This is a genomic window from Methylobacterium sp. J-059, from assembly GCF_022829485.1.
GTDB lineage: Bacteria > Pseudomonadota > Alphaproteobacteria > Rhizobiales > Beijerinckiaceae > Methylobacterium.
Genome location: NZ_JAKSYA010000135.1, coordinates 1 through 53,680 on the forward strand (window position 1 = coordinate 1; position 53,680 = coordinate 53,680).

General features: G+C 72.8%; 57 protein-coding genes and 1 pseudogene (1 of these 58 cut by a window edge). 11 read left to right on the forward strand and 47 right to left on the reverse strand.

Annotation, left to right across the window (positions count from 1 at the left end):
- Positions 1-62 precede the first annotated feature (62 nt).
- The 14 genes from MKK55_RS19625 to MKK55_RS19690 all read right to left on the reverse strand — a co-directional run bounded on the left by MKK55_RS19625 (position 63) and on the right by MKK55_RS19690 (position 12,524).
- Positions 63-764, reverse strand: coding sequence for an SURF1 family protein (locus MKK55_RS19625; protein ID WP_409566095.1), 702 nt, complete (start codon positions 762-764; stop codon positions 63-65).
- Positions 761-1,171 (reverse strand): cytochrome o ubiquinol oxidase subunit IV, encoded by a 411-nt coding sequence (gene cyoD / locus MKK55_RS19630; protein ID WP_147841995.1) that lies wholly within the window; start codon positions 1,169-1,171, stop codon positions 761-763. Before cyoD ends, MKK55_RS19625 begins: the two co-directional genes overlap by 4 nt.
- The gene (gene cyoC, locus MKK55_RS19635; protein ID WP_147728169.1) at positions 1,168-1,794 is read right to left on the reverse strand and encodes a cytochrome o ubiquinol oxidase subunit III; all 627 of its coding nucleotides are present in this window, start codon (positions 1,792-1,794) and stop codon (positions 1,168-1,170) included. Before cyoC ends, cyoD begins: the two co-directional genes overlap by 4 nt.
- Before the next feature lie 4 nt (positions 1,795-1,798).
- Positions 1,799-3,802: a cytochrome o ubiquinol oxidase subunit I gene (cyoB, locus tag MKK55_RS19640; RefSeq protein WP_243937250.1), complete on the reverse strand. Its 2,004-nt coding sequence runs from the start codon at positions 3,800-3,802 to the stop codon at positions 1,799-1,801.
- A 43-nt stretch (positions 3,803-3,845) separates the two neighbouring features.
- A complete protein-coding gene (gene cyoA, locus MKK55_RS19645; RefSeq protein WP_147841996.1) occupies positions 3,846-5,042 on the reverse strand; it encodes a ubiquinol oxidase subunit II in 1,197 nt (398 codons plus the stop codon).
- Between the two features lie 93 nt (positions 5,043-5,135).
- Positions 5,136-6,473 (reverse strand): MFS transporter, encoded by a 1,338-nt coding sequence (locus MKK55_RS19650; protein WP_147728166.1) that lies wholly within the window; start codon positions 6,471-6,473, stop codon positions 5,136-5,138.
- A 268-nt stretch (positions 6,474-6,741) separates the two neighbouring features.
- Positions 6,742-6,897, reverse strand: a complete 156-nt coding sequence (locus MKK55_RS19655; protein ID WP_243937252.1) for a hypothetical protein — start codon at positions 6,895-6,897, stop codon at positions 6,742-6,744.
- Between the two features lie 129 nt (positions 6,898-7,026).
- Complete coding sequence (locus MKK55_RS19660) at positions 7,027-7,347, reverse strand: hypothetical protein (RefSeq protein WP_147859387.1); 321 nt, start codon at positions 7,345-7,347, stop codon at positions 7,027-7,029.
- Positions 7,344-7,490 (reverse strand): hypothetical protein, encoded by a 147-nt coding sequence (locus MKK55_RS19665; protein ID WP_243937254.1) that lies wholly within the window; start codon positions 7,488-7,490, stop codon positions 7,344-7,346. Before MKK55_RS19665 ends, MKK55_RS19660 begins: the two co-directional genes overlap by 4 nt.
- A gap of 203 nt (positions 7,491-7,693) precedes the next feature.
- Positions 7,694-8,131: an EamA family transporter gene (locus MKK55_RS19670; RefSeq protein WP_243937256.1), complete on the reverse strand. Its 438-nt coding sequence runs from the start codon at positions 8,129-8,131 to the stop codon at positions 7,694-7,696.
- Between the two features lie 13 nt (positions 8,132-8,144).
- Positions 8,145-8,513 (reverse strand): fluoride efflux transporter CrcB, encoded by a 369-nt coding sequence (gene crcB / locus MKK55_RS19675; protein ID WP_243937258.1) that lies wholly within the window; start codon positions 8,511-8,513, stop codon positions 8,145-8,147.
- A gap of 210 nt (positions 8,514-8,723) precedes the next feature.
- Positions 8,724-10,979, reverse strand: coding sequence for a xanthine dehydrogenase family protein molybdopterin-binding subunit (locus MKK55_RS19680; RefSeq protein WP_243937259.1), 2,256 nt, complete (start codon positions 10,977-10,979; stop codon positions 8,724-8,726).
- A gap of 7 nt (positions 10,980-10,986) precedes the next feature.
- Positions 10,987-12,000 (reverse strand): xanthine dehydrogenase family protein subunit M, encoded by a 1,014-nt coding sequence (locus MKK55_RS19685; protein WP_147842001.1) that lies wholly within the window; start codon positions 11,998-12,000, stop codon positions 10,987-10,989.
- Positions 11,997-12,524, reverse strand: a complete 528-nt coding sequence (locus tag MKK55_RS19690) for a (2Fe-2S)-binding protein (protein WP_147727412.1) — start codon at positions 12,522-12,524, stop codon at positions 11,997-11,999. Before MKK55_RS19690 ends, MKK55_RS19685 begins: the two co-directional genes overlap by 4 nt.
- Positions 12,525-12,794: 270 nt before the next feature.
- Between MKK55_RS19690 and MKK55_RS19695 the strand changes: the two genes are divergently transcribed.
- Positions 12,795-14,180, forward strand: a complete 1,386-nt coding sequence (locus MKK55_RS19695; protein WP_243937260.1) for a M20/M25/M40 family metallo-hydrolase — start codon at positions 12,795-12,797, stop codon at positions 14,178-14,180.
- Positions 14,181-14,648: 468 nt separating this feature from the next.
- Here MKK55_RS19695 and MKK55_RS29385 read toward each other — a convergent pair.
- Positions 14,649-14,936: pseudogene (locus MKK55_RS29385) on the reverse strand (AAA family ATPase); the annotation flags it as partial.
- A gap of 317 nt (positions 14,937-15,253) precedes the next feature.
- Between MKK55_RS29385 and MKK55_RS19705 the strand changes: the two are divergent.
- Together MKK55_RS19705 and MKK55_RS19710 are read left to right on the forward strand one after the other, a co-directional pair.
- Positions 15,254-16,237 carry an SMP-30/gluconolactonase/LRE family protein gene (locus tag MKK55_RS19705; RefSeq protein WP_243937261.1) on the forward strand — a complete coding sequence of 328 codons (984 nt, stop codon included), beginning with the start codon at positions 15,254-15,256 and terminating at the stop codon, positions 16,235-16,237.
- Positions 16,238-16,250: 13 nt separating this feature from the next.
- A complete protein-coding gene (locus MKK55_RS19710; RefSeq protein WP_243937262.1) occupies positions 16,251-17,441 on the forward strand; it encodes an SMP-30/gluconolactonase/LRE family protein in 1,191 nt (396 codons plus the stop codon).
- On the opposite strand, the gene MKK55_RS19715 is transcribed toward MKK55_RS19710, so the two are convergent.
- The gene (locus tag MKK55_RS19715) at positions 17,435-17,842 is read right to left on the reverse strand and encodes a DoxX family protein (RefSeq protein WP_147842910.1); all 408 of its coding nucleotides are present in this window, start codon (positions 17,840-17,842) and stop codon (positions 17,435-17,437) included. The two genes, MKK55_RS19710 and MKK55_RS19715, sit on opposite strands and share 7 nt — an antisense overlap.
- A 758-nt stretch (positions 17,843-18,600) precedes the next feature.
- On the opposite strand from MKK55_RS19715, the gene MKK55_RS19720 reads away from it, so the two are divergent.
- Positions 18,601-19,167, forward strand: a complete 567-nt coding sequence (locus tag MKK55_RS19720; protein WP_409566093.1) for an NAD(P)H-dependent oxidoreductase — start codon at positions 18,601-18,603, stop codon at positions 19,165-19,167.
- 17 nt (positions 19,168-19,184) lie between these two features.
- Here MKK55_RS19720 and MKK55_RS19725 read toward each other — a convergent pair whose 3' ends face one another.
- A complete protein-coding gene (locus tag MKK55_RS19725) occupies positions 19,185-19,751 on the reverse strand; it encodes a glutathione peroxidase (RefSeq protein WP_243937263.1) in 567 nt (188 codons plus the stop codon).
- A 216-nt stretch (positions 19,752-19,967) separates the two neighbouring features.
- Between MKK55_RS19725 and MKK55_RS29230 the strand changes: the two genes are divergently transcribed.
- The gene (locus MKK55_RS29230; RefSeq protein WP_313898976.1) at positions 19,968-20,597 is read left to right on the forward strand and encodes a PRC-barrel domain-containing protein; all 630 of its coding nucleotides are present in this window, start codon (positions 19,968-19,970) and stop codon (positions 20,595-20,597) included.
- Positions 20,598-20,639: 42 nt separating this feature from the next.
- Here MKK55_RS29230 and MKK55_RS19735 read toward each other — a convergent pair whose 3' ends face one another.
- From MKK55_RS19735 to MKK55_RS19745, 3 genes are all read right to left on the reverse strand, one after another.
- Positions 20,640-21,500, reverse strand: coding sequence for an AprI/Inh family metalloprotease inhibitor (locus MKK55_RS19735; RefSeq protein ID WP_243937264.1), 861 nt, complete (start codon positions 21,498-21,500; stop codon positions 20,640-20,642).
- Entirely contained in the window at positions 21,497-22,450 is a 954-nt protein-coding gene (locus MKK55_RS19740) for a 2-hydroxyacid dehydrogenase (protein ID WP_243937321.1), read from the reverse strand. Before MKK55_RS19740 ends, MKK55_RS19735 begins: the two co-directional genes overlap by 4 nt.
- 125 nt (positions 22,451-22,575) lie before the next feature.
- Entirely contained in the window at positions 22,576-23,916 is a 1,341-nt protein-coding gene (locus MKK55_RS19745) for a PLP-dependent aminotransferase family protein (RefSeq protein WP_243937266.1), read from the reverse strand.
- Between the two features lie 115 nt (positions 23,917-24,031).
- Between MKK55_RS19745 and MKK55_RS19750 the strand changes: the two genes are divergently transcribed.
- Both MKK55_RS19750 and leuC read left to right on the forward strand, forming a co-directional pair.
- A complete protein-coding gene (locus MKK55_RS19750) occupies positions 24,032-24,241 on the forward strand; it encodes a DUF1127 domain-containing protein (RefSeq protein ID WP_243937267.1) in 210 nt (69 codons plus the stop codon).
- Between the two features lie 156 nt (positions 24,242-24,397).
- The gene (leuC, locus tag MKK55_RS19755; RefSeq protein ID WP_243937268.1) at positions 24,398-25,810 is read left to right on the forward strand and encodes a 3-isopropylmalate dehydratase large subunit; all 1,413 of its coding nucleotides are present in this window, start codon (positions 24,398-24,400) and stop codon (positions 25,808-25,810) included.
- A 64-nt stretch (positions 25,811-25,874) separates the two neighbouring features.
- Here leuC and MKK55_RS19760 read toward each other — a convergent pair whose 3' ends face one another.
- The 8 genes from MKK55_RS19760 to MKK55_RS19795 all read right to left on the reverse strand — a co-directional run bounded on the left by MKK55_RS19760 (position 25,875) and on the right by MKK55_RS19795 (position 34,232).
- A complete protein-coding gene (locus MKK55_RS19760; protein ID WP_147728451.1) occupies positions 25,875-26,531 on the reverse strand; it encodes a glutathione S-transferase family protein in 657 nt (218 codons plus the stop codon).
- A 129-nt stretch (positions 26,532-26,660) separates the two neighbouring features.
- Complete coding sequence (locus tag MKK55_RS19765) at positions 26,661-27,131, reverse strand: cytochrome c-type biogenesis protein (RefSeq protein WP_147842915.1); 471 nt, start codon at positions 27,129-27,131, stop codon at positions 26,661-26,663.
- Positions 27,128-29,131, reverse strand: a complete 2,004-nt coding sequence (locus MKK55_RS19770) for a heme lyase CcmF/NrfE family subunit (protein ID WP_147842916.1) — start codon at positions 29,129-29,131, stop codon at positions 27,128-27,130. The genes MKK55_RS19765 and MKK55_RS19770 overlap by 4 nt, the downstream gene beginning before the upstream one ends.
- A 52-nt stretch (positions 29,132-29,183) precedes the next feature.
- Positions 29,184-29,705, reverse strand: coding sequence for a cytochrome c maturation protein CcmE (gene ccmE, locus MKK55_RS19775; RefSeq protein ID WP_243937269.1), 522 nt, complete (start codon positions 29,703-29,705; stop codon positions 29,184-29,186).
- A gap of 144 nt (positions 29,706-29,849) precedes the next feature.
- Positions 29,850-31,334, reverse strand: coding sequence for a c-type cytochrome biogenesis protein CcmI (gene ccmI / locus MKK55_RS19780; RefSeq protein WP_243937270.1), 1,485 nt, complete (start codon positions 31,332-31,334; stop codon positions 29,850-29,852).
- A 266-nt stretch (positions 31,335-31,600) separates the two neighbouring features.
- Positions 31,601-33,019 carry a sensor histidine kinase gene (locus MKK55_RS19785; RefSeq protein WP_147729508.1) on the reverse strand — a complete coding sequence of 473 codons (1,419 nt, stop codon included), beginning with the start codon at positions 33,017-33,019 and terminating at the stop codon, positions 31,601-31,603.
- Positions 33,020-33,143: 124 nt separating this feature from the next.
- Complete coding sequence (locus MKK55_RS19790; protein ID WP_147729507.1) at positions 33,144-33,821, reverse strand: response regulator transcription factor; 678 nt, start codon at positions 33,819-33,821, stop codon at positions 33,144-33,146.
- Between the two features lie 36 nt (positions 33,822-33,857).
- Positions 33,858-34,232 carry a PepSY domain-containing protein gene (locus tag MKK55_RS19795; RefSeq protein WP_147844218.1) on the reverse strand — a complete coding sequence of 125 codons (375 nt, stop codon included), beginning with the start codon at positions 34,230-34,232 and terminating at the stop codon, positions 33,858-33,860.
- A gap of 447 nt (positions 34,233-34,679) precedes the next feature.
- Between MKK55_RS19795 and MKK55_RS19800 the strand changes: the two genes are divergently transcribed.
- Entirely contained in the window at positions 34,680-35,966 is a 1,287-nt protein-coding gene (locus tag MKK55_RS19800; RefSeq protein WP_243937271.1) for a family 16 glycosylhydrolase, read from the forward strand.
- Here MKK55_RS19800 and MKK55_RS19805 read toward each other — a convergent pair.
- The 16 genes from MKK55_RS19805 to MKK55_RS19880 form a co-directional block, all read right to left on the reverse strand.
- Positions 35,926-36,435: a hypothetical protein gene (locus MKK55_RS19805; RefSeq protein WP_243937272.1), complete on the reverse strand. Its 510-nt coding sequence runs from the start codon at positions 36,433-36,435 to the stop codon at positions 35,926-35,928. The two genes, MKK55_RS19800 and MKK55_RS19805, sit on opposite strands and share 41 nt — an antisense overlap.
- On the reverse strand, positions 36,432-36,854 hold the full coding sequence (locus MKK55_RS19810) for a hypothetical protein (RefSeq protein WP_243937274.1): 423 nt from the start codon (positions 36,852-36,854) through the stop codon (positions 36,432-36,434). The genes MKK55_RS19805 and MKK55_RS19810 overlap by 4 nt, the downstream gene beginning before the upstream one ends.
- Positions 36,855-36,935: 81 nt before the next feature.
- Positions 36,936-37,442: a hypothetical protein gene (locus tag MKK55_RS19815; RefSeq protein WP_243937276.1), complete on the reverse strand. Its 507-nt coding sequence runs from the start codon at positions 37,440-37,442 to the stop codon at positions 36,936-36,938.
- 71 nt (positions 37,443-37,513) lie between these two features.
- A complete protein-coding gene (locus MKK55_RS19820) occupies positions 37,514-38,140 on the reverse strand; it encodes a lysozyme (RefSeq protein ID WP_243937278.1) in 627 nt (208 codons plus the stop codon).
- Between the two features lie 49 nt (positions 38,141-38,189).
- Positions 38,190-39,785, reverse strand: a complete 1,596-nt coding sequence (locus tag MKK55_RS19825; protein WP_243937279.1) for a DUF2793 domain-containing protein — start codon at positions 39,783-39,785, stop codon at positions 38,190-38,192.
- Positions 39,786-39,813: 28 nt separating this feature from the next.
- Positions 39,814-43,707, reverse strand: a complete 3,894-nt coding sequence (locus tag MKK55_RS19830) for a glycoside hydrolase/phage tail family protein (protein WP_243937281.1) — start codon at positions 43,705-43,707, stop codon at positions 39,814-39,816.
- A gap of 146 nt (positions 43,708-43,853) precedes the next feature.
- Complete coding sequence (locus MKK55_RS19835; RefSeq protein ID WP_147858897.1) at positions 43,854-44,309, reverse strand: peptidase P60; 456 nt, start codon at positions 44,307-44,309, stop codon at positions 43,854-43,856.
- Positions 44,310-44,320: 11 nt separating this feature from the next.
- Positions 44,321-45,196: a DUF2163 domain-containing protein gene (locus MKK55_RS19840; RefSeq protein ID WP_243937283.1), complete on the reverse strand. Its 876-nt coding sequence runs from the start codon at positions 45,194-45,196 to the stop codon at positions 44,321-44,323.
- A gap of 13 nt (positions 45,197-45,209) precedes the next feature.
- Positions 45,210-45,851 (reverse strand): DUF2460 domain-containing protein, encoded by a 642-nt coding sequence (locus tag MKK55_RS19845; RefSeq protein ID WP_147728937.1) that lies wholly within the window; start codon positions 45,849-45,851, stop codon positions 45,210-45,212.
- 14 nt (positions 45,852-45,865) lie between these two features.
- Positions 45,866-46,441 carry a phage tail tape measure protein gene (locus MKK55_RS19850; RefSeq protein WP_147858895.1) on the reverse strand — a complete coding sequence of 192 codons (576 nt, stop codon included), beginning with the start codon at positions 46,439-46,441 and terminating at the stop codon, positions 45,866-45,868.
- A gap of 27 nt (positions 46,442-46,468) precedes the next feature.
- A complete protein-coding gene (locus MKK55_RS19855; RefSeq protein WP_147858894.1) occupies positions 46,469-46,654 on the reverse strand; it encodes a phage tail assembly chaperone in 186 nt (61 codons plus the stop codon).
- Between the two features lie 29 nt (positions 46,655-46,683).
- Positions 46,684-47,007 (reverse strand): gene transfer agent family protein, encoded by a 324-nt coding sequence (locus tag MKK55_RS19860; RefSeq protein ID WP_147858893.1) that lies wholly within the window; start codon positions 47,005-47,007, stop codon positions 46,684-46,686.
- A gap of 202 nt (positions 47,008-47,209) precedes the next feature.
- Entirely contained in the window at positions 47,210-47,620 is a 411-nt protein-coding gene (locus tag MKK55_RS19865; protein WP_147844728.1) for a phage major tail protein, TP901-1 family, read from the reverse strand.
- Positions 47,617-48,072 (reverse strand): DUF3168 domain-containing protein, encoded by a 456-nt coding sequence (locus MKK55_RS19870; protein ID WP_147844727.1) that lies wholly within the window; start codon positions 48,070-48,072, stop codon positions 47,617-47,619. Before MKK55_RS19870 ends, MKK55_RS19865 begins: the two co-directional genes overlap by 4 nt.
- Positions 48,069-48,416, reverse strand: coding sequence for a head-tail adaptor protein (locus MKK55_RS19875; RefSeq protein ID WP_243937285.1), 348 nt, complete (start codon positions 48,414-48,416; stop codon positions 48,069-48,071). The genes MKK55_RS19870 and MKK55_RS19875 overlap by 4 nt, the downstream gene beginning before the upstream one ends.
- Positions 48,417-48,479: 63 nt before the next feature.
- Positions 48,480-49,037 carry a hypothetical protein gene (locus MKK55_RS19880; RefSeq protein ID WP_243937287.1) on the reverse strand — a complete coding sequence of 186 codons (558 nt, stop codon included), beginning with the start codon at positions 49,035-49,037 and terminating at the stop codon, positions 48,480-48,482.
- Between the two features lie 36 nt (positions 49,038-49,073).
- Here MKK55_RS19880 and MKK55_RS19885 point away from each other — a divergent pair, with 36 nt between their 5' ends.
- The 3 genes from MKK55_RS19885 (at position 49,074) to MKK55_RS19895 (ending at position 51,557) form a co-directional block, all read left to right on the forward strand.
- Complete coding sequence (locus tag MKK55_RS19885) at positions 49,074-49,817, forward strand: S1 family peptidase (RefSeq protein WP_243937288.1); 744 nt, start codon at positions 49,074-49,076, stop codon at positions 49,815-49,817.
- A 107-nt stretch (positions 49,818-49,924) separates the two neighbouring features.
- On the forward strand, positions 49,925-50,800 hold the full coding sequence (locus tag MKK55_RS19890; RefSeq protein WP_243937289.1) for a S1 family peptidase: 876 nt from the start codon (positions 49,925-49,927) through the stop codon (positions 50,798-50,800).
- A 181-nt stretch (positions 50,801-50,981) separates the two neighbouring features.
- A complete protein-coding gene (locus MKK55_RS19895) occupies positions 50,982-51,557 on the forward strand; it encodes a PAS domain-containing protein (protein WP_147843741.1) in 576 nt (191 codons plus the stop codon).
- A 55-nt stretch (positions 51,558-51,612) separates the two neighbouring features.
- Here MKK55_RS19895 and MKK55_RS19900 read toward each other — a convergent pair whose 3' ends face one another.
- From MKK55_RS19900 to MKK55_RS19910, 3 genes are all read right to left on the reverse strand, one after another.
- Positions 51,613-52,896 carry a phage major capsid protein gene (locus MKK55_RS19900; protein WP_243937290.1) on the reverse strand — a complete coding sequence of 428 codons (1,284 nt, stop codon included), beginning with the start codon at positions 52,894-52,896 and terminating at the stop codon, positions 51,613-51,615.
- A gap of 85 nt (positions 52,897-52,981) precedes the next feature.
- Positions 52,982-53,470: an HK97 family phage prohead protease gene (locus tag MKK55_RS19905; protein WP_243937291.1), complete on the reverse strand. Its 489-nt coding sequence runs from the start codon at positions 53,468-53,470 to the stop codon at positions 52,982-52,984.
- Positions 53,471-53,517: 47 nt separating this feature from the next.
- Positions 53,518-53,680 carry the final stretch of a phage portal protein gene (locus tag MKK55_RS19910; RefSeq protein ID WP_243937292.1) on the reverse strand. The gene runs 1,010 nt beyond the window's last position, so only the last 163 of its 1,173 coding nucleotides appear in the window; the start codon falls outside the window, past its right edge; its stop codon occupies positions 53,518-53,520.

Consider the following 53,680-nt stretch of genomic DNA (forward strand, 5'->3'; position numbering starts at 1 on the left):
CTCCCCCGCTTAAGGGGGGAGGGAGAATGCGGTAGCCCCCCCGAACCCAACGAGCAGGCCCCTTACCTCCGCCGCTCCACGTTCACGTAGATCGCGGCGCCCAGCGTCATCGCGGCGAGGGTGAACCAGGTCAGCGCGTAGACGAGGTGGTTGTTGTGGAAGGCGACCACCGTCAGCCCGCCGACGGGCAAGCGATCATCCGCCGACGCATCCGCATCGATGAAGTAGGGCGCGATGCCGGAGAGCCCCCGGGCCGAAGCGATCGCGGCGACATCGCGGGAATACCAACGATCCTCGGCGGTCGCGTTGCTGCGCAGGAACGCGCCGCCGGGTTCGGTGAGGCGCAACAGGCCGGTGACGGCGACCTCGCCCTCGGGCCGGCGCCAGCCCGCAGGATCGCGGCGATCGGAGGGGACGAAGCCCCGGTTCACCAGCACCGTGAAGCCGTCGGCGACCAGCGGCGTCAGCACCCAGAACCCGCCGCCGAGCACCGTCACCGCCTGGACCAGCGTGGTGGACTCGTGGCGGAAGCGGCCCGCCACCCGAACGTGGCGGTAGGCGTCGGCGGCCTCGGTCACGCTCGGCCACGCCGCCGGCCCGGGCGCCGGGACCGGGGCCGCGCCGATTCGGGCCTCGACCCGCGCGATCAGGTCGAGCTTCCATGCCCGGCGCTCGACCTGCCAGATCCCGAGGGCGACGAGCCCCGCGACCGCCAGCGCGCTCGCGAGGTTGAAGGCCGCCAGGCCGAGGCGGGACGTCCTCAGGGCTTGTGGTGCATCAGGTCGTGCGGCGACGTCGGCATCATGTTGGTGTTCAGGTGATACATCACCCAGATCGAGCCGGTCAGCGTGATCACGACGAGGGTCAGCGTGAAGATCAGGGCGAGGATCGTCCATCCGCCCTCGGACTTCGTGTTCATGTGCAGGAAGTAGATCATGTGGACCACGATCTGCACCACCGCGAAGGCCATGATGATCAGGCTGGTGTGCACGGCGTTGCCGAGCACGTCGCTCATCACCAGCCAGAACGGGATCGCGGTGAGGATCACCGAGAGCACGAAGCCGGTCATGTAGCTCTTGAACGAGCCGTGCGCCCCGGCCGGGTGGCCGTGCGCGTCGTGGCCGTGACCGTGCGGTTCGGCGTGGTGCCCCGCCCCCGTCGCCGAGCTCATTGCAGCACTCCCATCAGGTACACGAAGGTGAAGACGCCGATCCAGACGACGTCGAGGAAGTGCCAGAACATCGACAGGCACATCAGCCGGCGCTTGTTCTCGACGATCAGCCCCTTCTGGGCGGTCTGCACCATCAGCACGATCAGCCAGACGATGCCGAGCGAGACGTGAAGGCCGTGGGTGCCGACCAGGGCGAAGAACGAGGACAGGAAGGCCGAGCGCTGCGGCGTCGCGCCCTCGTGGATCAGGTGGGCGAACTCGTAGAGCTCGATGCCGATGAAGCACGCGCCGAACAGGCCGGTGATCGCGAGCCAGACCTGCATCGTCCGGACGTTGTCCTTCTCCATCTCCAGCATGGCGAAGCCGTAGGTGATGGAGGACAGGAGCAGCATCGAGGTGTTGAGCGCCACGAGCGGCAGCTCGAACAGGTCGCGCGGCGAGGGCCCGGCCGCGTAGTTGCGGCCGAGAACCCCGTAGGTGGCGAACAGCACCGCGAAGATGAGGCAATCGCTCATCAGGTACATCCAGAAGCCGAGCATGGTGCTCGACTCGTGGGCGTGGTCCTCGTCGAGGTAGAAGGCCGGAGCCTCGGTGCCCGGCGGGGCCGTGTCGGTGTGCATCATCGGCTCAGGCCCGTCCCGCCATCACGCTCGTCCGCTGCCCCTCGGCCCGCACCACGTCGGCGGCGGGGATGTAGAACTCGCGGTTGTAGTTGAAGGTGTGGATCACGGTGACGAGGAACATCGTCGCGAAGGTCGCGGCCGCGAGCCACCAGATGTACCAGATCATCGCGAACGAGAAGCCGATCGAGACCACGCCGAGGATCACGCCGGTGGCGGTGTTCTTCGGCATGTGGATCGGCTTGTAGCCCTTGAGCGGGCGCTCGTAGCCGCGCTTCTTCATGTCGGACCACGCGTCGAGATCGTGGATGACCGGGGTGAAGGCGAAGTTGTAGTCCGGCGGCGGCGAGGCGGTCGACCACTCGAGGGTGCGGCCGTTCCAGGGATCGCCCGTGAGGTCGCGCAGCGCCTCGCGGTTGCGGATCGAGACCACGAACTGGACGATCATCGACAGGATGCCGAGCAGGATCAGCACCGCGCCGAAGGCGGCGATCACGAACCAGATCTGCAGCGACGGATCGTCGAAGTGGTTGGCGCGGCGCGTCACGCCCATCAGGCCGAGGACGTAGAGCGGCATGAAGGCGAAGTAGAACCCCACCGTCCAGAACCAGAACGACATCTTCCCCCAGAACGGGTCGAGCTTGAACCCAAAGGCCTTCGGGAACCAGTAGGTCACGCCGGCGAAGCTCCCGAACAGCACGCCGCCGATGATGACGTTGTGGAAGTGCGCGATCAGGAACAGCGAGTTGTGCAGCACGAAGTCGGCCGGGGGCACGGCGAGCAGCACGCCGGTCATGCCGCCGATGGTGAAGGTGACCATGAAGCTCACGGTCCACATCATCGGCAGCTCGAACCGGATCCGGCCGCGATACATCGTGAACAGCCAGTTGAAGATCTTCGCGCCCGTCGGGATCGAGATGATCATCGTCGTGATGCCGAAGAACGAGTTCACGTCGGCGCCGGAGCCCATCGTGAAGAAGTGGTGCAGCCAGACGAGGTACGAGAGGATGGTGATGACCACGGTCGCGTAGACCATCGAGGCGTAGCCGAACAGGCGCTTGCCGGAGAAGGTCGAGGTCACCTCCGAGAAGATGCCGAACGCCGGCAGGATGAGGATGTAGACCTCCGGGTGGCCCCAGATCCAGATGAGGTTGAAGTACATCATCGGGTTGCCGCCGAGGTCGTTCGTGAAGAAGTGCGTGCCGACGTAGCGGTCCATCGACAGCAGGGCGAGGACGGCGGTGAGGATCGGGAAGGCCGCCGTGATCAGCACGTTGGTGCAGAGCGAGGTCCAGACGAAGATCGGCAGCTTCATCATGGTCATGCCCGGCGCGCGCATCTTCACGATGGTCGCGATCAGGTTGATGCCCGAGAGCAGCGTGCCGATGCCGGCGATCTGCAGCGCCCAGATGTAGTAGTCGACGCCGACGCCCGGGCTCATGTCCGCGCCCGAGAGCGGCGGATAGGCGAGCCAGCCGGTGCGGGCGAACTCGCCGACGAACAGCGAGGCCATGATCGTCATGGCGCCCGAGACCGTCATCCATAAGCTGAAGTTGTTGAGGAATGGGAAGGCCACGTCGCGGGCGCCGATCTGCAGCGGCACGACGTAGTTCATCAGGCCGGTGACGAACGGCATCGCCACGAAGAAGATCATGATCACGCCGTGCGCCGTGAAGATCTGGTCGTAGTGGTGCGGCGGCAGGTAGCCCTCGTTGGCGCCGAACGCGACCGCCTGCTGCGCGCGCATCATCAGCGCGTCGGCGAAGCCGCGCAGCAGCATGACGAAGGCCAGCACGATGTACATCACGCCGATCTTCTTGTGGTCGACCGAGGTCAGCCAGTCCCGCCAGAGCGGGCCCCAGAAGCGGTAGTAGGTGATCGCGCCGAGCACGACGAGGCCACCCAGCGCCACCATGGCGAAGGTCACCTGAAGGATCGGCTCGTGGTAGGGGATGTCTTCCAGCGAGAGCCGTCCGAAGACGAGCTTCTGGAGATCCGGATTGGAGAACATGGGTTCGATCCGTTGAGGGTGGTTCGGCGGCGGGGCGCCGGTCCTACTTGTTGTTGAGCTGCGACGGGGCGACCGAGTCCCGCTCCGGCGCCGGCATCTGGTTCTCGGGTTTCGTTCCGTTTTCGTGGACGTGCGGGTTGTTGCCGTCGGGCTTCATGCCCTGCGGCTGCTCCTGGCCGTGCGGGGTGCGGCCGGACGCGGGTGCTGTGGCACCCGGCGCCTCGTCGCCCTGCTCGATGTGGCGGTTGTCGTAGCGGAGGCGCTCACGGTTCTCGGTGGAGTCCTTGCCGGCGCCGCCCTTGGCGTCGATGGTCATCATCTCGCTCATGCACATCTTGCCCGGCACGGCGCACATGTTGACGATGGTGTCGAACAGCCCGTCGGCGACGGACTTGTAGTACTTCACCGGCTCGGCCTCGCTCGGCTTCTCGAGCTTGAGATAGTCCTCGCGGGTGAGGTCGGAGCCCTGCGCCTTCGCCTTGGCGACCCAGGCGTCGAACCCGGCATCGTCGAGGCCGTGGAACTTGAACGTCATCCGCGAGAAGCCGGTGCCGCTGTAGTGCGAGGACAGGCCGGCATACTCGCCCGGCTTGTTGATCACCGCGTGGAGCTGCGTCTGCATGCCGGGCATCGCGTAGATCATCCCAGCCAGCGCGGGGACGTAGAAGGCGTTCATCACCGAGGAGGCGGTGATCTTGAAGTCGATCGGCCGGTCGACGGGGGCGGCGAGCTCGTTGACGGTGGCGATCCCGTATTCCGGGTAGAAGAACAGCCACTTCCAATCGAGGGCGACGACCTCGACGGCGAGCGGCTTCACGCCGGCCGCCACGGGGCGGGCGGAGTCGATCCGCCGGAGCGCCCGGAACGGGTCGAGGGTGTGGGTGCTGATCCAGGTGAGCGCGCCGAGCGCGATGATGATCAGCAGCGGCGCCGTCCAGATCACCACCTCGAGCTGGGTCGAGTGGTGCCAGTCTGGATCGTAGGGGGCCGACTCGTTGGTCGCCCGGTAGCGCCAGGCGAAGATCAGCGTCAGCGCGATCACCGGGAGCACGATCAGCAGCATCAACCCGACCGAGGCGAGGACGAGGTTCCGCTGCTGCAGGGCGACGTCGCCCGAGGGCTGCATCACCACGAGGTTGCAGCCGGCGAGCAGCCCGGAGAGCGACACGGCGCAGAGGCCCCGCAGGAGCCGGGCGGCCGTGCGGGCCGGGGGACGGGAAGGTGAGGCGGAGCGTGCCACGGCGATCAACTCGGTTTGCCTGGCCGGCGGGCCCTGGGGCCGTTCGGCGCGAACATGTATCGGAACGGGTGAGGGACTACGCGGGCCTCCCGACTACATCTGACGCATCTCGGAACGGTCGAGGGTGAGGGCAAGGAGCGATGCCGCCGCACCCGAGAGCAGGTAGAGGCCGACCATCCACAGCCCGTAGCGGGACGAGAGCCAGAGGACGACCAGCGGGGCGAAGCCTGCGCCGAACAGCCACGCCAGATCCGAGGTCAGCGCCGCGCCGGTGTAGCGGTAGCGCGCGCCGAGCCGCGCCGTCACCGCGCCGGCGGTCTGGCCGTAGGCGAGGCCCATCAGCATGAAGCCGATGGTGACGTACATGGTCTGGCCGATCGCGCTGTCACCGAACACCAGGGGCGCGATGATGCTGCCGAGGGCGAAGACGGCGATCAGGCCGGAGCTGAGCAGCAGCGCGTTGCGGCGGCCGATCTGGTCGGCGATCAGCCCGGAGGCCGCGACCGCGCCGGCGCAGACGATGGCGCCCGAGCACTGCACGATCAGGAACTCGCCGGGCGAGCGATCGGTGAACAGGGTCAGCCAGCTGATCGGGAAGATCGTCACGAGGTGGAACAGCGCGAAGGCGGCCAGCGGCACGAAGGCACCGATCCACACGTCCACCGCATGGTGGCGCACCACCTCGATCACCGGCACCGGCTCGAGCCGGCCCTTCTCCATCAGGCGGACGAACTCGTCGGTCGCCACCAGCCGCAGGCGGGCGAACAGCGCCACGACGTTGATGGTGAAGGCGCAGTAGAACGGAAAGCGCCAGCCCCAATCGAGGAAGTCGGCCGAATCGAGGTTGACGAGGAAGAACGAGAACAGGGCGCTGGCGACGATGAAGCCGAGGGGTGCGCCGAGCTGGGGGATCATCGCGAACCAGCCGCGGCGCTCGCGCGGGGCGTTCAGCGCCAGGAGCGAGGCGAGCCCGTCCCAGGCGCCGCCGAGCGCGAGGCCCTGGAGGATGCGCAGGCCGGCCAGCAGCCAGATCGAGGCGTGGCCGATGCTGGCGTAGCTCGGCAGGAAGCTCACCGCCGCGGTGGCCCCGCCGAGCATGAACAGCGCGATCGTCAGCTTGACGCCGCGGCCGTGCCGCCGGTCGACGGCCATGAAGATCACCGAGCCGATCGGCCGGGCGATGAAGGCGAGGGAGAACACCGCGAAGGAGTACAGCGTGGCCGTGAGCGCATCCGGCTCGAACGAGAAGAACACCTTCGGGAACACCAGCACCGAGGCGATGCCGTAGACGAAGAAGTCGAAATATTCCGAGGCCCGGCCGATCACCACGCCGGCCGCGATCTCTCCCGGCGCGACCTTGTGGTCGGTCGAGACGAGGTGCGCGTCGCGCTCGAGGGGCGAGGAGTTTGCCAGGGCGGGCTCAGGGATCATGTCGGACAGCCGGCTTGCTCGATGACGACGGTGACGCGGTGCGGCGATCGACGCGAGTCGTGCGCCGGGACCGCGACCGGAAGGTATCCGCTCAGGGCCGTCGGTAACACCGCCGCGTAGTCGCAGGCCGATCAGGGCTGTCCCGGCTGATAGCGCAAGGCTGCGCGATGGTCTCCCTTGAATCCGGCATGTCCATGCCGTCCCGGACGCATGACCACGTCTGTCCCCCGTCTTCGTCGTGTCACGCAGGAGCCGCGACGCAGCCGGATCAGCGGGCGTTCTGCGGGACGTCGACCGTGAGCATCGGCAGCGTGATCGAGCCGGCTGGCGCGGGAGGGCTCGCGAGCAGCGCGAAGGCGGCGACGCTCAGGGCGAAGCCGAAGGCCAGCAGCGACGTTTCGAGGCCGTGGTAGAATGCGTCCATCGCCCGAGCTCCGACCTCGCATCAGGGGGCGATGATCGCGCGGGTGGGTTAAGCGAACCGTAACGTCCGCCCGCCCGGCTTGTCCGGGGGAAGGCCAGCGGGCGCCGTGCGCCGGGGCGGGTCGGGCCGTCAGGCGCTGCCGGCGGCCTCCATCCGGGCGAGGTCCGGCGCACGCGGCTGAAGCAGGGCGGCGGCGAGATGCGCTTCCAGCACGATCAGGTCGGTGTCCGGGTCGGGCACCCAGCCGCAGGTGCAGGTCGTGCCGGCGCCGTGCGCCGCGGCGATCTGGCCGTAGAGCACGCCGATGGTGCGCGACGCGGCTTCGAGGGCGGCCATCACCGACAGGCCCTGACCATCGAGGGCGTGCCAGAACGCCCGCGTCAGCGCCTGCTCGACCGCCGCCTGCCCGCGGGACTCGTCGCAGCGGCACCGATTCGATTCGGCGATCATCGGCGGCCTCCGAGGCGGCGCCCCCGCTTCGGCTGCGGGCCCGCCGCGACGTGGTCGATCAGGTCCGGCAGGCGGTGCAGGCGCAGGCCGAGGCACGAGCCGTCCCACCACGCCACCGTCACGCAGGCATCGATCAGGTCCATCACCCGTCCCATTCCGGCCTCCAGCGCTCGGCGAGCACGCCACCTTGAGAGCAAGGCAGAAGTACATCGCCGAAGAGTGGTCTAGCAGGGATGGAAATCGACAATCAAGCGACGTCGACAATATTGGAAACGTTGTAATTTCAATCTTCGTCGGGCGATATCGAAGTTTATAGTTGAAACGATTCCATGGTACGCCGCGGCCGTCATGCACCGATCGCGACCAGGACGGCGCCGGCGGCGATCAGCGCCACGCCGAGCCAGTTGGTCGGGCTCAGCGTCTCGCCGAGCAGGACCACGCCGAAGATCGCCACCAGCACGACGCTGAGCTTGTCGATCGGGGCGACGCGGGCGGCATCGCCCAGGGACAGGGCGCGGAAGTAGCAGAGCCACGAGGCGCCGGTGGCGAGTCCCGACAGGACGAGGAAGACCGCGCTCCGCCCCGGGATCCGCGCGAGGTCGGCCGCCTGGCCGGTGACGGCCACGATCGCCGCCGTGAGGCCGAGGATCACCACCGTGCGGACGAGGGTGGCGACGTCCGACGGCACGCCGGCGACGCCGACCTTGGCCAGGATCGCGGTGAGCGCGGCGAAGGCCGCCGAGAGCAGCGCCCAGAAGCGCCAGGACTGCATCAAGGCCATCATCCCGCCGGGCCCGTCACAGGATCGCGCGCATCAGCAGCAGCCCGGCGAACAGGCCGGCGAGGCCGAGCACGACCGAGCCGACGATGTAGATCGCCGCCGCGCCGGCCTGGCCGCGCTCCAGCAGCATCACGGCCTCCAGCGAATAGGACGAGAAGGTGGTGAAGCCGCCGAGCACGCCGGTGGCGATGAACAGCCGCAGCGGCTGCCCGCCGCCCCGCAGGGCGAACCAGCCGGTGAACAGGCCCATCAGCACCGAGCCGACGATGTTGATCGCCATGGTGCCGTAGGGAAAGCCCGATCCGAGCCGCAGGGACGCGGTGCTGACGCCGTAGCGCGCCACGCCGCCGACCCCGGCACCGACGAAGACGAGGAGGAGGTTCATGACGACCGCACGGCCCGAGGATTCGGAGCGGGCGCCGTAGCACATTCGGGACCGCGGCGACGGCCCGCATCCGGGCCGCCGGCTTCGGACGGGCGCCCGGGGCCCGTCGCGATCTCCTCGCAGGCGAACGGCCTCGGCCGCGGCGGGTGCCGCGGCCGAGGCCGTCTCGACCGTACCGTCGCCGAGCGGACGTCGCTCGGGCCGGGTCCGTTAGCCCAGGATCTTGTCGACCGTGATCGGCAGGTTGCGGATGCGCTTGCCGGTGGCGTGGAACACGGCGTTGGCCACCGCCGCCGCGGTGCCGACGATGCCGATCTCGCCGAGCCCCTTCACGCCGAGCGGGTTCGCCTTGTCCTCCTCGTCGACGAAGATCACGTCGATGTCGTGGATGTCGGCGTTCACCGGCACGTGATACTCGCCGAGATTGTGGTTCATGAAGCGGCCGATGCGGTCGTCCATCATCGACTCCTCCTCCAGCGCCGAGCCGATGCCCATCACCACGCCGCCGAGGATCTGGCTGCGCGCGGTCTTGGGATTCAGCACCTTTCCGGCCGCGATCGCCGAGACGACGCGGGTGACGCGGACCTGGCCCAGCTCCTCGTCCACCTTCACCTCCACGAAGATCGCCGAGTGGGTGTAGGCCTCGTACTTGGCGTTGAAGTCCTTGTCGGGGGCGGCGTTGGCCGTGGCCTCGACCTTGTCGACGCCGGCCGCCCGCAGCACGTCGACCAGGGCGACGCTGCGCGCGGGGTCGCCCGCCACCGCGATGCGCCCGTCGGCGAAGGCGACGCGCTCGAAGTCGACGTTGGCCAGCGGCGAATCCTCCATCTGCCGGGCGAGCCTGAACACCTGCTCGCCGACGTCGCGGCAGGCCTTCATCACGGCGGTGCCGGACGAGGCCGCGGTCCAGGAGCCGCCCGCCACCGGCGCCTCGGGCAGCGCGGTGTCGCCGAGCTTCGTCGTCACGTCCTCCATCGTCAGGCCGAGGGTGTCGGCGGCGATCTGGGTGAGGATCGTGTAGGTGCCGGTGCCGATGTCGCCGGTCGAGTTGCCGACCTCGAGCTTGCCGTCCGGGGTGAGGATGGCGCGGGCGCTCGTCTGCATCATCATCGATTCCCAGACGCCCGAGGCCATGCCCCAGCCGACGAGCTCGCGGCCCTCGCGCATCGAGCGCGGCTCCGGGTTGCGCCGGTCCCAGCCGAAGCGCGCGGCGCCCTCCGAGAAGCAGCTCTTCAGCGCCTTCGAGCCGAAGGGCTTGTTCTCGGCGGTGGCGTCGGCCTCGGTGAAGTTCTTCAGGCGGAGCTGGATCGGGTCGAGGCCGCTCGCGTAGGCAAGCTCGTCCATCGCGGTCTCGATTGCGAAGACGCCGGTGACGGCACCCGGCGCGCGCATGTCGCCGGGTGTGTAGGTGTCGAGCTTGGCGATCTTGTAGGTCAAGAGGACGTTGTCGCAGCGGTACATCACGCCCGACCAGTTCACGACCACCTCCTGGTAGTCCTCGAAGGTCGAGGTCGCGCCGACCGCGTCGTGGCGCAGCGCCAGGAGCGTGCCGTCCCGCTCGGCCCCGAGGCTGATGGTCTGCAGCGCCTCCGGCCGGTAGGTGATGCTCCACATCTGGTCGCGGGTCAGCACCACGCGCACCGAGCGCTCGAGGTCGCGCGCGGCCAGCATCGCCAGGAAGAGCTGGTATTGCGGGCGCAGGCCCGAGCCGAAGCCGCCGCCGAGATAGGGGTTGAGCACCCGCAGGTCGTCCTTGGCGATGCCGAACACCTTCGCGAGGTAGGCATGGCTGTTCGAGACGCCCTGGACCTTGTCGTAGACCGTGTACTTGCCGTCGCCCTCGAAGATCACCGTCGAGGCGTGGGGCTCCATCGGGTTGTGATGCTCGGTGGCGAGGCGATACTCCTGCTTGAGCTGGATCGCCGAGGCGTCGAACGCCGCATCCGCGTCGCCCCAGGGCTTGGGCGGCGGCTTGATGCCGTTGCGCCGCATCGGCGGCTCGTAGGCGAAGGCGTTGGCAGCTTCGAGATCCGTCAGCGGCTCCTCGACCTCGTAGTCGACCGCCACCAGCGCCGCGGCGTGGCGGGCCGTCTCGAAATCCTCGGCCAGCACCAGGGCGATCGGCTGGCCGCTGTAGTGGATCTTGTCGTCGTACAGGGCGCGGAAGGGCGAGCCGGGGGGCGCGACCTGATCCTGGTAATTGTAGTCGAGCCAGGCGGTGCGGGTGCGGTTCTCGTGGGTCAGCACCTTGACGACGCCGGGCACGGCTTCGGCCTTGCCGGTGTCGATGGCCCTGATCCGGCCCTTGGCGATGCCGCTCGACACCACGTAGCCGTGCAGCAGGTCGGGGGCGGCGAACTCGCCCGCGTACTTGGCGAGGCCCGTCACCTTGGCGGGGCCGTCGACGCGGCTGCGGGCGCTGCCGACGAACGTGTCCCGGCCGGTGGAGGAGAAGGTCTGGGTCATCGGGGGCTCACTGGATGCGCTTGTCGGTGATCGATTGCGGCGTGCCGGCGGCGGCCTGCTCCAGGCCGCGCACGATGGCGCGCCGCGCCAGCTCGACCTTGAAGGCGTTGCCCGCCTGCGGCTGGGCCTCGGCCACGATCAGGTCGGCCGCCGCCTGGAAGCTCTCGCGGGTGGCGGGCTTGCCCTGCAGCAGCGCCTCGGCCTCGCGGTTGCGCCAGGGCTTGTGGGCGACGCCGCCGAGCGCGAGGCGGGCGGTCCGAACCGTGTCGCCGTCGAGCTCGAGGGCGGCGGCGACCGAGACCAGCGCGAAGGCGTAGGAGAGCCGGTCGCGCAGCTTCAGGTAGGTGACGTGCTGGCCGAAATCGCGCTCGGGCAGGTCGACCGCCACGACGATCTCGCCGGGCTTCAGCGTGGTGTCCTGCTCCGGGGCGTCGCCCGGCAGGCGGTGGAACTCGGAGAAGGGAATCGCCCGGTCGCCGTCCGGCCCGCTCACCTGCACCACCGCCTCCAGCGCGGCCAGCGCCACGCACATGTCGGAAGGGTGCGTCGCGATGCAGCTCGGGCTGGTGCCGAAGATCGCGTGGATGCGGGTGACGCCGCCGATCGCCTGGCAGCCGGAACCGGGCTGGCGCTTGTTGCACGGCGTGGACGTGTCGTAGAAATAATAGCAGCGGGTGCGCTGGAGCAGGTTGCCGCCGGTCGAGGCGGCGTTGCGCAGCTGCGCCGAGGCGCCGGCCAGGATCGCGTTCGACAGCAGCGGGTAGCGGGCGCGGACGCGCGCGTCGTAGGCGACGGTGGCGTTCGTCGCCAGCGCGCCGAGGCGCAGGCCGCCGTCGTGCTCGACGATCTCGCCGAGCGGCAGGCGGGTGATGTCGACGAGGCGGCCGGGCCGCTCGACGTCGTACTTCATCAGGTCGATCAGGTTGGTGCCGCCCGCGATGAAGCGGGCCCCGGGTGCGGCGGCGAAGGCCTGGACCGCCTCGGCCACGGTGTCGGCGCGGACGTAGTCGAAGCGGTTCATCGGGCTTCCCCCTGCATCACGTCCTCGATCGCATCGACGATGTTGGTGTAGGCGCCGCAGCGGCAGATGTTGCCGCTCATCGCCTCGCGGATCTCGTCGCGCGAGTGGGCGTGGCCCTCGTTCATCAGGCCGACCGAGGAGCAGAGCTGGCCGGGCGTGCAGTAGCCGCACTGGAACGCGTCGTGCTCGATGAAGGCCTCCTGGATCGGGTGGAGCCCGTTCGAGCCGGCGCCCGCGTTGGCGATGCCGGCGAGGCCCTCGACGGTGGTGATCTCGGCCCCGTCCTTCATCACCGCCAGCGCCAGGCAGGAATTCACCCGCGTGCCGTCGACCAGCACCGTGCAGGCGCCGCACTGGCCGTGGTCGCAGCCCTTCTTGGTGCCAGTGAGGTCGAGGTGCTCGCGCAGCAGGTCGAGCAGGGTGGTCCAGGGCGCGACCTGAAGCTCGCGCGGCTGGCCGTTGATGGTGAGGCGGATGCCGATCCGGTTGTCCGCCGCGACGGGCGAGCCGCTTTCGATGAGCATGGGGCGTTCCAAGAAAAAGGGGTTTCCGCACGAACCGCGCGGGGGAGGGCGACCGACGTCGGGCACCGCCCGGTCTCGCGACGGGTCGCGGGACGTGTCGCAGGACTTGCGTCCGGCCAGGCTGCGCGACGGCCGCCGTTCCTCCCGATAACGGTTCCAATCTGCAGCTGTTCCCCGGGGCGGGCGATCGCGCTGCGGGCGAAACGGTTTCCGTTTGCGCACGCCTCGGCTAACCCTGGGCCGGACAGCCGAACCGTCCCAGGAGCCCCGATGGCCGCCCTCGATTCCGTCCTCAACGACATCGACAAGGATCTCGACAACGCCCTGGAGCGCCTGTTCGCCTTCCTGCGGATCCCGTCGATCTCCACCGATCCGGCCTATGCCGGCCCGTGCCGCGAGGCGGCGGCCTGGCTCGCCGCGGACCTGGCGGCGCTCGGGTTCGAGACCTCGGTGGAGGAGACCTCGCTCCATCCGGTCGTGCTGGCGCACAAGCCGAAGCCGGGGGCGCCGCACGTGCTGTTCTACGGGCACTACGACGTGCAGCCGGTCGATCCGCTGGCCTTGTGGGAGACGCCGCCGTTCGAGCCGCGGATCGCCACCGACGCCAAGGGCAACAAGACCATCGTCGCCCGCGGCGCCTCCGACGACAAGGGCCAGGTGATGACCTTCGTCGAGGCCTGCCGGGCGCATCTGGCGATGAACGCCGAGCTGCCCTGCGCGGTCACGATCCTGATCGAGGGCGCCGAGGAGAACGGCTCGCAGGGGCTGCCCGAATGGGTGGCGCAGAACAAGGACCGGCTCGGTGCCGACGTCGTGCTGGTGTGCGACACCTCCATGTGGAACCCGACGACGCCGGCGATCACCTCGTCCCTGCGCGGGCTCGCGTACTTCGAGGTCGAGGTGACCTGCGCCGACCGCGACCTGCATTCGGGCTTCTTCGGGGGCGCGGCGCGCAACCCGATCCACGTGCTGTCGCGCATCCTCGCCGACCTGCACGATTCCGACGGCCGGGTGACCCTGCCGGGCTTCTACGACGGGGTGCACGAGCGCCCGCCCGAGGTGCTGGAGCAGTGGCGCGGCCTCGACTTCACCCCCGAGAAGTTCCTCGGCCCGATCGGCCTGTCGGAGCCGGCCGGCGAGCGCGGCCGGCTGCTGATCGAGCTGGTGCAGTCCCGGCCGGCCTGCGACGTCAACGGCATCATCGGCGGCTACACCGGCGAGGGCACCAAGACGGTGATCGCCGGCAAGGCGAGCGCCAAGGTCTCGTTCCGCCTCGTGGACGACCAGGACCCGCAGAGGCTCGCCGAGACCTTCGAGGCCTTCGTGCGCCAGCGCATCCCGGCCGACTGCTCGGTGAACGTGATCTGCTACAAGGGCTCGCGCGCGATCAGCCTGCCCTTCGACATGCCGGAGCTCGAGACCGCCCGCGCCGCGCTCGCCGACGAGTGGGGCGTGCCCGCGGTGACGGTGGGCGCCGGCGGCTCGATCCCGATCGTCGGCGACTTCAAGCGCCTGCTCGACCGCAACGCCCTGCTCATCGGCTTCGGCCTCGACGACGACCGCATCCACTCGCCGAACGAGAAGTACGACCTGCGCAGCTTCCACAAGGGCACGCGCTCGTGGGCGCGCATCCTGTCGGCGCTCGGACGGGGCTGAACGCCGCGCACGGCGGGGCACGGGGTCAGGCTGCCGGCACCGGATGCCCCATCTTCGCGTCGATCCCGCCCAGAGCGCGCGGATCTCGGCGGCGGCCTGGCCCCCCGGGGCGCACTCGGTGACGCCGAGGCCCATGGCCAGGGCATCCTGGTGGTCGACCCGCTGGATGATGCTCGGCTCGGCGAGCACGCCGAGCGTCCGCATCTGCACGGCATAGGCCTCCGTCCGCGGCGATGGCGGGGGCGGGCATTGGTTCAGCACGAAGGCCAGCTTCCGCCGCATCCCCAGGCCGACCAGGGCCTGCAGCGTAGGCCCGGCCGCGATGAGATCGAGGCGGGAGGGACGCACCGGCATCAAGACCAAGTCGGCGATCCGCAAGGCGTGGGCGACCCCGGCCATGGCGCCCGCGGTATCGACGACGGCGAGCGTCGCGCCGTCGTCGGCGGCTTGAACGAGGACGTCGTCGAGCTGCCCGATCTCCCAGGGCTGGATGCGGTCGACCGCGACCGAGCCCGTCGCGCGCATCGCCCCCCAGGACGCGAGAGAGCCCTGCGGATCGAGGTCGAGGGCGATCACGCGCTCGCCCGCCTCCGCCGCGGCGACGGCCAACGAGGCTGCGAGCGTCGTCTTGCCGGTGCCGCCCTTCTGCACCGCGACGGCCACGACCCGGGGCCGAAGAAGGCCGCTCCCGATCGGCGGATGCGGGTGGGATCCTTCGAGGGCCATGTGCGTCCCGCCCGTTCGATCTCGATCCATGCGCGGCCCGGTCGTGCTCCGCGGCCGTCCGCGACCTTCGCGGAGGCGAGCGGGGTGGGACCGATTCGCTACAGGAATTCATTCCGCCACTTGTCCGCAGGGAGGTGCTTATGGGAGGATAGTCGGATAGGCCAGCGGTTCTCGCCCGTCGGCCATGCCGAATGCGCACGACCGCCAGCCCGAGGATCCCCACGCATTCAGAGGGTCCGCGCGGCACGCGTCGTTCCCGGATGCGGGCGTGGATCGGATCCGGGATCGCTTGCGGGCCTTGGGCGTTCACCCGGTCCCGGGTGATGGGCTCGGGTCCTTGGAATGCCATGCCGAACCTTCACAGACGCGTCGTCCTCGCGGCCGGCCTCGGCCTGCTCGCGGCCTCGACGGTGCGGGCAGTGGGCGCGGTGGTGCGGGTCGACGATCCGCGGCTCGACGCCCTGATCGATCCCGCCGCCCCGATCCGGACGCTGTTCGACGACGGGCGCTGGTGCGAGGGGCCGTGCTGGGCACCCGGGCTCGGCGGGCTGGTGTTCAGCGACACCAAGGCCAACCGCATCCGCGTGCTCGCCGACGACCGGTCGGTGAAAACCCTGTTCGACCCCTCCGAGAACGGCAACGGCAACACGCTCGACGGGCAGGGGCGCCTGATTACCTGCGAGCACCGCACCCGGCGGGTGGTGCGGCGCGAGCCGGACGGGACGAAGATCGTGCTGGCGGACGCGTTCGCCGGGAGGACGCTGAATTCCCCCAACGACGCGGTGGTCGCCGCCGACGGGGCGGTGTGGTTCACCGACCCGGTCTTCGGCATCACCCAGCCCGAGGAGGGCATCCTGGCCGAGCCCGAGCAGGGCGCGCGCCGCGTCTACCGGATCACCGCGCCGGGCACGCCGGCGGCCAAGGTCGAGGCGATGACCGACGCTCTCGACCAGCCGAACGGCCTCGCCTTCGCACCCGACGGGCGCACCCTCTACGTCAGCGAATCCGGCGCGTCGCTTAACCCCGAGGCCGGCCGGGCCGTGATGGCGTTCTCCGTCGGCGCGGACGGCCGGCTCGGGCCGCCGCGGACCTTCGCGCCGATCGAGGCCGGCGTGCCCGACGGCCTGAAGGTTGACGGCGCCGGGCGGGTCTACGCCGCCTGCGGCGACGGCATCCGCATCTTCGCTCCCGACGGCACGCCGCTCGGCCGCATCGCCACGCCGACGCCGGCCGCGAACCTCGCCTTCGGCGGATCGGACGGGCGGCGGCTGTTCGTCGCCGCCGGCCACGCCATCCTCGCCATCGACCTGCGCGTCGCGCCTCGCGGCTGAAACGGTAAGCTCCATGCCCCTCGTCCGACGCCACCTCCTCGCCGGCGGCCTCGCCGCCCTCGCCCTGCCCGCGGCCGCGGCCGAGACGGGCTCGCCCGCGCCGGGCGGCACCGCGGTCGCGAGCCGGACCGCGCCGCGGATGGAGCTGGCGCTGGCCGCGCACGCGCCCTCGACGCCGACGGGCCTGGCGATCTCGCACGGGGGCCGCGTCTTCGTGATGATGCCCCGCTTCACCGGCAAGGAGACGGTCACCGTCGGCGAGGTGCTGCCCGACGGCTCGGTGAAGCCCTATCCCGACCAGGCCACCAACACCCCCGACGCGGGCCGGCCGCAGGCGACGTTCTTCCACGTTCCGAACGGCGTCTTCGCCCCCGACGACAGCCTGTGGCTGCTCGATTCCGGCCTGCCCGAGGGCAAGGGCGCGCCGGTGCCGGGCGGGGCGAAGCTCGTCCAGATGGACCTGGCGACGAACCGCATCGTCCGCATGATCCCGCTCGAGGCCGGCATCGTGCCGACCTCGTCGCTGAACGACCTGCGCGTCGAGATCAGGCCTGGGCGCCAGCGCGCCTACATCACCGACCAGGGCCAGGGGGAGGACGGGGCGATCCTCGCCGTCGACCTCGCCACCGGCCAGGTGGCGCGGCGGCTGGCCGAGCATGCCAGCACCAAGTCGCAGAAGGGGGTGGTGAAGTTCGTCGAGGAGCGCCCGGTGATGCAGACCAAGGGCGACGGCCCGCCGCAGCACCCGAAGGGCGGCGCCAACGGCATCGCGCTCAGCCCCGACGGCAGCCGCCTGTACTACGCGCCGCTGATGGCGCGCCGGCTGTATTCGGTCGAGACGGCAGGCCTGCTCGACCCGAAGGTTTCGGATGCCGAGGTGGCCGCGACCGTGAAGGACCTCGGCGAGAAGGGGATGACCGGCGGCCTCACCACCGATTCCAAGGACCGGGTCTATCTCAGCCTGCAGGAGCAGAACGCCGTCGGGCGGCGCGACCCCGACGGGACGATCACCGTGATCGCCTCCGATCCGCGGCTGATCTGGGCGGACACGTTCTGGATCACCGCCGACCGCTGGCTCTACATCTCGGCCGCCCAGGTGAACCGCCGGCCCGAGTACAACCACGGCCGCGACCTGCAGGAGCCGCCCTACGCGATCCTGCGGGTGCGGATCGATGCCGACCCGGTCGACGGCCTCGCTCAGTAGCGGCGGCCGGCGCGGGCGGCGTCCACGCTCAAGGGGCCGGCGCCCGCGAAGACGAGGTAGAGGAACACGAAGCAGAACAGGATCGCGGCATCGCCCCCGTTCACCGCCGGAAACGGCGATTTCGGCGCGTGGACGAGGAAGTAGCCCACCGCCATCTGGCCCGACAGCAGGAACGCGACCGGCCGGGTGAACAGCCCGAGGACGATCAGCGTGCCGCCGACCAGCTCGAGCAGGCCCGCGGCACCGGCGAGCGAGAGCAGCTCGGGCGCCGGCATCGTCCGCGGCGGAAGCCCGAGCAACTTCTGCGTGCCGTGCTGCAGGAACACGAGGCCGGTCACCGCGCGCAGCAGCGACAGGGCGTAGGGCGCGTAGCCGTTCAGGCGCGGGACGAGCGAGTTCATGGGCGGACCGGTCTCCGACGCTTCGGGGAGGCACCATCGCGAGGACTTCGCCCCGCCTGTCAAGCTTTCGCATTTGCGGAACGGGACGCCGCCCGCGCGCCCGCGCCGGTTCAGGAGATGCCAACCGGCGCGTGCAACGCTTCCGGCCTGGGGCGACGCTCGGGGGAACGATGCCGCTGTTTCCGGTCTCGACGACGGCGGCGCTCGCGGTGACGATGATCGCGAAGCACGTCGCCTTCGGCGTCCCGCTACGAACCGCCCCGATGGCACGGGCCAAGGAGCGTGCGGCGGGCGGACCGGAGCCGTTCTCCGCCCGAGCGGGCACGCTCGGCATCGCGTGGGCGGTGGCGCCGCGGCTGTGGCGGCCGGCGCTGGTCGACGTCGCGATCCTTATCGGATGTCGACCGCATTCGAGGCGGTCGTCGCCCGCCGCACCGGCTCGCCCGCCTGCGCGGTCCGGTTCCGGCGGCTGCGCGGCTTCGGCCCGAAGCACGGGCCGACCGGTCCCGGTCTCGTGGGCGCCGTCCTCAGCCTCCGATCCGGCGCTCTGCCGGATCGTCCCCCGCGCTCGAAGGACCGACGCCATGACCTCGGGTCTTCCGTCGGGGCCCCCAGGGAGCGGACGGACAGGCCCTGACACGGTGCCGGAGTCGCGGCCCGCGGTGGTTCCCAAGCGTCGCCGGACCGGTCACAACGGACCGATCGCGCCGCCGGCCTCCACGGGCCGGGGCGCTCCGGCGAGTCCCGAGGTTCCATCCGTGCCCCTGCCCCGCGTCGTCGCGTTCTCGGCGAGCATCAACCGGCCCTCGCGCACCCGCACGCTCGTCGAGGCGATCGGCGCGCAGCTCGGCCGCCATCGCCGCATCGACCTGAGCGTGATCGACCTGATCGATGCCGGGCCGGGCCTCGGCGCGCTCACGCGCGACGGCCTCCCGCCGGCGGCCGAGGCGCTGGTCGCGGCGATCGAGGGGGCCGACGCGCTGATCGTCGGGACGCCGGTCTACAAGGGCGCCTATTCCGGCCTGTTCAAGCACGTGTTCGATTTCGTCGACGCCGAGGCCCTCGTCGGCATGCCGGTGGCGCTCGCCGCCACGGGGGGCGGCCTGCGCCATGCGCTGGTGGTCGAGCACTCGCTCCGGCCGCTGTTCGGGTTCTTCTCCGCGCACATCGCGCCGACCTCGGTCTATGCCGGCGGCGACGAGATCGCGGACGGCGTCGTCGCCGACGCGACCGTGGCCGCGCGCATCGAGGCGGCAGGACGCGAACTCGACGCGCTGCTGAAGGTGTCGCGCGGGGCCGACCGGGAGAAGGCGCCGGCGGCGTGAGCCTCAGGCCGTGACGCTCAAGCCTTGTCGAGCGCCGCGGCGATCGCGCTGATCACCCGCGGGTCGGTCGGCTCGACCTGGGTCGCGAAGGCGGCGGCCAGCGTTCCGTCGCGGGCCACGAGGTACTTGTGGAAGTTCCAGCGCGGGGTCTCGCCGGGCTTCTCCAGCGCCGCCCATTGGTAGAACGGGTGGGCGCCCGGCATCTTCACCCGCGTCTTGGCGGTGAGCGGGAAGGTGACGCCGTGGTTCTTGCGGGCGGCCTCGGCGATGGCGGCGCCGTCGAGGGGCTCCTGGTTGCCGAAATCGGGCGAGGGCACGCCGATCACCGTCAGCCCGCGTTCCTGGAAGCGGGTCCACAGCGTCTGCAGCCCGGTAAGCTGCCCGGCATAGCCGCAGGCGGTGGCGGTGTTGACCACCAGGATCGGCCGCCCGGCATAGGCCGAGAGCGGCATCGCCCCGCCCTCCGGCCCGTCGAAGGCGAAGGCGGTGGCGCGCGTCCCGGCATCGAGGGCGTGGGCGCTGCCGGCGGCGGCACCCATGGCCGCACCGAGGAGGGTGAGGGCTTCGCGGCGGAGCAGGGTCATGGGCGGGTACGGCCTCCGGAGCGATCGCGGGCTCGGCCCACGACCAGATGGCGCACGCGGCCGCGAGGTCCAGAGCGGGCCCCGCGCGTTTTCCGGAGCCGGCGCACCACGCGGGCACGGTGGAACCTTCTGATGCGGCGGGCCTTTTGCGGGGGAGCTTCACTGTAGACCCCGGGCCGGATCGGGCTCGGGGCGACGATGGAAAGACGAGACGCGATGCGCAGCCTGATTGCCGGAACGGTCCTCCTCACCCTGGGCACGACCGCCCTGGGACCGAGCCTCGCGCTCGCGCAGACGTCGTCCCCGACCACGGCCGCGCCGGGCACCCAGGCCGTGCCGCCCGAGAAGCCGGCGACGGCCTCGCCGGATGCGCCCAAGCCCGACTCCGTCAAGCCCGACGTCGTCAAGCCCGATCCGGCGAAGCCCGACGCGTCGGCGGCGCCGATGAAGCCGGTCGAGGCGGTGCCGGGGCAGCCCGCGACCTTCACCGACAACCTGCGGCCGACCTTCGTCGCGCAGTCGCCCGACGACATGGTCAGCTCGAAGCTCGTCGGCCAGACCATCATCAACGGCGCCAACGAGACCATCGGCGAGATCGCCGACGTGGTGATCGGCTTCGACGGCAAGGTGAAGGCCTGGGTCGTCGGCGTCGGCGGCTTCCTCGGGATCGGCACCAAGTACGTCGCGGTCGACCCGAGCGCGATGCATCTGCAGCGCGTCGACGGCAAGGCGCTGCGGGCGATGATCAACACCGACAAGGACCAGCTCCGCGCGGCGCCGGAATACATCTACCTCGGCAAGGAGAAGCCGAAGGACGATGCCGGCAAGGCGGACGCTGCCAAGTAAAGGCCCGTCGCGAGCAGCGGACGAGCCCGGCGGCGGCCAGCCTCAGGGCGCGACCCGGCGGAGCACGAAGGCGACGCCGGTCTCCGGGTCGCGCCGCCAGGTTCCGTCGCCGGCGGGCACGAGGTTCACCACGTGCCCGCGCTTGGCCACCAGGGTCATGCGGCCTTCGCTCGTGCGCCACGTCGCCGGATCGAACACCTCGATCCCGCTGTCGCGGCAGCCCGGGAGGAGGCGCACCGGCGCACCCGGCCCGTCGCCGAGATCGAGGCGGCAGACGTCGCGGTTGAGCAGGCGGTCGAGCGCGTAGATCCCCGCCGGCGCCCCGGGCCCCGGGGCCGACCGCGGAGCTTGCGCCGGCACCGGATCGGGCGCGGCGTCGGGCGGCGCCGCGGCGATTGCCGTCGGGTCGAGGGGGCTCGACGCACGCATCGCCGCGATCTCGAGGGGCACCAGGCTGTAGCTCTCGCCCGCCTCGGCGGTGGCGACGTAGCTGCGCTGGTCGGGCCGCTTGGCGAAGGCCAGCACCGGGCGGACGTTGCGGTCGACGAGGCGGACGACGCCGTCGGCGAAGAGCCAGCCGGCGACCGCGCCCACCACCGGCACCGACCGCCGGCACCCGGCCGGGAAGTACACCTTCTGCCCGGCCTCGCCGGATTCGGAGGCCAGCGTCATCACGCAGCGCCGGTTGGTGCCGTCGCGCGAGAGGTCCCAGGTGCCGGGCACGCCGCCGCGCCCCTCGGGCAGGGTGATCGCGAAGGGTGCGGGCGCGGCCGGAGGCTCGGATGCAGGCACGGCCGGAGGAGCGGACGGGGCGGGAGCGTCCTGCCCGGCGGCCGCGCCGACCAGCGCGACCCAGGCCCCGGCGGCCAGCCGCAGGGCGGCTTTGTTCCGGGCCGGATTCATGCCCGGGCGCCCGCTGCCGGCCAGGGCGTCTCCGCCACCGGCGTGAGCGGCCCGCGGCCCTCGAACCACGAGATCAGGTTGTCGACGACGAGTTGCCCCATGGCGGCGCGGGTCTCGTGCGTGCCCGATCCGACATGCGGCAGCAGCACCACCCGGTCGAGGGCGACGAGCCGCTCCGGCACGTGCGGCTCGGCGGCGAAGACGTCGAGGCCGGCCGCGTGGATCGTGCCGGCCTCCAGCGCCGCGACCAGCGCCGCCTCGTCCACCACGCTGCCGCGGGCGACGTTGATCAGGATGCCCTCCGGCCCGAGGGCGGCGAGCACCGCGGCATCGACCAGGCCGTCCGTGCCGGCGCCGCCCGGCGCCACCACCATCAGCACGTGGACGGCCTGCGCCAGCCCGACCAGGGTCGGATGATAGGCGTAGGGCACGTCGCCTTGCGGGCGCCGCCCGTGATAGGCGACCGCGACGCCGAAGCCTTCGAGCCGCCTCGCGATCGCCCGCCCGATCCGCCCGAGCCCGAGGATGCCGACCCGGCGCCCGCGCAGCGACGCGGTGAGCGGGAACGGCTTCTCCGGCCAGCGCCCGGCGCGCAGATACCGGTCCGCCTGCGGGATCTGCCGCACCGTGGCGAGCAGCAGGCCGATCGCCAGGTCCGCGACCTCGTCGGTGAGCACGTCCGGCGTGTTGGTGACGACGACGCCGCGCCGCCCGGCCTCGGCCGCATCGATGGTGTCGTAGCCGACCCCGAAATTGGCGACGATCTCCAGGTTGGGCAGACGGTCCAGCAGCGGCCCGTCGACCACGGCCTGGGCGTTGACCGCGAGGCCGCGGATGCGCGGGCCGACCTCGGCGAGGAACGCGTCGCGGTCGGTCGCGGCGTCGAGCCGATGCAGGTCGAAGGCGGGCGTCAACGCCTCGGCGACGCTCGCGAGCATCGGCTTCAGCATCAGGAGTTCGGGTCGAAAACTCAAAGGTCGGCTCCTGGCGCCGTCGGGGCGTGGTTCCGGCGCGATGATGGGCGCCCCATGCGGTGGCGACAAGGCCGTACGGGCCGCGCGGCTCCGGGTCCAGGCTATCCCATCTCGTCGATCATCTGGTCGTCGCGCGCGTCGACCAGGCGGCGCAGCGCCGTGAGGGCGCGGCGCAGGTCGTCGCGCGGCGGCGCGGCGAGCGCGAGCCTCACGGCGTTCGGGGCATGCCCCGGGACGATGGCGAAGGCCGAGGCCGGCGTGATGGCGATGCCCTGCCGCAGGGCCGCCGCCGCGTAGGCCTCGGCGCGCCAGGTCTCGGGCAGGTCGAGCCAGAGATGATAGGCGCAGGGGTCGCCGCCGATCGACAGGTCGCCCAGGCAGTCGCGGGCCAGGTTCTGCCGCGCGACCGCATCCGCGCGCTTGACCACGGCGAGCCGCGCGGCGGAGCCGTCGCCCATCCAGTAGGTTCCGGCGGCGAGCGGAAACCCGGTCGCGGCCCATCCGCCCTGGCGGACGGAGGCCGAGAGGCGGTCGGTCCAATCGGGCGGCGACGCAATCAGGCCGACCGTCAGCCCCGGCATGACGCGCTTCGACAGGCTGTCGATCACGATCGTCCGGCCCGGCGCCCGGGCCGCCAGCGGCACCGCATCCGACAGGAAGCTGTAGACCGCGTCCTCGATCGCGACGAGGCCTGTCTGGGCCAGCACCGCCGCGATCTCGGACCGGCGATGCGGCCCCATGGTGAGGCCCAGGGGGTTCTGCAGGGTCGGCTGGAGGTAGAGGCCGCTCAAGGGGGCGGCACGATGCGCCTGCAGGATCGCGTCGGGCCGGATGCCCTCCGCGTCGAGGGCGAGCGGGACGAGGGCGATCCCGAGGCGGGCGGCGATGCCCTTCACCACCGGATAGGTCAGCGGCTCGCAGCCGATGCGGTCCCCGGGCCGCGCCAGCGCCGCCAGGACCGCGGCCAAGCCCTGCCGCCCGTTCCCGGTGAACAGGACGCCGTCGGGATCGGGGGCGAAATCGCCGCGTGCGAGGAAGCGGGCGGCGACGGCCCGCGCCCGGGGCGTGCCCGCCGGTCCGTACTGGTTCAGGGCCGCGCCCGTGGCGCCGGCCCGCGAGAGGGCGGCCAGCCCCTCGGTCAGCACGACGTCCTGTTCCGGCAGGTTGGAATGGGTACGCTGGAGGTCGACCGCGCCCGGGGCCGGCTCCGGCTGCATCCGGACCGGAGCGCTCAGGTCCGAGCGGACGTAGGTGCCGCGCCCGACCTCGCCGAGGGTGAGGCCACGCCGGGCCAGCTCGGCGTAGACGCGGCTCGCCGTCGAGACCGCGATGCCGCGCTCGTAGGCGAAGGCGCGCTGCGGCGGCAGGCGATGGCCCGGCTTGATCTGCCCGCTGGCGATCTCCGCCGCGACCGCGTCGGCGACGCTCCGATAATCGGTCATACGCCAAATTGATCCGAGGCCAATAAACACATTGAACCGAGGTTCGTATCGGTTCAATCCTGCCCGGGCAATCCCGGCCGGATCGCTTTCCCCTCCCCGCTTCGGACCGCTGATCATGCCCGCCGTCACGTCCCTACCCCAGTCGCCACCTGCCTCCGACCGCTGGCGGATCTTCGGTCTCGATCCGTCCGTGGTGCGGACCTGGATTCGGCGCCACCGGGCGCGCCGCGAACTCGCCGGCCTGCGGGACGACCAGCTTCGCGACGCCGGCCTCGACCGCCGTGCCGTCCGCGCGGAGGCCGACAAGCCGTTCTGGCGGCCGTGACCGGAGGCGGCCGGGCGCCACCCCTGCAGCCGATGCCGGTCAGCCATTTGCGGCGGCCGGCCGGCGAGCACTTCCGAAATCGCGTTTCGAACCTTACTAAAGACCTCCGCGCCGGCTAGAGGCCGGCCACAGACACGCCGCGAAGCGACCAGAGCCATGACGAGCCCGCGCACCCTCTACGACAAGATCTGGGACGACCACGTCGTCGACGTCGAGGCCGACGGCTCGACGCTGCTCTACATCGACCGGCACCTCGTCCACGAGGTCACGAGCCCGCAGGCCTTCGAGGGCCTGCGCGTGGCCGGCCGCACGGTGCGCGCCCCGGAGAAGACGCTGGCGGTGGTCGACCACAACGTCCAGACCTCGGACCGCTCCAAGGGCATCGAGGACCCGGAGAGCCGGATCCAGCTCGAGGCGCTGGCGCAGAACGTCCAGGATTTCGGCATCGAGTTCTACGACGCGCTCGATCGCCGCCAGGGCATCGTCCACATCATCGGCCCCGAGCAGGGCTTCACCCTGCCCGGCCAGACCATCGTCTGCGGCGACAGCCACACCTCGACGCATGGCGCGTTCGGGGCGCTGGCCCACGGCATCGGCACCTCGGAGGTCGAGCACGTGCTCGCCACGCAGACGCTGCTGCAGAAGAAGGCCAAGAACATGCGCGTCACCGTCGACGGCGCGCTGCCGGCCGGCGTCAGCGCCAAGGACATCGTGCTCGCGATCATCGGCGAGATCGGCACCGCCGGCGGCACCGGCCACGTCATCGAATATGCGGGCGAGGCGATCCGCGCGCTGTCGATGGAAGGCCGGATGACGATCTGCAACATGTCGATCGAGGGCGGCGCGCGCGCCGGCCTCGTCGCGCCCGACGCCACGACCTACGCCTATTGCGAGGGCCGGCCGATGGCGCCGAAGGGCGAGGCCTTCGCACGGGCCCGCGCCTATTGGGAGAGCCTCGTCAGCGACGAGGGCGCGCATTTCGATCGCGAGGTCCGGCTCGACGCCGCGAGCCTGCCGCCGATCGTGAGCTGGGGCACGAGCCCCGAGGACGTGATCTCGGTGCTGGGCTCGGTGCCCGATCCGGCGACGATCCTCGACGAGAACAAGCGCGCCTCGAAGGAGAAGGCGCTGTCCTACATGGGGCTGACGCCGGGCACCAAGATCACCGACATCCCCCTCGACCGGGTGTTCATCGGCTCCTGCACCAACGGCCGGATCGAGGACCTGCGCATCGTCGCCAAGATGGTCGCGGGCCAGAAGGTCCACGCCGGCGTCTCGGCGATGGTGGTGCCGGGCTCCGGGCTGGTGAAGGCACAGGCCGAGGCCGAGGGGATCGACGCGGTGCTGAAGGCCGCCGGCTTCGACTGGCGCGAGCCGGGCTGCTCGATGTGCCTCGGCATGAACGCCGACCGCCTCAGCCCGAACGAGCGCTGCGCCTCGACCTCGAACCGCAACTTCGAGGGCCGCCAGGGCCATCGCGGCCGCACCCACCTCGTCTCCCCGGCCATGGCTGCGGCGGCGGCGGTGGCGGGCCGCTTCGTCGACATCCGGGCTTGGCCGAAGGGGTAGGCACGTCGGCAGGTTCGCGCGCGACCTCCCCTCCCCCCTCTGCGGGGGAGGAAGAAGCCCGTCCTCAGAACTCCATGTCGAGCTCTTCGATCTCCTCCGGCTCCTCGGCGGCGGCCTCCGCCCACTCGACCATCAGCGGCCAGTGCAGGATCGCGTCGCGGTAGGCGGTGGCGCGCGGCGGCAGGGTCACGTCGTAGGTGCGGAAGCGGGTGCAGACCGGGGCGTACATCGCGTCGGCCAGCGTCGGGCGCTCGCCGAACAGGAACGGGCCCTCGTAGCGGGCGAGGCAATCGTCGAAGATCGTGACGATGCGCTCGATGTCGCCCCTGGCGCCGTTGAACACCCGGAAGCGCGGGTGGAAGGCCTTCAGGTTCATCGGCAGGGCCGAGCGCAGGTTGATGAACCCGCCATGCATCTCGCCGCTGATCGAGCGGCAATGCGCCCGCGCGGCGGCGTCCTTCGGCAGGAAGCCGGCTTCGGGGAAGGTCTCGTTGAGGTATTGCGCGATCGCCAGCGTGTCCCACACCACGATGCCCTCGTGGTGCAGGCGGGGCACGAGGAACGAGGGCGACAGGTGGAGGAGCTCGGCGCGGGAGGTCTCGTCGCCGCCGGGCAGCACCTCGGTCTCGAAGTCGAGACCGGCCATCTTGCAGATCAGCCAGCCGCGAAGCGACCACGACGAGTAGTTCCGGCTCGAGATGGTGAGAGTCGCCGTGGCCATGCGCGTTCCCCTTCGCGGGTTCTTCTCGCGAAAGACGGATCCAAGACTCGTGCCGTTTCGGACGCGTCGTCTCGAATCCGCCAGCGTGCATCATGGGCCGGACGTTCGGGAGACGCCACGGCGCGCGGATCACTCCCGGCGGAGCAGCGCCGCGACGTCGGCCTCCTCGGCGGCGGACAGGCCGCGCTCCGGCGCCGGCGCCTTCCGGCGCGACAGGCGCCAGATGCCGAAGCCGCCGAGCAGCACCGCGAGCAGCGGCGTCAGCCACAGCAGGACGGTGTGCAGGGCCAGGACCGGGCGCAGCAGCACGAACTCGCCGTAGCGGTTCACCACGTAATCCTCGACGCCCTGGTTGGTGTCGCCGGCCTTGAGCCGCTCGCGCACGATCAGCCGCAGATCCTTGGCCAGCGGCGCATCCGAATCGTCGATCGACTGGTTCTGGCAAACCAGGCAGCGCAGGCCCGACGAGATGTCCCGCGCGCGATGCTCGAGGGCGGGGTCCTTCAGCACCTCGTCCGGCTGCACGGCTTGGGCCGCGGTCGCCCCCCCGAGCACGAGGCCGGCGAGCAGGACGGGGCGGAGGGCGCGCGCGGGGCTCATTCGGCCGGGACCGCGTGCGGGGGAACCGGCTTGAGCTTGGCGCGGGCGGGCGCCCCGACGCGCATGCGCCGGTCGGTCAGCGACAGGCCGCCACCGAGGGCCATCACCACAGCGCCGAGCCAGATCAGCAGCACCAGCGGCTTGTAGTACAGCCTCAGGCCGATGCTGCCGTCGGGCGCGATCTCGCCGAGGCTGGCATAGACCTGGCTCACGCCGCGGGTGAGCAGGCCCGATTCCGTCACCGTCATCTTGCGGCTCGGGTAGAAGCGCTTGCCGGTGTCGACCCGGCCGATCTCGTCGCCGGCCTTGTTGCGGATGGTGAGGAAGGCCGCGACCTCCTCGTAGTTCGGGCCGGGGCGCGGCGCGACGCGATCGAGCGTCGCGACGTAGGGGCCGGTGGCCAGCGTCTGGCCGGGCTTCAGGGTGGCGAGGCCCTCGGTGGCCCAGCCCTGCGCCGCGATGCCGAGCACCACCACGCCGACGCCGGCATGGGCGATGGCCGTGCCCCAGGCCGAGCGCGGCAGGCCGAGCGCCCGGCGCCAGACCACGCCGACCGCGCGGGTGCGGCTGCTGCCGTATCCGCGGGCCCGCGAGACGATCTCCAGGACGGAGCCGACGATGAGGTAGGCGCCCAGTCCCACGCCGACGGGCGCCATCGCCGGGCCGCCCCAGGTCCAGGCCAGGGTGCCGAGGCCGATCGCCAGGGCGAGGCCCAGCGCGGCGAACAGGCGCTGCGAGGCGGCGAGCGCGTCGCCGCGCTTCCAGGCCAGCGTCTGCCCGAACGGCACGATCAGCAGCAGCGGGATCGCCAGCGGCACGAAGGTGTAGTTGAAGAACGGCGGCCCGACCGAGATCTTCTCCGCCGTCAGCATCTCGAGCAGCAGCGGGTAGAGCGTGCCGACCAGCACGGTGGCGCAGGCGGCCACCAGGAACAGGTTGTTCATCACCAGCGCGCCCTCGCGCGAGATCGGCGCGAACAAGCCGCCCTGCCGCAGCATCGGGGCGCGCCACGCGAACAGCGTCAGCGAGCCGCCGATGAACAGGATCAGGATCGCGAGGATGAAGATGCCGCGGGTCGGGTCGGTGGCGAAGGAATGCACCGAGGTGAGCACGCCGGAGCGCACGATGAAGGTGCCGAGCAGCGAGAGCGAGAAGGTGAGGATTGCGAGCAGGACCGTCCAGACCTTCAGCGCGTCGCGCTTCTCCATCACAACGGTCGAGTGCAGGAGCGCCGTGCCGGCGATCCACGGCATCAGCGAAGCGTTCTCGACCGGGTCCCAGAACCACCAGCCGCCCCAGCCGAGCTCGTAATAGGCCCAGTAGCTGCCCATCGCGATGCCGAGCGTCAGGAAGCTCCAGGCGGTCAGCGTCCACGGGCGCACGGCGCGGGCCCAGACGGCGTCGATGCGCCCGTCGATCAGCGCGGCGATGGCGAAGGCGAAGGTGATCGAGAAGCCGACATAGCCGACGTAGAGCAGCGGCGGATGCACCGCGAGGCCGAAATCCTGCAGCAGCGGGTTGAGGTCGTTGCCCTCCACCGGCGCCGGCACCGCCCGCGTGAACGGGTTCGAGGTGGTGATCACGAACAGCACGAAGACGAAGGTGATGAAACCCTGCACCGCCAGGGTGTTGGCCCGCAGCACCGGCGGCACCGAGTCCCGCGCCACCGACACCATCGCGCCGAACAGGGTGAGGATCAGGATCCAGAGGAGCATCGAGCCCTCGTGGTTCCCCCAGACGCCGGAGAGCTTGTAGATGAACGGCTTCGTCGTGTGCGAGTTCTCGACCACGTTCTGGACCGAGAAGTCGGACGTGGCGTGGGCGTAGGTCAGCGCGGCGAACGCGAACAGCACGCAGGCGAAGGCGCCGAGCGCGGCCGGCGTCGCCACCTGCCGCAGGGCGGCGTCGCCCGAGCGGGCGGCCCAGATCGGCATCACCGACTGGACCAGGGAGAGCGCCAGCGCGAGCGCCAACGCGAAATGTCCGACCTCGACGATCAAGCGGCGGTTCCTCGAGTCAATGACATCGGTTTTCGGCGTTCGGACATCGGTTTCAGCGCTCGGTGCGCGGTCCGAGGTTCGGGGGCGCGGCGTCGGCGGCCTTCGGCGGGTCCATTCTCACGGAGCCCTTGCCGTCCTTGCCGCCCTCCTGCCAGCGCCCCTGCGCCTTGAGCGCGTCGGCGACCTCGCGCGGCATGTAGGATTCGTCGTGCTTGGCCAGCACGGTGTCGGCGCGGAAGATGCCGCCCGGCTCGAGCGTCCCCTCGGCGACCACGCCCTGCCCCTCGCGGAACAGGTCGGGCAGAAGGCCGGTATACTGGACCTGGACGGTGGCGTTGGTGTCGGTCACGGCGAAGTCCACCGTCTGGTTCGGCCCGCGCCGGAGCGAGCCGTCCTTGACCAGGCCGCCGAGGCGGAAGCGCGTGCCCGGCCCGACGCCCTGTGCCGCCACCTCGCTGGGGGAGCGGAAGAACACGATCGAGCCGCTCATCGCCGACAGGATGAGCCCGACGGCGAGCGCCAGGACGGCGCCGCAAGCGGCGATCAGGATCAGGCGGCGGCTCTTGCGCGTCACGAGTGGGTCCGTCCCCGGCGGGTTGGTCCGGCCCCGGTGCCGACCTCACGGAGGTCGGCCCGGTGCGGGACCGTCCTCATTCTTGTCCCTCGGATGTCGGACGCGACGCGTCCCGGGTCAAGTCGCCCGTGCCGGGACAGATCGTCAGGGGCGGACCGGAAGGCCGAGCTCCTTGGCCAGGGTGTCGAGCTTCTCGGCCGCGCCCGGGTCGGCGGCGAGCGCCATCCGCGCGCGGCTCAGGACTTTGCCGGCCTGCTCGGGATCGCCGAGGGCGCTGTAGGAGCGCACCAGGCGCTGCCACTCGTCGACGCTGCCGCCCTTGGCCGCGAGCCGGCGATCGAGGCCGGCGACCATGCCGCGGATCGCGGCGTCGCGCTCGGCCGGCGGCATCGCCGACACCGCGGCGGCCGCCGATTCGGTCTCGGCGCGGGATTCGGGTGTCGTGGCGTTCAGGGCGGCCGGAGGCGCGGCGCTGCGCCCATCGCGCGCCATGCCGTCGGCCGGCCTGCCGGACAGGCCGAGGTCGCGCGCGCCCGCTTCCAGGCTCGCGAGCGCCGCGGGATCGGACTTCAGCGCGACGCGGGCGCGTTCCAGCACCGCCTGCGCCCGCTCGGGCTCGCCGAGCACGCCGCGGGAGCGGGCGAGCCGCAGCCACTCGTCGGCGCTGCCGCCCTTGGCCGCGAGCCGCTCGTCGAGGCCGTCGACCATGCCCTGGATCGCGGCGCGCTGCTCGGGCGGCAGCCCGGCGGCGGATTTCGACGGCGTCCCGGACATTTGCGGTGCGGGCTCGCCCTTGAGCCGCGCCAGGTTCTCGCGCACCAGCCCGAGCCAGGGCGCGTCGGCCGGGCTCGTGTCGTTCAGGGCGGTGAGCTGGCGGATCGCTTCGGCCGTGTCGCCGTTCTGCTCGGCGGCACGGGCGAGGTAGAAGCGGGGCTTGGGCGCCTTCGGGTCGAGGGCGAGGGCGCGGGTGAGGGCAGCCTTGGCCTCCTCGGGCACGATGCCGTTGCCGGCCGCGACCATCGCCTCGCCCCAGTCGGACAGGGATTCGGCAGTCTCGCCCTTGATCCGGACGATCGCCGCGTAGGCCCGCGCGGCATCCTCGAACCGCCCGAGCCGCATGTAGACCGGCGCCAGCACGGCCCAGCCCCGCGCGTCGTTCGGGTCGGCGGCCAGCCGCGCCTCGATCTGGCCGACGGCCTTCATCAGGTCCTGCGCGCCCGACTGCACCGCCTGGCGGTCGGCCGGCGTCTGGGCCGGCAGGTCGGGCGAGCCGTAGAGGCCGTAGGCGAGCAGGGCGACCAGGGGGATCGTCGAGAGCGCGAAGGCCGAGGCCGCGCGGCGCTGGCGCAGGCGCGGCTCGGCCACGCTCGCCTCTCCGGGGCCCGGCGCGCGGCTCGCGCGCAGGAGCCGGCGGGCGGCCTCGGTGCGAGCGGATTCCGCCTCCGCCGGGGCGATCAGCCCACGATCGAGGTCGCGCTCGATCTCGGCGAGCTGGTCCTCGTAGAACGCCGTCTCGGTGACGGTGCCGGCCGCATCGGGGACGATGGCGACGCGGCGCGACATCGGCCAGAGCAGGGCCAGGACGGCCGCGGCGGTCATGCCCGCCAGAATGAACCAGATCGCCGTCATCGCACCTTCGAAGCGGTCCCGGTTCGCGCAAGGCGAGGCCGCGGCCGCTCCATCCCTTCGATTGATAAGACGGCCCCCGCTGGAGCCGAATGGCCGTGCCGCCGATAGTAGAGAGCGGGCACGGGCGGCACGATGCCCGCCCTCGGCGTCACGGTGTCACGCAAGTTTTTCGCGATGACAAGGGCGGACGGGACGAGAGCAAACAGGGCAAGGGCGACGGGACGGGAGCGACGGGGCGGGGGCGGCCGCCGCCACGGCCGCAGGGCTCAATGCCCGGCGGCGCCCTTGGGCACGTCGCCCGGCACCTCGAGCACGGCGCGCAGGCCGCCGAGCGCCGCCTGCTCGAGGCGGAAGCGGCCGCGATAGAGCGTGGCGAGGTCGGCGACGATCGAGAGGCCGAGGCCGGAGCCGGGCTTCGATTCGTCCATCCGCCGCCCGCGCCCGAGCACCGCCGAGCGCGCCTCCTCCGGCAGGCCGGGGCCGTCGTCCTCGATCGCCACGAGAAGGTGGGGATAATCGTGGGCATCTACCGCCTCGGCCCGGATCGCGACGCGGCCGGCCGCCCATTTCGAGGCGTTGTCGACGAGGTTGCCGACCATCTCCTCGAAATCCTGGCGCTCGCCGCGGAAGCGCAGGCCCGGCGGCACGTGGACCTCGTAGGCGATGTCCTTGTCGCGATAGATCTTCCCGAAGGTCCGCACCAGGCCGGCGAGCGCCGGCTCGACGTCGGTCGAGGTCCCGAGCGTGCCGGCGAGCGCGGCGGCGCGCGCCCGGTCGAGGTGGTAGTTCACCTGGTCGCGCATCACCGCCGCCTGCTCGCGGATCTTCTCAGCGAGGTCGGCCGGGGCGTCGGAGGCGCCGACCTCGTTGACGATGATCGAGAGCGGCGTCTTGAGCGCGTGGGCGAGGTTGCCGACCTGGGTGCGGGCGCGCTCCAGGATCTCGCGGTTGGTCTCGATCAGGAGGTTCACCTCGCCGGTGAGCGGGGCGATGTCGCGCGGATAGGTGCCGGTGATCCGGTCGGCCTCGCCGCGCCGGATCGCGCCCAAGGCCGCGCGCATCTTCTTCAGCGGCGCCAGGCCGAAGCGGATCTGCAGCAGGGTCGTCAGCGCGAGCGACAGGCCGAGCAGGCCGAAGGTCATGAACAGGGAATTTCGGAAGCGCTCGACGTCGTTGACGATCTCGTCGGCGGGGCCGGCGACGCGCACGGTGTAGCGCCCGTCCTCGCCGAGGTCGACGTCGCGCTCGATGATGCGGAGCAGCCGGTCGTCCTGCGCCCGCCCGTAGCCCTGGCGGATCTGCCCGACCCCCGCCTTGCCGTCGGGATCGGTGGCCGGCTTCAACGGCACGCCGACCAGGGAGCGCGAGGTGCGCAGGTCCCGCGGCCGGGCGTCGGGCTTGCCGACCTGCCAGTACCAGCCCGACAGCGGCAGGTCGAAGCGCGGGTCGCCGAGCGTGAAGGCCCGGCTCTCGGTGTCGCTCGGGGTGACGAGGTCGGTGGCGAGGTTGTTGGCGAAGACCAGCAGCCGGCTGTCGAAGGCCCGCTCGGTGGTCTCGCGATACAGCGTCGTCAGGATCCAGGCGGCGATCAGCAGGATCGCGGAGCTGGCGAGCAGCGCCGAGACGGCGAGCCGCACGGCGATCGAGCGACGGCGGAGCGAGAACAGGCTGAGGACGGCGTTCATGGGTGGCGCATGCTGCGGCACGGGCGGCGGGACCGACCACCGGGTGGGATACCGTGATCCGGCTCGGCGGGAAGGCTTCCCCTCGAGCCGACATGACGGTCGCGCTCGGTCGTAGCCCGCTCCGTCACACCCGTGCCGGCGGCTGGCTCGGGTCGACCAGGTAGCCCAGCCCGCGCACCGTCTGGATCAGGTCCACCGCGAGCTTCTTCCGCAGGCGGCCGACGAACACCTCGATGGTGTTCGAATCGCGGTCGAAATCCTGGTCGTAGAGATGCTCGGTCAGCTCGGCGCGGGAGACGACGCGGCCGGTGTGGTGCATCAGGTAGGAGAGCAGCCGGTATTCGTGGCTCGTCAGCTTGATCGGGTTGCCGTCGACGAACACCCGCCCCGAGCGGGTGTCGAGGGTGACGGGGCCGCAGGCGATCTGGCTGGTGGCGTGGCCGGCGGCGCGGCGGAGCAGCGCGCGGACGCGCGCCATCAGCTCCTCCATGTGGAACGGCTTGGTGACGTAGTCGTCGGCGCCGGCATCGAACCCGTCGACCTTGTCGGACCAGCGGTCGCGCGCGGTGAGGATGATGACGGGGGTCTTGATCCCGGCGCGGCGCCACTTCTGCAGGACGCTGACGCCGTCGGCCTTGGGCAGCCCCATGTCGAGGATGATCGCGTCGTAGGGCTCGCTCTCGCCGAGGTAGCCGCCCTCCTCGCCGTCGAAGGCCTTGTCGGCGACGTAGCCCGCCTCCTCCAGCGCGCTGACCACCTGCCGGTTGATGTCCCGGTCATCCTCGACCACGAGCAGACGCACGGATCACCCTCCCTCGAGCGACGGCCTTCCCGGCCGTCAGTACTGGCCCGCCACCTGGCCGGTCTTGGCGTCGACCATCACGTGCACGAAGTGGCCGTCCCGACGCAAGGCGGTCAGCATGTAGACGAGGCCGTCGGCGTGGCGGCACAGGCTCGCCCGCTGGATCTCGGCCCGCGGGATCACCGTGCGCGCGGCCTTGATCGCCGTCACCGGCGCGATCACCCGGCGCTCGGACACCTCCTCGCGCATGTCGGCGGGCGACAGGCACTCCTCGACCCGCAGCTGCGGCGGGCCGGGCGCGGCGACGGCCGGGGCCGCCTCTCGGGTCTCCTCCGCCGATATGCCGAGGCCGCCCGCCGCAAGGGCCGCGGCGGTCAGGCAGATCGCTGCGAGGGCGAGGGGGTAGCGCATGGGGAGGGACTGTCGGCCCGAGGCACTGAATGCGCCCTGAATGCCGCCGGCCGCGGACCCATGGCCGGGGCCGTGCGGGCGGAGGGTGGCTCGGGCGGCGGCGGGTCTCATCGAAGGTCCGTGGGAAGCTGCGAAGCGTTACGGCCGAGAACCGCAGCGGTTCCATCGCGCCCCGTGCGATCCACGGGGATGCGCGTCCGGCCGCCGCCGGACGGAGCGAGGATCGGCGACGAAGAGGCCACGCGCGACGACTGTCGAACGCCGAGGCCGTCGGTAGTTTATACGCGAACCCGCCCAACGAAGACGCAGGTGGCGCCCGAAGCGGCGGCCGAAGACCGCAAACGACCCAGCGCACCGCGGAACCAAGTTTGTAAACCGATTATTCTATTTTGAGTTGTATTCATCATGCGCGGCGGCTTCGGCCGCCCGCGTGAGGCGGGACCCGTCATGGCGATCGATCCGAACCACCTGTCGCAGACCGCGACGCTGACCTTCGCCGAGGAGTTCGACGCGTTCACGCCGTGGAACGGCACGACGGGCCTCGACACGGTCGGGGCGCCGCAATGGTCGACGAAGGTCCGCGCGACCGGGACGATGCCATACAACGATGAATTGCAATATTACGTCGCCGGCGCGGACGGCGCCGCGGGCGGCACGGCCGGCCTGCCCGACCCGTTCCAGGTCTCCGACGGCGCGCTGACGATCTCCGCCGCGCCGGCCGCCCCCGACATCCAGGGTTCGATCGAGGGGCAGACCTACACGTCGGGGATGATCAACACCTACCACAGCTTCAGCCAGACCTACGGCTACTTCGAGATCCGCGCGCAGCTCCCCGCGGCCCACGGCATGTGGCCGGCGTTCTGGATGCTGCCCGCGGATGGGAGCTGGCCGCCGGAGCTCGACGTGATGGAGATGGTCGGCGGCGACCCGAACACCCTGCGCAACACCGTCCACAGCCAGGTCTCGGGCAGCCAGCGGGTCGACGCGACGCATTACCTGGACGAGGCGAACGTCGCCGTGCCGGACATGACGTCGGGCTTCCACACCTACGGCGTCGACTGGGAGCCCGACACCATCACCTGGTACTACGACGGGCACCCGACCTTCCAGGCCGCCACGCCGGCCGATCTCGACAAGCCGATGTACCTGATCGCCAACCTCGCCGTTGGCGGGGCCTGGGCCGGCGACCCGGACGCGGCGTCGGCGCAGATGACGATCGATTACATCCGGGCCTATGCGAGCGCGCCGACCGCGGCGTCGCCGAGCGACACCTTCCACTTCCGCGACGCGAGCACCGGCGACGACCTCTACACGACGAGCGCGAGCGAACGGGCCTACGTCGCGCAGAACCTGCCGTCCTACACCGCGGAGGGCGTGGCCTGGATGGCGCCCGCCGCGAGCGCGGACACGGTGGACGTGTTCCGCTTCGTCGATACGCGGACGGGCGAGCACTTCTATACGGCGAGCCCCACGGAGCGCGACCACATCGACGCGATGATGCCGAGCTTCCACGACGAGGGCGTGGCGTTCCAGGCCTATGCCGACCCGGCGCTGGCCGGCGCCGACGCGCTGACGGTGCAGCGCTTCCTCGACACCGCGACCGGCGAGCACCACTACACGGCCGGCACCGCCGAGACGGCGGCCTTCGAGAAGGCCCAGGCCGGCGGCAGCTGGGTTCACGAGGGGGCGGCCTTCACGGTGCACGCGCCGTCGCCCGGAATGCTGGACCTGTGACCCCGCCGCAGGTCACCCGGAACGGGGTGATCGCGTCCGGCTGGCGCTGGCGGAAGACGGTGCGCTGAAGCCAGTTGCAGGCGGCCGACGGGCTCTCGACCAGGATCGCGGGGCCGCAGGGGAAGTCGGCCGGGATCTCGGTCTCGATGGTCTGGGGCCGGCCGTCGCGGTCCCAGGGCGGCGCATCGAAGGCGATCTCGGGGAGCATCACCCGGCGCCCGTCGGCGCCGAGGCTCTGCAGGCGGCGCGTGACGTGAAGCGCGCATTCGGCGCCGTAGGCGATCACCCGCGTCTGGCGCAGGGCGCCGCCGGGCGCGACCTCGGGCGTCAGCAGGTCCGTCGAGCGGACGCGGTAGGGCCAGTGCCAGTCGCCGGCGGTGTAGGAGACGAAGGCGCACAGCGCCAGGAACAGGCTCCCGCCGACCGCGTGGTAGAGCCGGGTGAGCCAGCGGTCGAGGGCGGCGCTCATCGCAGATCTCCCCGGAACAGCCGCCAGATCTGGCGGACGAGCGGCAGCCGGTCGATCCCGAACTGCGCCAGCGCGAAGGCCGTGACGGCGACGGCGACCGCCGCATGCTTCATCCGCCGGTAGTACCGGGCCAGCGCCCGCCGCTCGATCCGGTCGTCGATCACCGCGTCGAGGGCGGCGAGGCGGTCCGGCGTCTGGTGCCGGATGAAGCTGCGCCACTCGGTGCCGAACCGGACGACCAGCCGGTCCTCGTCCGGCTCGGTCGCGGCACGCTCGGCGTAGGCGCGGCGGATCAGGGTCTCGCCGAGGCCGTCGTCGGGGGGCGGCAGCACCCGGCCGACGCCCTCGCCGATCGCCGCGAGGGCCGCCCGGCGGCAGGCGGGGTCGCGCTCCGCCGGGCTTCGTGGTGTCGCGTCCATGCCGTCCCTCCGCGGATGCCAGCGTGTCGTTCGAGCACCCGCGCGGGCGTCCCGGCCGCGGACGGGGCCGTCGCTCCGGCGCTATCGCGCCGCGAGGCCGGCGGCGGCGAGGGCCGGCGCGAGCGTGTTGGCGGCGGTCGCGCGGTCTTCCAGCGCGAGGCGGCGGAACACCTTCTCGGCGATGCCGGGCAGGCCGCCGGCGGCCTTCACGACGAAGCCCGGCACCTGGTCGGACGCCCGCTGCACGGCCGCGGCGATGACGGCCGAGCCGACCGGCACGGTGAGCACCTGCCCCTTGGCGGCGCCGGCCACCGCGTTGAGCGCGTAGTCGGTGACCCGGCGGACCATGCCCTCCACGACGGACTTCGACAGGACGTAGCCGAGCAGCGGCGCGAACCGGGCGATCAGCCCGGTCGCCAGGGCGACGAGGAGCGGCGTCAGCACCGCCTGCGCCGTCGTGGCGAAGCCGACGATCCAGTCGCCCCAGGGCAGCACGACGGCGCCCCCCGCCGCGGCGAGGGCGGGCGGGGCCGCGAGGCCGATCGAGAGGGCACCGGCGAGCACCGGCGCCGCGGAGAAGCGGGACATGGTCGAATCCTTCGGCTGGGGTTGCGCGGCTGGACCCGGCCGGCACGGGATCTGGGATCGGGCGCGGCGGATCAGGCCGGGGCCTTCGCCGGCGCGGCCGCCGCGGCGAGCCAGGCCTCGATCCGGTGCCGCAGCCGCGCGAGCCGACCCGGCCGCGGCACGGTCGGCACCAGGACCGGGGTCGCGACGCCCGGGTCCGTGACCGCGGCGACGGGGGCCGCGATCCGGAGCCGCGCGGCGTTCACGGTCGGGCGCGGCAGGGCGACGGCGTAGGCGGTGACGAGCTGCTCGGCCTCGGCGCGGCGGCGGGGCAGGATCGCCGCGGGCTTGCGCCACAGCAGCAGCGCGTCGGCGGCACCGGCCGCGTCGCCGGCGTTGATCCGTCTCAGGCCGGTCGAGCCGGCGAAGGCCGCCGGGCCGATGTTGTAGCAGAGCGAGACGAGGGCATCGAAGGCGTGCGGCCCGACCGCCGCCGTCAGGCCGTCGCGGACCGCGGCGACGTAGGCCGCGACGTCGCGCGCGAAGATCGCGTCGCACTCGGCCGCGGTGATCGCGAGGCCGGGGACGACGCGGGGGCGCCCCGCCGCGGAGGTGTGGCCGACGCCGATGGTCCAGACGCCGACGGAATCGCGGTAGGCCGTCAGCCGCCGTCCCTCGCGCGCGATGAGGCACGCCTCGCCGATGGGGGTGAGATTCATGGGGATCTCCGGGGCGGGGAACGGCGGACGGTGCGGCGGGCGCCCGGCCTCAGCCCAGCTGCTGCGCGCCGAAGGACGCGTCGGCCGCGGCCACGTAGCCGTCGGCCCCCGTGAACCGCACCCAGACCTCGACGCCGTCGCCGGCCGCGAGCTTCAGGGTCGTGGCGAGCGACAGGGCGGTGACCCCGTCCACCAGCGCACCGGTCGCGGCGGCGCGGCCGCGCCCGGCGGGGGCGCCGTTCCGGTAGAGCTGGACCTCGAAGGCCGTCGGCGCGCTCGCGTTGTTGCGCTTGTAGGTGAGCATGGCCGAGACCCGATAGAGGCCGGCCTCGGGGGCGGTGAAGCGGTTCGTCGCGGCCGCGAACGCGCCCTGGTCGTTGCTGTCGGCGATGTTGAACTGCACCTTCGTCCAGGCGCCGGCCGGGACGTAGTTGTCGAAGCTCGTGGTCGCCGCCGCCTTGGCGAAGTTGCTGATCCGCGCCCAGCCCGTGCCGGTGTACCACTTGAGCGCGGTCGCGGTGCTGTCGGCGTAGAGCTGCCCTTGCGCGAGCCCCGTCGTCGGGTCGGCGGCCAGCGGCGCGAGGCGCACCGCCCCGCTGGCCTCGACGGCGAACGCCTCGGCCGTGGCCGTGGTGCCGGCCGGCGTGGTGCGCAGGCTGATCCGCGTCGGCTGCGACGCGTCCGACCACGCCTCCGAGGCCAGGAAGGCGACCTGCACCCGCGGCGCCGACGCGTAGCCGGAGGCGCCGTAGCCGTATGCGGAGAGCTGCCCGATCGCGGCACCCGGCGGCAGGGCAGCCGGCGCGGCGGCGCTCCCGGCCGCGGCCCGGAAGGCGAGGTGTCCCGCGGCGTTGGCGCCGTAGCCGTCGAGGACGAGCCGCGGCGTCGTCCCGTCGGCGCCGGAGACCCGCAGCACCGTCTGGGGCGGCGCGTCGGGAAGCGCGCCGGCATGGGTGCCGATCTCCACCGGCCCGGCGATCCGCCCGAGGGCGAGCCGGCCGGTCGCCGCCGAGACCGAGAGCGCGGTCGAGAAGCTCGCGCCGTCCGGGCTCACCTTCAGGGCCACGTCGTCGGCGCCGAAGGTGCCGAGCAGCGCCCGCGTCGAGAACCCGGTCTGGAACGCCAGGCCGGCATCGCGCGCCGCCGCCTGCTTGTTGAGGGTGAGCCGCACGCTGCCCGAGCCCGGCGTCGCGTCGTCCCAGGAGAGCAGAGCGGCCTCGGACTTCACCGCCAGCCGGTTCACGGCGTCGGCCGCGGTGCCGATCCCGAGGCGGGCGAGGTTCTGGAGGCTCGCCAGGGTGGCGCGGAAGCTCGTCCAGGCGCTGCCGGTGAAGATGTAGAGGTCGCCCTCGTCGGCCACGAAGGCGAGCCAGCCCGGTCGGGGCGCGAGCCCGACCCAGACCCCGTCCCGGAAGCAGGCGACCTGGCCCGACAGCCCGGCCCAGGCCCCGGTGGGCGCGGCTGCGACGACAAGGTAGCGGTCGCCCTCGGCCGGGGCGGCCGGCGGCGCGGCGAGGTCCTTGTCGAGGCAGGCGAGCTGCACCAGCGCGTCGAGCTGCACCAGGGCCTCGTTGTGGGTGACGTGCTTCTGCGCCTGGTTGGCCGCGATCAGCGGCAGCGCGAGGTTCTGCGTGGTGTCCGGCATCGGCGGGCTCCGTCGAGGGATCGAGGTGTCAGCCCCGGCGCACGGCGACGCGCGCGCGGGTGGCCGGGCCCGGCCCGAACACCGCCCCGACCTGCGCGACGGCGATGTCGAGCACCGCCTGCGGGCCGCCGAAATCCGCGGCCTCGTCGGCGTAGAGCAGGCTCGGCCCGGCGGCGGCGAGGCTGCGCAGCCCGTGGCCGTCGGCGGCGAAGACGGTGACGGCGTAGGCCTCCACCGCCTCGTCGAGGGGAATGTCCGCGACGTCCCAGCTGTCGGCGTCGCGGCGCGCCGGGCGGATCCACAACAGGCGCACGCCGCCGGGCTCGCGCCGGGCGCGGAGGTGGACCGGGCTCGACGGCGCCAGCGCCGCGAGGCCGGCGGCGGCGAAGATCTCGGCGAAGCACGGGTCGCCGGGATCGCGCGAGGCCGGGCCGATCCGGTAGCGGAACCGGCGCCCGGCCTCGTCGAGCCGGTCGACGAGGGGAATCACCGCGCCGTCGTCGAGGCGCACGATCAGGCTTCCGGCCGGGGCCGGGCGCGAGGCCGCCGCCTCGCTGCCGGCGAGCCCGCGCAGCAACCGGCCGAGACGGAACGTTTCGGGCCCGACGAGCACGGCCTCCTGCGCCGCGATCACCTCCACGCTGCCGTCCGGCGCGATCACCGCGAACAGGTTGCCGCCGGCCAGCATCGCCGGCAGGTCGAGGCTGCCGAGCGCGCCGGCGTTGCGCAGGGTCGCGTCGAGGCGCGTCGCGCGGTCGAGACGCCAGAGTGGCCCCGGGGGCAGCGCCGTCAGCGTCCGCCCGAGGCAGGCCGGGTAGTCGGCGGTGCCGTGGAGCGCCAGCGGCGCGCCCGCGCCGTCCGAGCGCCAGATCGCCAGCGCGCCGGGCCACGGCTCGGCGGTCGCGGCGAGGTACTGCAGCGCGGTCGGGGTTCCGCGGTCGGCGGGCAGGTCGAGGGCGAGCGCGAACGGGGCGCCGGCGAGCAGCGGAGGCCGGACGGGCCGGGTCGTCGACGCGCGGCGCGCCGGCCGCGTGCCCGGCCCGTGCAGCGGCACGCCGCGGGTCTCGAGCCGGCGGCCGGCCGGCCCGTCGTCGATGCGCACGATGCGCTGGAGGCCGGCCGGCGTCGCCAGCAGGTCGCCGGGCTCGAGATCGAGGCGGCGCGGGCTGAGCGTCAGCCCGGCGGTGTCGCGGCCCGCGATGGCCCGGTCGAGGAGCGCCTCGGCAAGGTTTTCTGCGGTCTCGCGCCGGGTGACGACCGCCGCCTCGATCCGGGCCTCGCGCCGCCGGCCGCCGGCCGGCCGGATCGCGGCGGCGGACGCGCGGCGATAGTCCGGGTTCTCGGAATCGGTGAAGCCGATCTCGATCGAGCGCGGCAGGCCGCTCTCCTCGGCGCGCACCCGGCGCAGCGGCGCCTCGTCCTCGGAGACGCGCACGAGGTCGTCGTCGGCGATGATCACCGCCGCCTCGCGCCGCGGCCCGCGCAGCCGCAGGGTGCCGGCGACCGCCGACACGTCGAGGCCGTAGAGCTGCGCCAGCGGCTCCAGGGCGGCGCGGGCCGAGAGCGGCCGGTCGATCACCGCGCCGTCGAGGTAGGCGGCGGCCTCGATCGCGATCGGCACGGCGACACCGAGGTCGGACAGGATCCGCTCGATCAGCCGGTCGAGGTCGCAGCCCTCGATCCGGCCGGTGATCCAGTGGCCGACCCGCCAGTTGCCGGCATCGGCCCAGACCGAGCCCTGGTCGGGAAAGGCCGGGTAGGGCCGCGCGTCCCAGGCCCAGACGAAGACCGCGCCCGGGTCGACCATCGGCCCGCCATAGACGGGCGAGAGCGGGTTGTCGGCGGCCGCGAAGCCCGCCGCGGCGGGGTCGAACCGCGACAGGATCGCCTCCAGGCCGCGCAGCTGGATCAGCTCGTCGCGCAGGCCGCGCGAGGCGGGCGGAAAGGCGCTCTCGGAGGATTTCGGGTCGGGGAAGACGTTGGGTCCGTTGGTGCCCTTGTCGACCGCCGGCACGCCGATCTCGGTGAGCCAGATCGGCTTCCCGCGCGGCACCCAGGCCGTGGCGCGGGTCTCGACCCCGCCCGCCCGCTCGACGTGCGCGCTCGACCACCAGCCGACGAGGTCCTTGGGCCGGAACGTCCACGGCTTCCCGTAGGCGCCGTCGGTGATCGGGCTGCGGCGCTGCGCGGCGCGGGCCTCGTCGTCGGCGTAGTACCAGTCGAACGCCTCGCCGCCGCCGAGCCGGGCCTTGAGGAAGCCGCGGTCGTAGATCGTGTCGGTCTCGGCGAGGTCGGCCTGCGCGGGCGTGTCGCGAAAGTCCGAGATCGGCGGATAATAGTCGATCCCGACCGCGTCGATGCTCGGGTCGGAAAACAGCGCGTCGAGGGGGAAGCGCACGCTGGCGCCGCCGTCGCGGACCTGGGCGCCGTACTCGGTCCAGTCGGCGGCGTAGACGAGCTTCACCGACGGCCCGAGCCTCCGGCGCACCGTTCGGGCGAGGTCGATCAGCGCCGTTGCCGCCGGGCAGGTCTCGCCCGCGCCGCGCACGCGGGTGAGGCCGACGAGCTCGCTGGCGAGGACGAAGCCGGAGAGCGGCGTGCCGGCGGCCGCCCAGCCGGTCGCGAGGTCGGCATAGTGCAGCACCTGCCGGCGATAGCCCTGCGCGCCGGCGAAGTAGGCCAGCACCTGCGCCTCGGCCGCCGCCGTCCCGTCCGGGCTGCCGGGCTGGCCGGGGGCGGGATCGCAGGTGATGCGGCCGCGCCAGGGGTAGGCCGGCTGGCCGACGCTGCCGGGCGCGTAGGGATCGGGCAGCGCGTTGCCGGCGGCGACGTCCATCATCACGAACGGGTAGAGCACCACCGCGAGGCCGCGCCGGGCCAGCTCCGTTATCAGGCGGCCGAGGCCGGCATCGGAGGGCGTGCCGCCATAGGCCGGCGTGCCGTCCGGCGCGGCGGAGACGGGCGCGACCTGCGTGCGGTCGAGGCCGGCCACGAGCCAGCCGTCGCCGGTGGTCGCCTTGTCGCGGATCTCGACGCGGGGCGCGACCGTGCAGTGCCCGGCGCGCAGGTCGTCGCCGAACCACGCCACCACCACCGCGATGCGGGCGAGGTTCGGGCACAACGCCTGCAGCGCGTCGAGCGACGCGACCACGTCGGTCGCCGCCTGGAGCTGGAACCGGTTGGCGGCCCGCGTCCGGCCGAGGCCGAGATCGACCGTGACCGGCATCGGGTCGAGGCCGAACTCGGACGCGCCGGGGATCAGGTTCACCGCGCGGATCAGCGGCGCGACGCCGTTGACCGGCCGCACCACCTCGAAGGCGAATTGCGGGATGCGGTTGCCGTAATCGGCCAGGGGCAGCCCCTCGAACACCACGTAGGCGAGGCCGCGATAGGCCGGCGCGTCGGCGCCCTCCTTGGCGACGATCAGCGGATCGGGCGCCTGGTCGGCCGCGCCGGCATGGACCCGGCAGGTGATCGCGGTGCGGTCGAGCTCGATCCCGTCCGCCCAGATCCGCCGGACGAGGGCGATCTCGCCCTCGCACAGGCCGACCGCGAGGTTGGCGAAGTAGGCGTAGCGCGTCCGCACGGTCTTCTGCCCGCCGCCGCCCTTCGCCGGGGAGGACGCCCGCTCGACGGCCGTGTTGGCGACCTCGAGCGGCCGCGTCGCCCAGATCAGGGTGCCGCCGAGCTTCGCCCGGCCGTAGACGCGCGGCACCGGATCGCCCTCGGTCGAGGACAGGCCGGCGACGTCCGACAGCCGCGGCCCGGCGACGAAGCGCGGGCTCGTCCCCGCCCCGAACAGGGCGCCGTCGAGCCCGGCCCCCGCCGCCGCGCCGGCCACCCGCCCGACCACGCTCCCGATCGGCCCGCCGAGCGCGGTCCCGACCGCCGCCCCCGCCGTGGACAGGATCAGCGTGGCCATGGCGAGCTCCGGGGCTTCAGTCTCGATGGGATTGCGCTTCGATCGAAAATCGCAGCGCAAGTGCTTCCCTCCCCTCTCTGCAGGGGAGGAACAGGGCTAGACTCCGAGGCGAACCGGCTCCTGGAGACTTCCCGCGCGCCACGCCCTCACCCCGCCCCCGGGAAACGGAACACCCCGACCAGGTGCCGCCGCCACCACGGCGTGAAGGCCACCTCCGTCACCGCGGCGCGGTCGTGGGCGTGGATCATCCCGGCCTGCGTGGCGATGGCGCAGTGGCGGGCGGGCAGGTGCGCGCGGAAGGCGAAGAGCAGCACCTCGCCCGGCGCCGGCCCGTGGCGCGCGAGGTCGGCCGCGACCGGGACGAGGTGGCGGGCGGCGGCCTCCGTCAGCGGGTCGGTGCCGGGGGCAGCCGATTCCGCCCAGGTGCCGGAATAGGGCGGCGGCGCCTCGGGCTCGTCGCCCAGAAGGCCGCGCCAGACGCCGCGCAGCAGGCCGAGGCAGTCGCAGCCGACGCCGATCAGCGAGGCCTGGTGCCGGTAGGGCGTGCCGAGCCAGAGCCGGGCCTCGGCCGCGACCGCGGCACCGTCGAGCGGGTCGCGCATGGGGCGTCCTTTCAGCGGAACAGCGAGCCGCCGTCGAGGCCGGGACCCGCGCCGGGAGCGTAGCGCACGACGAAATCGTTGCCCGGCATGTGCGGGAAGCCCTGGAAGTTCAGGGCGTTCGCGAAGATGCCGCGGCAGGTGGCGAGGCGCTTGTCGCAGCCGGCGACGAGGGTGAAGGCGTCGCCCGGCGCGATGCCGCGCGGCGGCGCCTCCCACAACTCGATCAGGGTGCCGAGATGCGTGCGCACGTCGCCGGACAGGCCGGCATTGGCGCCCGCGGTCCAGCTCAGGCGGCCGCCGCTGAACAGCCCGTCGGCGAAGGTACCCGCGACCGCCGCGGACAAGGTGCCGGGCTCCGGCAGGCCGTCGACCGTGCCGTCGGTGCGGAACCGCGTGACGTCGACGCCGCAGCGGGCGTCGCCGAGGTCGGCGCCGCAGGTGGCGCGGTAGCTGCGGCCGCGCTCGGCGTCGAGCCGGTCGGCCAGGCCCCGCACCTCCGCGACGAAGGCGTCGCCCGCCCGGCGGATCTCGCCGAGCGTGCCGACGTCGAGCAGCAGGCGGGTGTCCGGGTCGGTCCAGTCCACCAGCCAGGTCTCGATCCCGGCGCCGTCGTAGAGGCCGCCGGCGATGTCGGCCTCGGTCAGCCCGAGGCTCGCGAGCGCGCCGGAGACGTCGCCGCCGGAGACGGCGAAGCCGAGCTCGGCCGCGGCTTCGGCCGCTTCCAGCCCGGTGCGGGCGGCGTAGGTCAGGCCCGCCACGGCGAGGTCGCGGTCGTGGTCGGTGAAGCCGAGGGCGACGCCGTCGCGGCGGCGCAGGGCCCAGCATCGGCAGAGGGTGGTGACCCCGCCGGCGCGGTGGGCGGCGAAGGCGGGCGGCAGGTCGCGCATGGTTCCGAACTCCCTACGGCACGATCTCGACGAGCGGCACCTTCGGGATCTCGCCCGCGGCGAAGGCTTCGAGGTTGACGACGAGGTCGTCGGTGTCGAACCGGACCGGCACGTCGAAGGCGAAGCCTGCGGTGATCACGGCGCCGGCCGCCGGCACCGAGCCGGCGCCGAACACGACCAGCCCGGTCGCGGGATCGCAGGCGAAGCCCGCGGCCGCCACCTCGATCCCGGCGACCGCCACCCGCACGCTCCCCGCGACCGGCTTGGCGATCGTCCGCCGGTAGGGCGTCGGCCCGGCACCGTAGGTCTTCGCCAGAGGGAAGGCGGCGGTCGCGCCGTCGCCGATGCCGAGGCGCTGGTCGGTCGGCGTTGGCACCCGGCCCGGCGGCCCGGAGCGGAAATCGGCCCGGTCGCGGTAGCGGAAGCCGTAGAGCCGCCCGCGCCGCTCCTCGAAGAAGCCCAGAACCGCATGGAGCGTGTCGAGCGAGCGGATGCCGAAGCCGGCATCGTAGCGCCGGCGCGAATCGGCCCAGCGGCTGTTGCGGTGCTCCCGCCCCGAGGCCAGCGTGACGATCTCGGTCAGCCGGCTCGGGCCGCCGCTGCCGCGCAGCGCCACGTCGAGGGGAAAGGACACCTCGTGGAAATCGTCCGGCATCGGTCCTCCTCCGATCATAGCGCCCGCTGGCCGCGCGCCACGGCGCGGGCGAGGCTCGCGGTCACCTGCGCCTCGGACTTGCGGAACGAGGTTGCGTCCGGCGTGGCGATGTTGACGGTGACCGCGACGGGCCGGCCGCCCGATCCGGCGCCGACCCCGAGGCGGCCGTCGGGGCCGCGGCGCAGCGGCAGGATCGCCTCGGGGCCGGCCTCTCCCATCAGGCCGGTGCCGCCGCTCATCGGGAAGTAGGTCGGCGCCGCGACGACCCCGCCGCCGGCGAAGGCCCGCACCCGGCCGCCCTGAAGCACGCCGCCGCGGGCGAACGCCGCGTCCGCCCCCACGCTCGAGCCGAGCAGGCCGTCGACCAGGCCGGTGAGGCCGGTGCGGACCGGCTTGAGCGCGGCCTGGACCGCCGCCCCGGCGAGCCGCGTGCCCAGCGATCCGAGCACCCCGTCGAGCTGCCGCCCGGAGCTGAGGCTTCGGGTCAGGGCCGTCGACAGGCTCTGCCCGAAGCGCTGGGCGAGCTTGTCCAGGGTGTCGAGCTGCTTGATGCGGGCGGCGTTCGCCCGGTCGAGGTCGGTCTCCGCCATGGTGGCCTCCAGCGACGCGGACCGGCGTCAGGTTGCGTCCGGATGGTCGGCGATCAGCCGCGCCAGCCCGTCGCGGCCGAGCGCTCCGCCCCCGGTGCGGAGACCGGCGGCGGCGAGCAGCTCGCGCGGCGTGGCGCGCCAGAAATCGCGCGGGCGCCAGCGCAGGCGCCCGAGCCCGAGCGCCAGCGCGTCGTCCCACGGGAAGGCGGGCATCGGGCCCGGCGCGCTCCCGCCCGTGGGGCTCAAGGGTCCGCGGGCGGTTCCCCGAAGGCGGCGACGAGGGCCTCGCCGAGGGCGCCGGCGAGGGGCTCCAGGCCGCCGGCCAGCGGCAGGGCGGCGACCGCCGCGTCGTCGAGGGCGTGGCCGCCGCCCCGGAGCGCCGCGCCCAGCAGCGCGATCAGGTCGCGCGCCGCGAGCCGGCCAGAGGAAAAGCGCTCGGCCAGGCCGACGAGGTCACCCGCCTGCAGCGCGGCCTCGAGTTCCGCCAGGGCGCCGAGCGTCAGGCAGAGGGTGTAGCGGGTGCCGCCGAGATCGAGCGGCACCTCGCCGCGCCTGCGGTTGACCATGAAGGGGTTCTCCTGGGTGGCCTTCGACCGGAACCGGCCGAAGGCGTCCGCCGCACCGGCGGCGGCGCGCGGTCGCGCTTGCTTCCCGAGGTCGGGATGCTCGTCTTGGTGGCCTTCGACCGGAACCGGCCGAAGGCGTCCGCCGCACTGGCGGCGGCGCGCGGTCGCGCTCCCCAACCGGCGTCGGGATGCCCGTGCCGGCTCAGAGCGCGGTGAAGGCGATGGCGCCGGCCGATTCCAGGCTCATGTCGAAGGTGACCTCGCCGGCATGATCCCCGCGGTATTCCAGCGCCGTGATCTGGAACGGCCCCTCGAGGGTGCCGAAGGCGGGCACCACCACCTGGAAGGTCTCGATGACCCCGTCGAAGAACACCTGCCGCAGGCGCAGGTCGGAGGCCTCGTCGCGGAAAACGCCGGAGCCCGAGATCGCGGCCCGGCGCGCGCCGGCGCCGGCGAGGAGCTCGCGCCAGCGCCCGGCGGAATCGGCGTTGGTGACGTCGACGGCCTCGGCGTTGAACGCGATCTGGCGGGCGCGCAGGCCCGCCACCGCGACGAAGCCGCCGGCGCCGTTGCCGGCGCGGACCAGCAGGTCCTTCCCCTTCTGAGCGGTCATGTCGGGTTCCTTTCGGTGACGGCCTGGAGCGTGAGGACGGCGCGGGCCTCGCCGGTGCGCTCGTCGCGCCGCGCCGCGATGGCCTGGACGCGCAGGGTCACGAGGGCGTGGCCGGTGAGCGCCAGGGCCGGATCGGCGACGAGGAGCGACATCCGCTCGGCGGCGTCGAGCGCGGTGCGGACCGAGCCGGGCCGGGCGAACACCACGAGCGCGTGGCTGTGCTGGTGGCGGACGGCGCCGTCGACGGAATCGTCGCGGATCTCGGCGTCGCCGAACAGGGCGTAGACCGGCTGCGCGCCGGCCGGCGGCTCGTCGTAGAGCCGGAACGTGCCCCCCATCAGCCGGGCGAGCGCGGCGTCGGTGGAGAACCGCGCGATGAGCGCCGCGCGCAGGGCGAGGAGCGGGCTCGGCGCCGGCGGGGCGAGGGCCGTGCCGGGCGATGCGTCGGTCATGGGCTCGCCTCCGACAGGGCCTCGACGTGGCAGACGAGGTCGCGGCCGCGCTCGTCCGGATCGACGATCGTCCGGATGGCGAAGCGGCGCGGGCCGGCGGCGAGCCGCATCGCCGGCGTGAGCCCGGTGCGCGCCCGCAGGGTGATGCGGTGGGTCGCGACGCTGTCGTCGCGCCCGCCGCGGAGGCGCTCGACGGCGCCGACCGGCTCGATCGCCCCCCACAGCACCGGCCCGGCGACGTAGCGCCGGAGGATGCCGCCGAACCCGTCGGCCTCGTCCACCGGCAGCTCCAGCACGAGCCGGCGCCGGCGCGTGCCGATCGCCCGCGGAACGGTGTCGGGCATGGTGGCCTCCGGGGTACGGGACATCGCGAAGCGGGTTCGGGCGAACGCGTCCGGCGGCGCGGATCACAGCCGCAGCCGGCGGAACGGGGTGGTCGCCGACGCGAGGTCGGCCCCGTCCGAGAAGGCGTCGTCGCCGCGGTGCTCGTACCGGGCGGCGGCGCGCCGCAGCACGGCGAGCCTCAGCGGCGGCGGGATCGGAGGCCCGTCGCCGCCGTATCCGGCCACGAGATCGACCAGCACGGCGCGCCCGGCCGCATCGGGGATCGCGGCGAAGAGCAGGGCCGGCGCCTCGATCCGGTCGGCGGCGAGGCTCGCCGAGCCCGCGGCGAATTCGGCGATGCCGCCATCCGCCGCGGAGAACCCGGCGCGCACCAGGGCGACGAGGGGGCTCAGCGGCACCGGCACGCGCCCGTCCGCGGGCAGCCGGTCCAGCACCATCCGCCAGGTGCCGGGCACGAGGATGCGCCGGGTCTCGGCCTCGACCTCGCTGCGGGCAGCCGCGATCAGGCCGGCGAGCAGGTCGTCCTCGGTGGCGTCGTCCGGGTCGAGGCGCAGGTAGCCGCGCAGCTCGGGCACGCTCACCGGCTCGACGACGGCGCCGGCCACGCGTATCGGCATCATCGCGCATCTCCATGAAGCGTGGATCGAGGGGTCTCGATGGTGTTCGGACAGCGCGTTCCCCGCCCGGCCGCGATCGGCCTGGCGTGGCTCGCGACCCTGGCGTGGGCCGGCGGGCCGGCGCATGCCGTGGTCGGCGGCGCCGAGGCGACGCCCGAGGGCGCGGTGATGGTGCTGTCGTCGAAGGGCGGGGTCTGCTCCGCCGTGGTGGTGGCGCCGGACACGGTGCTCACCGCCGGCCATTGCGCCGGCGCGGGCCTCGAGCACCGCGTCCATTTCCGCGACGCGTCCGGGCAGCCGGTCCTCGTCGAGGTCGCGGCCCGGGCGGTCCATCCGGGCTACGATGACGGGGCGATCGCCGGCCGGCGGCGCTCGATCGACCTCGCGCTGCTGCGCACGGCGACGCCGCTGCCGCCGCGCTTTTCCCCGGCGACGTTCAGCACCGCGAGCCCGCGGGCCGGCGAGACGCTGACGCTGGCCGGCTACGGCGCCGAGCGGCCCGGCGACCCGCGCTCGACCGGCACCTTCCGCAGCGTCGCCCTGCCGGTGATCGAGCCCTACGGCCCGAGCCGCATCCTGGTCTGGCTCAAGGCGGCGGGCCGCGCCGGCGGCTGCCAGGGCGATTCCGGCGGCCCGGTCTCGGACGCGGCGGGCGTCGTCGCCGTCACCGCCTGGATCGGCGGCGCCTGCGGTGGCCTGACCCAGGCCGTCCGCGTCGCGCCGCAGCGCGACTGGCTCGACCGCACGCTCGCCGGCTGGGACCGGACGGCGCGCTGGCACTGAGCCGGCGGTCCCGCCGGCCCCGAGGAACCGAACCTTGGCCGACGGATTGCTTTACGTTAGGCTTCAGTCCCACCTGCCGAGAGCGCCCTCGGCCCCCGGAGAGAACGATGCTCGCCACTGTGCTCCGCGGCGCCCTGCTCGGCGGCCTGTCCGTCGGCCTCCTCAGCTCGCTGCCGGCACCGGCTTCGGCCGTGATCAACGGCGAGGTGACCCGCGACCCGAACGGCACGCGCAACTTCGTGGTGCGGATCGAGAGCACCCAGGGCGAGATCTGCTCGGGCACGCTGATCGCGCCCGATCTCGTGCTGACCGCAGCCCATTGCGTGATGCAGCCGGCCGGCTACAGCATCGTGGCGGTCGACCGCGGCTTCCGCCAGCGCCGTGTCTCGGTGATCGCCGCCTCGATGCATCCCGAATTCGTCCCCGGCACCACGCCGGAGGACCAGCCGGGCGTCGACCTCGCCCTGCTCAAGCTCGAGCAGCCGCTCGGCACGGACTACGCGCCCCTCGATCCGCGCGGCGCCGGCTCGATCGGTAACGGCGACGCGGTCGACATCGCCGGCTTCGGCGTCGTCGCCGAGAACCGCCGCAACACCGCCCGCACGCTGCGCCAGGCCCACCTCGTCTCGATCGGGTCGCTGCAGGTCGCCAACCGGGTCACCGTCGTCACCGACCGCCGCCGCATGGCCGAGACCGCCGGCGCCGGCGCCTGCCTCGGCGATTCCGGCGGCCCGATCCTGTCGGGCGGCCCCGGCGGCTACCAGATCGTCGGCGTGGTGAGCTGGTCGAGCGGGGCGATGCGCCAGGACGCCCGCCGCCGCACCGCCTGCGGCGGGTTCACGGCGGTGACGCCGGTGGCCGAGCACACCGGGTGGATCGCGGCACGCTCGGCCGAGCTTTCCCGGATCGAGGTCGGCCAGGCGATGCCGGCCGGCCGCGGCAACCGCTCGGATTGGATGGCCCGGCCCGGGCGCAACCGCTGAACCCTGACCCGAACCGGAATTTGCAGAAGGACCAGGTTTCACGTGCGGTCGCGCGATCGTCGCCCGTGCATCTGGTCGATTGCATTTTCAATTCACTGAATGATACCGCTTGATGCGATGGCGCCGACGCATCCGGCCTCAACCGGAACGCGATGCGGCTGCGCTCCCGGGAGCATCGCTCATGTTCGACGGCTCGACACCCGCCACGCCCTCGCTCGCCTCGGCGCTCATCGCCTTCGGGTTCGTCGGCGCCTGGGAGACGAACGTCGCGGCCGGGCGCTCGGTCCTCGACGAGGGCGCCTGCGACGTGATGGCGGGTGACGCGTCGCTCGCCGGCAAGCCCCTCACGCTCGACGAGTCGCTCGCGCGCATCCACCCGGAGGATCGCGACTGGGTGTTCGACCGGATCAGGCAGGTGCGCGAGACCGGCGGTTCGTTCTCCGCCGACTTCCGGATCGTCACGGAAGGCGGCGACATCCGCTGGATCCGCAACCGCGGCCACGTGACCCGGACGGAGACCGGCATGCACGGCCACGGCGCCTTCTTCGACGTCACCGACACGCGCGCGAAGCTCGACGTCCTGCCCCGGCCGAAGCTCCGCCTGCTGCCCCCGGCCGATCCGCTGGAGCAGGCCGCCGACCAGATCCTGGCCGCCCGCGTGGCGATCGACCGGACCGGGCAGAAGCGCCTGCGCACCCTCGTCGATACGCTGCTGCTGGAGGTGGGCCGCGCCCTGGCACGGCGCCAGGGCGCGTGAGGCCGGCCCGGGGGCGGGCCGTCGACGCGGGCGGGGACGCCGCTCGCGGCCCGGATCAGGCGAACTTCAGCAGCTTGATCGCGGCGAAGTCCTGCACGCCGCCGCCGACGCGCTTGGTGGTGTAGAACAGCACGTAGGGCTTGGCGGAATACGGGTCGCGCAGCACCCGCAGGCCGGTGCGGTCGACCACGAGGTAGCCGCGGCGGAAATCGCCGAAGGCGAGCGCGAGGCTGCCGGCGGCGATGTCGGGCATCGCCTCGGCCTCCGTCACCGGGAAGCCGAGCAGGGTCGCGGCCCGGTCCGAGGCGGTCGACGGCAGCCAGAGATAGTTGCCCTCGTTGTCCTTGAACTTGCGGATCGCGCTCTGCGTGCGCCGGCTCATCACGAAGCCGGCATTCTGGCGGTAGCCGGCCTTGAGGCCGTAGACGAGATCGAACAGCACGTCGGCCGGGTTCGCCGCCGGGAAGGCGCCGGCCGTGCCGGTGCCGACGATCCCGATCTTGCCCGGCACCCAGGCGTCGTTGCCCACGGTGTCGTAGCTGAGGAAGCCGCGCGGGCGGCTGACGCCGTTGCCGGTGACGAAGGCGACGCTCTCCTGCTCGGAGAACGCGGTCTCGACCTCGTCGGCGAGCCAGGCGTCGATGTCGACCACGGCGTCGTCGAGCAGGGTCTGGGTCGCGGCCGGCATGGCGTAGAGCTCCATCGCCGGGAAGTTCAGCTCCGACAGCACCGGCCCGTCGGTGGCCGGGCGCGGCGCGGTCTCGGCGATCCAGCCGGCGATTGGGGCGCCGGTCGCCACCGCGCGCTTGTACTGGCCGCCCGAGATGGTGCGGACGCTGGCGATGGCACGGATCGGCGACAGGTCGGCCAAGCGCTTGAGCACCTCGCGCTCGATGGTCTGCGGCACGAGGTAGCCGCCGTCCGGCCCGGATCCGGCCGAGAGCGCCTTGGCCTCCAGGCTCTTCAGGCCGCCGCTCTCGCCGGCGCGGACGTAGAGGTCGAACGCCGTCTTGTGCTCGTCGGCGGCCGCATCGCGCGGCTGCTCGGGCCGGCCGAGCGGCGGGCGGGCGCGGTCCAGGGTGATGCGGTCGAGGCGCGTCCGGGCACTGTCCAGCGCCGCATCGATCCGCGCGAGCTTCTCCTCGGTGAGCACGTCGGGCCCGAGCCGGCCCTCGATCTGGGCGAGCCGGGTGTCGTTGGTCTCCTTGAAGGCCTCGAAGGCCTGGGTCAGCCCGTCGAAGGCGTCCCGCGCGGTGCCCGGCTCGGCGCCGGGCCGCCCGGCCTTGTTCTCCAGCAGCACGCGATCGGACTTGGTCTCGAAGGTCTCGTGACGGGTCATGTGAGCCTCACCGTTGGAATGAAAAGTTACGCGCGGATCCCTCCCCCTCTGCGGGGGAGGGAAGAACGTGGGCGCCCGCCGCCTCTCACCACCCGGAGGGGGTGGCGGAGCGCCCGGCGGCACGCACCGGCGCGAGGCGCCGGGCGAAGGCGCGCAGTTCCGCCGGCAGCGGGGCGTTCGCGACGCGCGCGCCCGGCTGCAGCGGGAAGGTCACCAGGGAGATCTCCCAGAGATCCACCGCGTGCAGCTGGCGGAAGCCGCCGCGCGGGCGCGCCTCCAGGGTGCGGAAGCCGATCGACAGACCGTCGAGGGCGCCGTCCCGCATCAGCGCGTCGATCTCGCGCGCCCGTTGCACCGCGAGGTTGAGGCGACCCTCGACGCGCAGGCCCCGCCCATCCTCGGCGAGCGCCTGCCAGCGCCCGATCGGCTCGGCGGGATCGTGCTGCCACAGCATCCGCACGCCGGCGGCGCCGCGCTGCCGCAGGCTCGCGGCGAAGGCCCCCGCCTGCACGATGTCGCGCCCGAGGTCGGGCACGCCGAACAGGCTGGCATAGCCGGTGAAGTGGCCGTCCATGGCGGTCTCCCGTGGCGGGCAGGGAAAGATCGGGCTGCGCCGGAGCCTCAGGCCCCGGGCTCCGGGGCTTCGGGCGGGTAGCCCACCGCCGCGCGCTTCTCGGCCGGCGTCAGGAAGTCGGCCGCCTGCACCCGGCGCCACAGCGACTCGCGCTCGCTGGCCAGCGCCTCGATCGCGTCGAGGTCCGGCTCAAGGCGGACGTCGCCGAAG

Excerpts from the sequence above, each read along its gene's own strand:
- MKK55_RS19860 (WP_147858893.1), bottom strand. The coding sequence starts at position 47,007 with ATGGTCAACCGCAGGCGCGGCGAGGTGCCGCTCGATCTCGGCGGCACC.
- MKK55_RS19835 (WP_147858897.1), bottom strand. The coding sequence starts at position 44,309 with ATGCGCGACCCGCTCGACGGTGCCGCGGTCGCGGCCGAGGCCCGGCTC.
- MKK55_RS19855 (WP_147858894.1), bottom strand. The coding sequence starts at position 46,654 with ATGCCCGCCTTCCCGTGGGACGACGCGCTGGCGCTCGGGCTCGGGCGC.
- MKK55_RS19650 (WP_147728166.1), bottom strand. The coding sequence starts at position 6,473 with ATGATCCCTGAGCCCGCCCTGGCAAACTCCTCGCCCCTCGAGCGCGAC.
- MKK55_RS19830 (WP_243937281.1), bottom strand. The coding sequence starts at position 43,707 with ATGGCCACGCTGATCCTGTCCACGGCGGGGGCGGCGGTCGGGACCGCG.
- cyoD (WP_147841995.1), bottom strand. The coding sequence starts at position 1,171 with ATGAGCTCGGCGACGGGGGCGGGGCACCACGCCGAACCGCACGGTCAC.
- MKK55_RS19890 (WP_243937289.1), top strand. The coding sequence starts at position 49,925 with ATGCTCGCCACTGTGCTCCGCGGCGCCCTGCTCGGCGGCCTGTCCGTC.
- MKK55_RS19885 (WP_243937288.1), top strand. The coding sequence starts at position 49,074 with ATGGTGTTCGGACAGCGCGTTCCCCGCCCGGCCGCGATCGGCCTGGCG.
- MKK55_RS19810 (WP_243937274.1), bottom strand. The coding sequence starts at position 36,854 with ATGGACGCGACACCACGAAGCCCGGCGGAGCGCGACCCCGCCTGCCGC.
- MKK55_RS19725 (WP_243937263.1), bottom strand. The coding sequence starts at position 19,751 with ATGACCCTGCTCCGCCGCGAAGCCCTCACCCTCCTCGGTGCGGCCATG.
- MKK55_RS19880 (WP_243937287.1), bottom strand. The coding sequence starts at position 49,037 with ATGATGCCGATACGCGTGGCCGGCGCCGTCGTCGAGCCGGTGAGCGTG.
- MKK55_RS19895 (WP_147843741.1), top strand. The coding sequence starts at position 50,982 with ATGTTCGACGGCTCGACACCCGCCACGCCCTCGCTCGCCTCGGCGCTC.
- MKK55_RS19875 (WP_243937285.1), bottom strand. The coding sequence starts at position 48,416 with ATGCCCGACACCGTTCCGCGGGCGATCGGCACGCGCCGGCGCCGGCTC.
- MKK55_RS19745 (WP_243937266.1), bottom strand. The coding sequence starts at position 23,916 with ATGACCGATTATCGGAGCGTCGCCGACGCGGTCGCGGCGGAGATCGCC.
- MKK55_RS19900 (WP_243937290.1), bottom strand. The coding sequence starts at position 52,896 with ATGACCCGTCACGAGACCTTCGAGACCAAGTCCGATCGCGTGCTGCTG.
- cyoC (WP_147728169.1), bottom strand. The coding sequence starts at position 1,794 with ATGATGCACACCGACACGGCCCCGCCGGGCACCGAGGCTCCGGCCTTC.
- MKK55_RS19765 (WP_147842915.1), bottom strand. The coding sequence starts at position 27,131 with ATGAGCCCCGCGCGCGCCCTCCGCCCCGTCCTGCTCGCCGGCCTCGTG.
- MKK55_RS19870 (WP_147844727.1), bottom strand. The coding sequence starts at position 48,072 with ATGACCGACGCATCGCCCGGCACGGCCCTCGCCCCGCCGGCGCCGAGC.
- MKK55_RS19680 (WP_243937259.1), bottom strand. The coding sequence starts at position 10,979 with ATGACCCAGACCTTCTCCTCCACCGGCCGGGACACGTTCGTCGGCAGC.
- MKK55_RS19845 (WP_147728937.1), bottom strand. The coding sequence starts at position 45,851 with ATGCCGGACGATTTCCACGAGGTGTCCTTTCCCCTCGACGTGGCGCTG.
- MKK55_RS19735 (WP_243937264.1), bottom strand. The coding sequence starts at position 21,500 with ATGAATCCGGCCCGGAACAAAGCCGCCCTGCGGCTGGCCGCCGGGGCC.
- MKK55_RS19795 (WP_147844218.1), bottom strand. The coding sequence starts at position 34,232 with ATGCGCTACCCCCTCGCCCTCGCAGCGATCTGCCTGACCGCCGCGGCC.
- MKK55_RS29230 (WP_313898976.1), top strand. The coding sequence starts at position 19,968 with ATGCGCAGCCTGATTGCCGGAACGGTCCTCCTCACCCTGGGCACGACC.
- MKK55_RS19655 (WP_243937252.1), bottom strand. The coding sequence starts at position 6,897 with ATGGACGCATTCTACCACGGCCTCGAAACGTCGCTGCTGGCCTTCGGC.
- MKK55_RS19760 (WP_147728451.1), bottom strand. The coding sequence starts at position 26,531 with ATGGCCACGGCGACTCTCACCATCTCGAGCCGGAACTACTCGTCGTGG.
- MKK55_RS19695 (WP_243937260.1), top strand. The coding sequence starts at position 12,795 with ATGGCCGCCCTCGATTCCGTCCTCAACGACATCGACAAGGATCTCGAC.
- MKK55_RS19665 (WP_243937254.1), bottom strand. The coding sequence starts at position 7,490 with ATGGACCTGATCGATGCCTGCGTGACGGTGGCGTGGTGGGACGGCTCG.
- MKK55_RS19840 (WP_243937283.1), bottom strand. The coding sequence starts at position 45,196 with ATGCGCGACCTGCCGCCCGCCTTCGCCGCCCACCGCGCCGGCGGGGTC.
- crcB (WP_243937258.1), bottom strand. The coding sequence starts at position 8,513 with ATGAACCTCCTCCTCGTCTTCGTCGGTGCCGGGGTCGGCGGCGTGGCG.
- MKK55_RS19715 (WP_147842910.1), bottom strand. The coding sequence starts at position 17,842 with ATGAACTCGCTCGTCCCGCGCCTGAACGGCTACGCGCCCTACGCCCTG.
- MKK55_RS19815 (WP_243937276.1), bottom strand. The coding sequence starts at position 37,442 with ATGTCCCGCTTCTCCGCGGCGCCGGTGCTCGCCGGTGCCCTCTCGATC.
- MKK55_RS19805 (WP_243937272.1), bottom strand. The coding sequence starts at position 36,435 with ATGAGCGCCGCCCTCGACCGCTGGCTCACCCGGCTCTACCACGCGGTC.
- MKK55_RS19905 (WP_243937291.1), bottom strand. The coding sequence starts at position 53,470 with ATGGACGGCCACTTCACCGGCTATGCCAGCCTGTTCGGCGTGCCCGAC.
- MKK55_RS19820 (WP_243937278.1), bottom strand. The coding sequence starts at position 38,140 with ATGAATCTCACCCCCATCGGCGAGGCGTGCCTCATCGCGCGCGAGGGA.
- MKK55_RS19685 (WP_147842001.1), bottom strand. The coding sequence starts at position 12,000 with ATGAACCGCTTCGACTACGTCCGCGCCGACACCGTGGCCGAGGCGGTC.
- MKK55_RS19710 (WP_243937262.1), top strand. The coding sequence starts at position 16,251 with ATGCCCCTCGTCCGACGCCACCTCCTCGCCGGCGGCCTCGCCGCCCTC.
- MKK55_RS19785 (WP_147729508.1), bottom strand. The coding sequence starts at position 33,019 with ATGAACGCCGTCCTCAGCCTGTTCTCGCTCCGCCGTCGCTCGATCGCC.
- MKK55_RS19705 (WP_243937261.1), top strand. The coding sequence starts at position 15,254 with ATGCCGAACCTTCACAGACGCGTCGTCCTCGCGGCCGGCCTCGGCCTG.
- leuC (WP_243937268.1), top strand. The coding sequence starts at position 24,398 with ATGACGAGCCCGCGCACCCTCTACGACAAGATCTGGGACGACCACGTC.
- MKK55_RS19750 (WP_243937267.1), top strand. The coding sequence starts at position 24,032 with ATGCCCGCCGTCACGTCCCTACCCCAGTCGCCACCTGCCTCCGACCGC.
- MKK55_RS19825 (WP_243937279.1), bottom strand. The coding sequence starts at position 39,785 with ATGCCGGACACCACGCAGAACCTCGCGCTGCCGCTGATCGCGGCCAAC.
- MKK55_RS19670 (WP_243937256.1), bottom strand. The coding sequence starts at position 8,131 with ATGATGGCCTTGATGCAGTCCTGGCGCTTCTGGGCGCTGCTCTCGGCG.
- ccmI (WP_243937270.1), bottom strand. The coding sequence starts at position 31,334 with ATGACGGCGATCTGGTTCATTCTGGCGGGCATGACCGCCGCGGCCGTC.
- MKK55_RS19865 (WP_147844728.1), bottom strand. The coding sequence starts at position 47,620 with ATGACCGCTCAGAAGGGGAAGGACCTGCTGGTCCGCGCCGGCAACGGC.
- MKK55_RS19740 (WP_243937321.1), bottom strand. The coding sequence starts at position 22,450 with ATGCTGAAGCCGATGCTCGCGAGCGTCGCCGAGGCGTTGACGCCCGCC.
- cyoB (WP_243937250.1), bottom strand. The coding sequence starts at position 3,802 with ATGTTCTCCAATCCGGATCTCCAGAAGCTCGTCTTCGGACGGCTCTCG.
- MKK55_RS19800 (WP_243937271.1), top strand. The coding sequence starts at position 34,680 with ATGGCGATCGATCCGAACCACCTGTCGCAGACCGCGACGCTGACCTTC.
- MKK55_RS19660 (WP_147859387.1), bottom strand. The coding sequence starts at position 7,347 with ATGATCGCCGAATCGAATCGGTGCCGCTGCGACGAGTCCCGCGGGCAG.
- MKK55_RS19850 (WP_147858895.1), bottom strand. The coding sequence starts at position 46,441 with ATGGCGGAGACCGACCTCGACCGGGCGAACGCCGCCCGCATCAAGCAG.
- MKK55_RS19690 (WP_147727412.1), bottom strand. The coding sequence starts at position 12,524 with ATGCTCATCGAAAGCGGCTCGCCCGTCGCGGCGGACAACCGGATCGGC.